This is a genomic window from uncultured Campylobacter sp. (genome assembly GCF_937980635.1).
Classification (GTDB): domain Bacteria; phylum Campylobacterota; class Campylobacteria; order Campylobacterales; family Campylobacteraceae; genus Campylobacter_B.
The window spans coordinates 1-57,671 of sequence record NZ_CALJPG010000008.1 but is presented as its reverse complement, the minus strand read 5'-3'; the positions used below and the strand labels follow the sequence as shown (position 1 = coordinate 57,671).

Below are 57,671 nucleotides of genomic sequence, written 5' to 3'. Positions count from 1 at the left end.
TAGCCGTGCGATAGGGCGCTCTGGCGGTAGCGCGCTTGGTAAAATACCGTCGCCAGAGCGGGGTAATGCGCTAGGACAAGGTGCTGCGATACGTTATGATGAGCGTTGGGCGAAGCCCGCTCCACAGCCTTATGAGCCTGCGCCTGAGACCGAGAAAAAGCGAGGACTGATATTTTCGTCGCAGTGGGGTCCTGCCGCGCCGAAAAGCAAGTGGCAGCAGCACGAAGCCCCGATGGATGATGCTTCGTCGCGCAATGAGTCGGTGATGGATATGCTGCAGGACAAGATGAGCAGGGTCAAGGTAAATATGGAGCTGGTGCGCTAGCCTAGGCGGCACGCCGGCGCAATTTATATGCGTAGGCAGTTTAATTTCGCTGCCTCTGTAAGAACGGCGGTTGCATTGCAAAAACATGAACGCTGATGTTTTTTTTGGCTTTGTCGCCGTTCGAAACAATGCTCCCTACTGCTGCAATTAAAGATAAAATTTTCATATTTCATCTGCGGGCTTTGAAATTTCACGGCTGTATGCCGCGCTGCTATGATAAATCGGATTACGCTTGTCCTGCGCGAACGGGCGCTGCGACTACACTGCGGTTAAAATTTCGCCGAAATTTCAAGAGCTTAATTTTATAATTTTATGTCGTAGGACTTCGCCCGCCTGCTAAATTTGCAGAATTTTGCTTAGCTGCGTGGTTTATTAAATTTCGCTTGCCATCAAATTTTGCAGAGTTTCGCCTGCTACCGAAATTTTTAGAATTTTATTATATGGCGGAATTTTATAGAGCTCTATTCGCTCAAATTTCGCGGCGAAATGAAATTTTTTGCAAGCGCGAAAGTAAAATTTAGCGGGTGAAATTTTGCAGGCAAAATTCTAGCGGCGGCTAGCGAGTGCGAATTATTAAATTTTAACCCCGTTTTGAATAAAATAGCGCAAAAAATTCTAAAGGCTTAAATTTGAAAAATCGCTATCCGACCCGCCAAATCTCCGTCGGCTCCGTCAAAATCGGCGGCGGCGCGCCCATCTCCGTGCAGTCGATGAGCTTTTCTAAGACCAAGGACGTGGAGGGCACGCTAGAGCAGATAAACCGCCTGTATTTCGCAGGCTGCGACATCGTGCGCTGCGCCGTACTCGATAAAGCGGACGCGGACGCGCTCGCACGCATCAAAAAAAGCTCGCCGCTTCCCATCGTAGCGGACATCCATTTTAATTTTCGCTTGGCGCTACAGGTTGCGGAGTTTGTCGATGCTATCCGCATAAATCCCGGCAATATAGGCGGCAAGGACCGTATCAAGGAGGTCGTGCGTGCGTGCAAAGCTCGCAGCCTGCCTATCCGCATCGGCGTAAATTTGGGCTCGCTTGAGGAACAGTTTGAGCAAAAATACGGCCGCAGCGTGGAGGCGATGGTGCAAAGCGCGCTGTATAACGCCGCGCTGCTGCAGGATGAGGACTTTAGCGACATCGCGATCTCTCTTAAGACTTCGGACGCGCCGAGTACGGTAGCTGCGTATCGCGCGCTGCGCCCGCTATGCGAGTATCCTTTTCATCTGGGTGTGACCGAGGCCGGGACGAAATTTCACGCGAGCATCAAGAGCGCGATCGCGCTTGGTACGCTTCTAATGGAGGGGATCGGCGATACGATGCGCGTGAGCATCACGGGCGAGCTTGAGGAGGAGATCCGCGTCGCGCGCGCGATCCTGCAGGATGCGGGCGTGCAAAAAAGCGGCGTAAATATCATCTCGTGCCCTACCTGCGGGCGTTTGCAAAGCGATCTGCTAAGCGCGATCAAAATCGTTGAAGAAAAAACCGCGCACATCAAAACGCCGCTAAATATCAGCGTCATGGGCTGCGTCGTAAATGCGATCGGCGAGGCGAAGGGCGCGGACGTGGCGATCGCATTCGGCAACGGGCGCGGCATCGTGATGCGCCACGGCGAAGTGGTCGCCAAACTCGAGGAGAGCAAGCTCGTGGAGCGGTTTTTGCAAGAGGTCGAGGACGAGGTGCGAGTTCGCGAAGGCGCGTGAGGGCTGCGGCGCCTAGCTGGTTAAAGCCGCTATGATTCGTGGCTTGGGTAGCTTGGCTCTGAATTCTGGCGCGCTTGGCTAGTTGTAGTTTGCTCGGCGTTTTAAGGCGCTCTTGGGTTTATCGCGGTTTGTTCGGCTCATCGGTACAGCGCGTCTTGGCGTGAAATTTTAAAATTTCATCCTTAAAGCGGCGCTTTTAAATTTTAAAATTTTATCCTTAGGCGGCGCTTTTAAATTTGAGCCTTTGGGGAGTGCGGCTTGGAATTTTGGTTTTGAAATTTCGGGCTTGAAATTTTAACGCTGAAATTTCGTATGAAATTTTTGAGTTTAAAATTTTGGCTTTGGAATTTCGTCTTGAAATTTCATTTTAAAATTTAAAACTCGCGATTTGAAGCGAAATTTTATAGTGCAGAATTTACCGTGCGAAATTTTAAGCGGTAGAATTTTATGTTATCTATGAAATTTAGGCGCAGGTTCTATGCGCTTGCCAATTTTACTCGTAGGATTTGCCTCGGTAGAATTCCGTGCCGCAAAGCGGAATCTTGACGGATGAACTTTCGATACGCCGCGAAATTTCATCCGGCTGGATTTCGTCCTGCACCTAAATTTAAGGCAAGAGAAATTCTAAGAGTCAAAATTTCAAAGGGCGAAATTTCAAGCCGACGGGATTTTAAAGGCGAAAATTCCGAGGATGAAATTTTAGATAGCAAAATTTAAAGCGGTCGAAATTATAAATTCCGCCCGATAGAATTTTGCTAAGAGGCGAGATTTCAATTCTATAAAATTTAAAATTATCGCGCCGCAGAGATTTGCGGAGGCGAGCTTGAAATTTTATAGAATTTAAATGCGAAACGAGGGGAAGCGATGGCAACGAAGCAGAATGTGCCTGCAAATTTATACGATCTGGATATGGAGCGCGCGATCTTAAGCTCGCTTTTGCAAAACGAGGACGCATACGGCGAGCTGAGCGAGATAATCTCGGTCGGCGATTTTTTCTACAAGCCGCACGCCGACATCTACGAGGCGATCGTCAAGTGCTCCTCGCACAACGAGCCGATCGCGCCGAGCTTCGTTAAAAAATGGCTAGCCGAGCGCTACGACGATGGCGCATTTACCGAGGTCGTAGCCACCAGCGGCGTGGTCGATGCCCCAAAATACGCGCTCGAGCTGCGTGAAAAATCGATCAAGCGCTCGCTAATCAAGGTCGCGCACGAGATCCCTTCGATGGTAAACGAAGCCGTGCGCAGCAAAGACACCGCCGATAAAATCAGCTCCAAAATTTACGAGCTCATCGACGAGGAGCGCCACGGCGGTATCAAAAAATCGCACGAGATTATCGCCGACGTAGTAGAGGAGCTGAAGCGTCAAAAGGCGCTCGCAGGCTCGGAGCTCGTGGGGCTTGATACGGGCTTTCGCTTCCTAAACGACTGCACGAAGGGGTTGAAACCGGGCGAGCTCATCATCATCGCCGCCCGCCCCGGCATGGGCAAAACCGCCTTTGCGCTAAATTTGATGATGAAAACTTTGCAAAGCGGCAAGGGCGTCGTATTTTTCTCGCTCGAGATGCCCTCCGTGCAGCTGATGTATCGCATACTAAGCGCGCTTAGCTCGATCCCGCTAAGCGACATAATGAGCGCCAAGCTCAGCGACGACGACTGGACGCGCTTCAACGACGCCTGCGACGCGGTGCTAAATATGCCGCTTTTCGTCTATGACAGCGGCTACGTGAACATCCACCAAGTCCGCACCCAGCTGCGCAAGCTCAAATCCGCGGACGCCAACATCGAGCTTTGCGTGATCGATTACATCGGACTTATGACGAGCACGAGCAACTACTCCGAGCGCCACTTGCAAATCGCTGAAATTTCACGCGGGCTCAAGCTTTTAGCGCGCGAGCTAAACATCCCGATCATCGCGCTGTCGCAACTAAACCGCTCGCTTGAGGCGCGCTCGAACAAACGCCCGATGCTAAGCGATCTGCGCGAAAGCGGCGCGATCGAGCAGGACGCCGACATCATACTTTTCGTCTATCGCGACGAGGTTTATAAGGAGCAGATGGAGCGCGAGCGCATTTCGCGGCTGGAGGCCGAGGGCAAGGACGCGGGCGAGCCCGTATTTAGGCGCAACGACTATCAGGAAAAAGCCGAAATCATCGTCGGCAAAAACCGCTCGGGCGAGGCGGGCAGGACGATCGAGGTGGGCTTTCAGGGTAGATTTACCCGCTTTGTCAATACGAGCTTCGGCGGCGAGCCCAGCGAGAGCGCGATCTTTAACGAAAATGACAATCTCGACTACGTCTCGCAGCTGCAAGATCAGGGCTTCGAGGACGCCGCAGCGCCGCGCCTCGATACGGCGCAGAATTTGCAGCAGAATTTAACGCAGAATTTTAATGAAGCTCAAAATTTTAACGAAGCGCAAAATAGCGGCGTAAATTTAAACGCAAGCTCCGCTAGCGCTCGAAATTCCAGCGTAAATATCGATCTTGACGAGATGCCTAGCTTCGGTCAAAGCGATGCGCAGGACGGCGAGGAGATAGACGGCGAGTCTAAGCTTAGCGCAGAGCAGGGCTTAGCAGAGGTGCGTCGCGCGGCACAGGACGCACCGCAAAAGCAAGAATTTGAGGAGCAAAATTTAGATGATGCAAGAGCGGGCAGTGTCGCGCCCGAAACAGACGTGCATAAAAATTTATCGGGCACTCCGCAGGGCGTAAAAGACACATCGCGGGGCACGAAAGGCGCGCAGCAAGGCGCAGAGGGTACATCGCAAGGCGCAGAGAAGGTAGCGGGCGCGTCGCGAGGAGCGGAGAGTACGCAGCGAGAGGATGCCTCGTATTTTGAGAGTGATGATAGTGCCGATGGCAGCAGGTCGTCTTTTGAAGCGCAAGAGCGGCGGCAGGACGAAGCGAAATTTAAACCCGCACCGCCTTTAAATATCGAAGAGATGGGCATTCCAAAGATTAATGAGGCAAACAGGCTCGATGACGACGACGCGCCGCTGGATCTGTGAAATAGCGCTTAGGCTAGCGCTGATCGTTAGCATTTTTTACTTCGCGCTTTACGCGCAGGATTTGGACGATGCGGGCTTTTGCGCGTTGGCGGCGTTTTGGGCTTACGCGCTATTTCGGGTGCTATTTAGCTTTTTTTACGAGGCGAAGCAGCGCGCCAATGCGGCGCTATTTCGTAGCGGCGGGACTTTGATTAAAATTTTTAGAGGCAGGCTGATAAGCGGGATTTTTGCTTGCGCGGGCGCGACCTTCTTAAGCGCCACTTTGGCGCTAGGCCTAGCCGATTTGCGCGGTGCGGAGCTTTTCGTGACGCTGGCGGCACTGCCTGCAGCTCTTGCTCTGATGCGTCTAGCGGTGCTTAAGCTCAGCCTAAAAGAGATTAAAAATCCTAGAATTTTATCGCTCAAACTTAGTATTTTGCTGCTCGCCATGCTTGCCGTAGCGGTAAATTTTGCCATAAATTTGGCCTATTTGCGGCTCGCGGACGCTGCGGATCCAGCCACACACTCTTTAAATTCCGCGATAAATTTTACTCCGCCCGCCCGCACCACTTCATCTGCCGAAGACTACGCGAGGAATAAGGTTTCCGCACCCGTCGGAAATTTTGCAACAGATAATGCCGCTAAATCCGCTAAAAATTTCGCTGTGAATAACGCCGCCATGGTTGTCGTAAATTCCGAGGCTGATAATGCCATTAAATTCGCATCAGACGCCGTCAAAAAACCTACCGCTTCGCCCGCAAATTTTAAAGCGATCTCCGTCAGGGCGGTGTACGCCTCGGCTGAAAATTCCAAGGTAAATCCCGTCGCTACGCGGCAAATCAACGCTAAAAATTCTACGACTAGCCCCGCTGCAGCGCAAAATTTAGCCCAAAATCCCGCCGCACCGAGTATGGCTGCCGACAGTCCTGCTGAAAAATCCGCGACAAGCCCCGTATCGGTAGATAAAATTTTTGAAATTTTAAAATCTACCGCGCCGCAAGCGCACTTCAAATCCGCCCTGCTAAATGAAATTTACGCTTTGAAATTTTATAAAAACGCGCTGTTTGAGCTGGCGCTGTCGCAGAGCCCTAGCGCGCTAAAAATCGCTCTTTTGTTTCTGATCTGCGCGGGCGATTTTGTTTTTTACTGCGCGATCTTGCATATTTGTGCCTTCGTGCTTTTTATGCCGCGGGCTGCGCCCAAAATAGGGCGCTTCAGCGGCACTATCTTTGCGCTTGCCTACGTCACGCTATGTTTGATCTGCGCCGCGCAGACGCGCACTGCTGCGGGCGAAGCGGAGGGCGCACATCCTAAAAGCGCGGTCGAGACGGGCGTGCAGATCGTGCTGCAAAGCGGCGAGCGGCTGATCTTAAGTGCTCGCGAGGCAGATGCGTTAAGAGGCGAGCTAAACGCCACGCGCCTTGCCGCGGAAGCAAACGCCGCGTCCGCGCTGAATAGCTACATCGATGCCGTTTACGACGAGGGCGCGAGGCTTAGCGCGCAGAAAATGGCGGATTTCAATTACTCATTTTTGAGCGATTATCTGGTGCTGTGGCACGGCGTGTGGGACGATGACGCGGGGGCGTATCTGAATGAGAAATTTGCGGGCTTCGTAAGCGAAAGCTTCCCGAAAGATTTTGGCGAAAATATCGCTAAGATCGCTGCGGCAAACGTCAAAAATTATGAGAGCTCGCTAAATTTTACGCTCAAAAAATACGGCGCGAAAATCGATCTCAACGTCACGCAGAGCTTCAGCCTAAAAAGCAAGGCGTATCGCGCGAGCGGGACGGGGCTGGGGGCGCTGGGCGGCGTGCTGGGCGCAAAGCTAATAAGCAAGAGCCTCGCTAAAACTGCGGCCAAGACGGGCGCGAAAACCATTACCAAAGCAGGCGCCAGCGCGACTAGCGGTAGTGCGGGGCTCGTGTGCGGCCCGGGCGCGGTGGTGTGCGTGCCTGCGTTTGCCGTGGCTACGTGGTTTGGGCTGGATTTTGCGTTTGCCAAGGGCGACGAGGCGCTGAATCGAGAGGAGTTTGAAGCTGCGATCGTGCGCGATATGATGGCGGCGAAAGAGGAGCTAAAGCGCGCACTGGCGGAGGATTTCAACGCGACGATAGATGAAATTTCGAGTGAAATTTTAAATTTAGACGGGAAGTAGGGCGACGGATTATGCCCGCGTAACTTAGACCCGTTGCGAGCGAAATTTTACGGCGGATTATAGAGCTTTCGTGCGTAGCGGGCTGTGAAATTTTAAAATTTCATTTAAGTGTGGACGGCGGGTGGGATTACGGCACATTTATCGCGCCGCCGCGCTCCTTAAATTTAAGAGCCAACTAAAAATTTTTAAATATAATCGCCGCTTAAAACAAGGAGTGCTAATGAAAAAATTCTATCTTAAAATTTATATACTAACGTTTATGGTGGTATTAATAGCCATCCCCGCTGCGGCAAAATCGCATTTGACAAGCTTGATAAAGTTGGAGGATTTTAATAACGAAGAGCAAAGGATGCTTTTTAAATCCTGCGATTATGGCGATGGAAAATATGGATCGTGCAATAAACTCGTTGAAATTTTATCTAAAGAGTGCGAGAACGGCGATATGCGCTCATGTACTATACAGAGTGATTTTTTACAATCTTTGTTTAGAGAAGAGGAAGCTATGAAATATCTGATTAAGCTGTGCGATGCTAACCTTATCGAATATTGCATGGGGCTAGGTTGGGAAGATATAGAATTTAACGGCAATATACAAAGGGCAATTAGGAGTTTTGAAAAAGTATGCGATAGCAAGCTGAAGAATAGTGAGCTTTTTTGTAGAATGAATGAGGAATTAAAGAGCTGTTTAAAAGATAAAGAATGCAATCCGATAATAAAAGGCAAAGCTCTTTTAAAAAGAACTGTAGAGGAGCTGAAATGAGAAGTATTGGCGTTTTATTCTTATTGATTATGATATTGTCGTGTCCGTTATCTGCCAAATCTACGGCAGAGGAACAAAATCTTTATAATGAATGCAATAAAGGAAACGGCAAATATAGCTCGTGTACTAAGCTAATAGAAATTTTATCTAAAAAATGCGATAGCGGTAATATGGAAAAATGCGATGATTTGGGCTATGTCATGGGTTTAGAGCTCGGTATGCGTGAAGCGGCTTTTGTGCCCTTAGAAAAATCTTGCAAGGCAGGTATTGCAGCCTCTTGTTTTAACCTAGGAATTCATGATATTGCGATAAGAGGCAATGTCAAAAGAGCGGCACATAATTACAGCATAGCTTGCGAAAAATATTCAGAGCATCTAGAAAAAGAAAGAATATTTAAACTAAAATCTTGCGCGCTAAAGACGGCTTTAGAAAACTGCTTACGAGATGAGGAGGAACACGATCCCGTAAAGTGCGCGAAAAAAGCCTTTTGGGAAATAAGTGATAAATACGACGCAAATTCAACCAAGGAGTAAAAGATGGCGAATCCAAAGAGAGGCAAAGAGTGCTAATGAAAAAATTCTATCTTAAAATTTGGCTACTTGCATTTATAATGGCATTTGTATCGATCCCTGCTGCGGCACAATCGTCTTTAACAGGTTTAATAAAGTTAGAAGATTTGAGGAGCGAAGAGCAAAGAGCGCTTTTGAAATCCTGCGATTACGGTGACGGAAAATATAGTTCGTGCAATAAACTCGTTGAAATTTTATCTAAAGAGTGCGATGGCGGTGATATGCGCTCATGTGCTATACAGAGTGATCTTTTGCGATCATTACGCCGAATAGAGGAAGCTACGAAATATCTGATTAAGCTGTGTGATGCTAATAGTACATATCACTGTTTTATATTGGGTACGCTAGATATATATGTAAACGGTAATATGCAAGCAGCAATTAAAAGTCTTGAAAAAGTTTGTAATAGCGATCTTAAAGATAGAGATATAGTTTGCAAAAATATCGAGGAACTGAAAGCTTGCCTGAAAGACAAAGAGTGTAACCCTATAAAAAAAGGTAAAATTATTTTTGAAGGTGTCGAAAGGAAATTGTATGGGGAAAATTAATTTTGTATTTTATTCTATGATATTTTTAGCTTCTATCGTAATGGCTGGTAAGCATACGGCTGAAGAGGAAAATCTTTATAACGAATGCGATAAAGGAAACGGCAAATATAGTTCGTGTACTAAACTAATAGAAATTTTATCCGAAAAATGTGATAACGGAGATATGACCAGATGCTCGGATCTTGGTTCTATATTGGGTATTGAACTCGGTATGCGCGAAGCGGCTTTTGTGCCCTTAGAAAAATCCTGCAAGGCGGGTGTTGCAGCCTCTTGTTTTAACCTCGGAATTCATGACATAGGTTTAAGAGGCAATATTAAAAAGGCTGTTATAAACTACACTATAGCTTGCGAAAAGTATTCAGAACGCTTGGAAGAAGAAAGAATATTTAAACTAAGATCTTGCGCGTTAAAGGTAGCTTTAGAAAACTGCTTACGAGATGAGGAGGAACACGATCCCGTAAAGTGTGCGATAGAAGCATTTGAAGAAATAACTGATAAATACAACGCAAATTCAATTAAGGAGTAAAAGATGGCGAATCTGAAGGAGGCAAAGAGCGATAATGAAAGAATTTTATCCCGCAATTTTGGCGCTTTTAATAACGCAAGCCGCGGCAGAGCGTAATCAAAGCGTAGCCGATAGCAAAGAGATAAAATTTACGTCGTTTTCTGATTTAAATTTATATTGTTTACGAAAGCTGAAATGAAAGCGCTATTTTTAACTCGCAATAAAACAAGCGTGCAAATGGGTGCTTGATATGAGCGAGGAGGAGAAAGAGCAAATTTTATATTTGAGGCGATATTTAAAGCTAGGCTGCAAAGACGGCAATGCGCAAATGTGCAAGGATTTAGGAAAAATAGGAAATTAGGGCAGAATTTTAAATACTAAATTGCCCCACTTGCAAGCTCATAAAATTCGGACTTTAAAATTTAATCTTAATTGGGCTATAATCTTAGAATTAATATTCAAAAAGGAGTTTTTATGCAAACACAAAATAATTTTATAAACCGCGAGCTAAGCTGGCTGCGCTTCAATACCCGCGTGCTAGAACAATGCAAAAAGGATATCCCGCTAATTGAAAAATTAAAATTTCTAGCGATTTACAGCACGAATTTAGACGAATTTTATATGATCCGCGTGGCGGGTCTGAAACAGCTTTTTACCGCCGGCGTTATAACCAGCGGAGATGACGAGATGACGCCTCTTGAGCAGCTACGCGCGATCCGCTCCTATCTAAGAAACGAACAAACCGAGCTTGAGCAGCAGTATTTCGGCATCCAAAAAGAGCTTTGCAAAAACGGGCTTTTTATCAAAAGTTACGACGAGCTACAGCCCGAGCTGAAGCCGGTGGCGGACGAGTTTTTTTTCTCGCAGATAATGCCCGTCATCGTCCCGATCGCAGTGGATGCGACCCATCCCTTCCCTCATCTAAACAATCTCAGCTTCTCCCTTGCGGTCAAGCTCTGCGATGAGGGCGCGCCCGAGTCGGTGCATTTTGGGATGATTAGAATTCCGCGCGTGATCCCGCGCTTCGTGCAGGTCGCGCAAAACACCTACGTGCCGATCGGCACCATCGTAAAGCGCCATGCGGAGGAGATTTTCCCGGGCTACAAGCTCATCAGCTCCGCAGCTTTCCGCGTCACGCGAAACGCCGACATCGTAATCGAGGAGGAAGAAGCGGACGATTTTATGATGATCCTAGAAGCGGGGCTTAAACTGCGCCGCAAAGGAGCTTTCGTACGACTTCAGATCGAAAAGGACGCCGATGCCGAGCTTTTAGAATTTCTAAATTCTCATCTTAAAATTTTTTACAAAGATATATATGAATGCGCCGTGCCGCTTACGCTGGACGGGCTTTGGGAGATCGCTTCCAATAAGGATTTTTCCTTTCTAGCCCATCCTCAGTATCTGCCAAAGACGCTGCCCCCCTTTAACGAAAACACCTCCGTTATGAGCGCTATGGAGAAGGAGGATATCCTGCTGATCCATCCTTACGAAAGTTTCGATCCGGTACAAAAACTCATCAAAGAGGCTGCAAAAGATCCGAAGGTCATCTCGATCCGTATGACGCTGTATCGCGTGGAGAAAAACTCCCCGATCGTCCAGAGCCTGATCGAGGCTGCAAGCGATGGCAAGCAGGTAACGGTGATGGTCGAGCTTAAGGCGAGATTTGATGAGGAAAACAACCTGCACTGGGCAAAGGCGCTTGAAGACGCGGGCGCGCACGTGATCTACGGCATCACGGGCTTTAAAGTCCACGCCAAGGTAACGCAGATCATCAAAAAAGAGGAAGGCAAGTTAAAATTTTATATCCACTTAGGCACGGGCAACTACAACGGCTCGAGCGCTAAAATTTACACCGACGTGAGCTTTTTTACCTGCGGCGACCGCTTCGATAAGGACACGACGAATTTCTTCCACATCCTCTCGGGCTACAACAAAAACCGCAAGCTTGACAACCTCGCTATGTCGCCGATGCAGATCAAAGAGCGGCTCCTGGCGATGATAAAAAACGAGGAAAAAAAAGGCTCTGCCGGCAGGATCATCGCTAAGATGAACGCTCTTGTCGACGGTGATATGATCAAGGCGTTATATAAGGCAAGTGCGGCGGGCGTAAAGATCGATCTAATCGTGCGCGGCATCTGCTGCTTGCGCCCGGCGCTTAAGGGCGTTAGCGAAAATATCCGCGTAATCTCGATCGTCGGCAAATACCTGGAGCACGCTAGAATTTTTTACTTCGCGCACGCCCAGCCCAGCCTATACATCGCGAGCGCGGATTGGATGCCGCGAAATTTAGAGCGCAGACTGGAACTGATGAGCCCGATTTACAACGAAAATCTGCAAAACAAGCTCAAAGAAATTTTAAAACTTCAGCTAAGCGATAACGAGCTTGCATTCGAGCTGCAAAGCAGCGGCGAGTACCGAAAGATCGCGCCGAAAAAGGGCGAAGAGAGGATCGACGATCAGGAATTTTTAGAAGCTTATTTTAGTAAAATTTATAAAAATATCCGCAAGCACGATGAAAGCGGCACGGCACTAACTAAGCTTTTAAAAGAGAGCTAGCGCGGCCTTGGTTTGTGCTAGGGCTAGCCGTGCGCTAAGCCCGCGCGCAAACCGAGATCATAAAAAGATACAGATAAGCTCTAAAAAAACAGACTCGTGTAGTTATCTCGGGGATTTATACAAAAATGGATGGAATATTAAACAAGATAGATCCTTAGCAAAAGAATTTTACCGGAAAGCATGCGATTTAGCAGAGCAGATCGGCTGCGACGAATACAAGCAATTAAACGAAGCGGAACTCATCGATGATAAGCAGCACGGCATCGCACCGAGCGCGCCTTAATCCGTGAAGCTTGCATGCTTGCGCACAAACAAGGCTATGCAATCAGCGAGCTATCAAATTTTTAGAATTTTAAAATTATAAATTTTACTGAACGTTACTTAGTAGAAATACTAGTCTGCCACGATGCCAGCTATAAGCTGCGAGTAGATAAAATTCCGCTCACTACGGTACGGTATCTGCTATGTGGCGCGCAATGATTAGATCGTAATCTTTGCCGTGTAAATTTACCGAGCCGAAAAGCATAGCGCCCGTATGTGCTAAAAATTTCGCAGGCGCACAGCCTCACACTAAGCAAATCGCAGGGGAATTTTAATGTCGTAAATCTGCAAGCGGATCATCTCGCTTCCAAGCAGCGAGAGGCTTTTTGCGGCAATGTGCGTAATCTAGTTCTTTTTCGCTCTATCTCGCCCGCTTGTAACGACAAGTCTTATAAACGCAGTGGTCCTTTAAAAATTTTAACTTCAAATTTTGCTCCGAAGCTCGCTAAATTTAAGGAAGAGCCCACACAGATAAATTGTTCTATTTTCGCGCGGCGCACGAGGTTTTTAAATTTGCGGCGCCCGCAGGAGGCTTTAAAGCTCGCTAAGTCTCGCCGTCGTTAGCGCGCAGGGCTGATCCGGCTAGAGATCTTTTGCGCGATTTATCTCCTTGTATTACTTGTTTAAAATCCCGCCGCAGTATATGTCGGCGCCGGACAAATCATCGCTTCGTTTTAAATTTAATCCTCATATCCTCTAATGCTAATATGTCTTCCCTCTATCTTAGGAACTACGGGCTTCTTTTTAAGCTTAACGCCATACAAATTAATACCGTAAAGTTTGCTAAGGCGGATAAAATCGACGTTAAGCTCCTCTAAATTGGTATCGCGAAGATCAATGTATTTAAGGCTCGTCATATCGTTTATACTCTGCGGTAGTTTTTTGATCGAGGTCTCGGACAGATCTAGAACTTCTAAATTTTTTAAGTTTCCTGCGCTTTCCGGGATCTGCGTAATATTTTTGCCGTGGATGTAAAGCTCCTTTAAATTATGTAGGTTTCCGATGCTCTCAGGGATTTTCGTAATGGCTTGGCTGTTAATTTTCAGCTCTTCCAAAGCATCAAGCATGCCGATGCTCTCAGGCAGACTCTCTTGCTTATATCTGCCAATATCGAGTTTTTTTAAGCTTTTTAATGCGCCGATACTTTCAGGGATTTCTTGTATATTTTCAGACCAAATATCAAGCTCCTGCAGATTATGCAAATCCTCTAACTCAGATGGGATCGTTTTGATATTTGAACTTATATGAATCCTTTTGAGCGACGGGATTTTCACGGCGAGCCGTAATCTCTGCTCGTCCATATGACCCCACTCCTCAAGATTGGGTAAATTTACGATATTTTCAGGAGGAGAGGTAAAATCTTCGCTTAGTTCCTTTAGGCTAGACATTCGCGAAACCTCATCGGGTAGCGCCTCTATATGCGTGTTCGTAAGATATAAAATTTCCAGGTTTTTCAGCTCTGCTAGATACGTAGGCAAAGTATGTAAAAAATTACAACTATAACAGTGGAGCTCTCGCAGCTTGCTCATCCCTGTAATCTGCGGCGGCAATTGCGAAATATGCGTTTCATCGAGCTCAAGATATTCTAAATTTTTTAAATTCGCTACATTCGCGCTCAACTCTTTTACGGGGCAACTATCCAAAATCAGAGTCTTAAGATTCGGAATTTTAGAGATATTTTCACTAATCTCCGTAAATTCGGTAGCGCGCAAGCCTAAATACTTGAGCTTTTGTAAATTTTGCACGCAAGAGGGCAGATCCGAAACTCTCGCGCCTTGCAGATCGAGCTTTTTTAAATTTGAAAGCAAGCAAATCTCGGGCGGAACCTGCGTAACCTCATCCACTCTAATCGGCGAAACGGTCATAAAATTCGCGTTTCTGCCGAAGTCTAGCTCATCAATGTCCGCAAGCTTTTCATACAAATCCCACGTCGTAGCGATATCGCTAAAGAAGCTTATACCATAGTAATTCTCTCGCCCTTTATCGCTAAAGCGTAGAAAATCCGCCAAGTTTTGCATCTGCGTATTTTGATCCTCGCTCAGCTTTGGGCTCGACTTCAAGCGGATGCCCTGCGCATCGTTTGACATACTAATTTTAATGCCTTTAAAACCGGAGATCGATTGTATGCAGAGCGAAAAAGCAACTGCTATAAATAGCCCGATATAAATCTTTTTCATTTGAGTCGCCTTTTTAAAATTTAAAATTCTTAGTATCTGCCGCGCGATATTTATAAAATTTAAGCGACCGCTTTTTGCAAGCTTGATTTAAAATCCTCACATCGCTATGCGCTTTGCAAATCCCATCAAATTTTAAAATTTAGGAATTTCGCCAGCGTCTTAAAGGCGAGGCGAAATTCCAAATCGAAGGATGCTTGTAAATTTTATTTATAAGCTTTGATCGCTTTGTCTAGGATTTTCTCCGCTTCGGCGGCGCTTGCGAAATCCTTTACTTTGACCCATTTATTCGGCTCTAAAAGCTTGTAGGTTTCGAAGAAATTTTTGATCTTATCCAGCGTCGCTTTAGGCAGATCGGCGACCCCTTTAATGCCCTCATATCGCGGATCGATCTTGCTAACCGGCACGGCAAGCAGCTTCTCGTCCATGCCGCTTTCGTCCTCCATCATCAAAACGCCGATTAAGCGGCACGGGATCACGCTACCGGCGGCAAGCGGGTATTCGTTTAGCACCAAAACATCCGCAGGATCGCCGTCGTCAGCCAAGGTATTGGGCACGAAGCCGTAGTTTGCGGGATAAAACATCGCGCCGTATAGCACACGATCTACGCAGAGCGCACCGCTTGCTTTGTCAATCTCGTATTTGATGTTCGAGCCGTAAGGGATCTCGATCACTGCGTTGATTTTGTCGGGGTTTGAGCCCACTTTTATCTTTGAAAGATCCATAGTTTTCCTTTATTTAGAATTTAAAATTTTGATATTTTTCACGTCTATCGTCGTTTTAGTGAAATCTTTGTCGATCTCGCCGCTAATTTGCACGAGCGTGTTTTCATCCACGCTCACGCCGCGCCAAACGTCATCATCGATCTCAACCTCGATGCTATCGCCGTTTTGATCCACAAATCGATAATGTTCGTGTCTGAGTTGAGATTTTATCTTGCCGTCGATTACGACAAAAGAATCATCTCTTAATTTAAGCGCTTCTTTAACGCTTAACGGCTGAGTTTGCGCCACGGAGCCGCTTGGCACGAACCCGCCCGCAGCGAATGCGGCCGCGCACAAAGCCATACTAAGTAAAAATTTTCTAACCATATCCATCCTTAAAATTTTAATCTCTATCGTCCGCAAACAGATCCGGAATTTCATTAAATTTAAATCCGCTTGCATTTGACGCTCGCATTTAAATTTACACGGCGAGCTGCTTAAATTTACGCTTAAATTTTAATTATCTCGCGCAACGGCAAGCTATAAATTTAAAAGCGCGCTCGTCGTGCTAAAGGGCGCGTTAAATTTAAGCGCGATCTGCACCGCTTGCGGTATGAAAAAGAAGCCAAAGGCGCTTAAAATTTAAGCCGCCATCCAAGCGCGCTAGCCCAGTTTCTCGATCTGCGCGGCGATTATAGCGTTTATGTCCGCTACGATCTCCTCGACCGTGCGCTCGCCGTTTACGCTGTAAAATACGCCCGCGTCGCCGTAAAATTTACGGATATCCTCGATCGGCTCTGAAAATACCGCCATGCGGTTTTTAAAGACCTCCTCGTTATCGTCCGCTCCGCGAGCGCGACCTAAAACACGCTCCTTGGCGACCTCTTCGCTGACGCACACCTCGATTACTGCGCTAAGATTTACATCATCGTCGCCTCGCAGCACCTCGTCTAGCTTATTCATCTGCTCGACGCTTCTTGGATAGCCGTCGATGATGATGAAGTCTTTAGGCGAGCTTTTAATCGCGCTAACGATAGCATTTACGACGATATCAAGCGGCACGAGATTGCCTTTAGAGATGAAGCCGTCTATCTGTTTGCCCAAAGCGCTGCCGCTTGCTACCTCGGCGCGTAGCAGATCGCCAGTGGAGTAGTGCTCGATGCTTTGATTCATCTGAGCGATCATATTCGCATCGGTCGTTTTACCGCTGCCAGGAGCGCCAATGATTAGAAAAAGGCTTTTCATTTTTGCTCCTTCTTATGAAGCCTAAGACCTAGCTCGCGAAGCTGCTCGTCTGTAACGACGCTAGGAGCTTTGGTGAGCGGACACTGCGCGCGCTGCGTTTTAGGAAACGCGATAACCTCGCGGATACTGCTTGAGCCGGTAACGAGCATCATCAGCCTATCAAAGCCGATCGCGATACCTCCGTGCGGAGGCGCGCCGAAGCTTAGCGCATCAAGCAGGAAGCCGAATTTCTCCCTCTGCTCCGCGGGCTCGATCTTAAGCAGCCTAAAGACCTTCTCTTGAATGTCCGCTTTGTGGATCCTGATACTGCCGCCGCCAAGCTCGATGCCGTTTAACACGACGTCGTAGGCGATCGACGTGATATCCTCCAAATCGGGCTCATCGGGATTGTTCGGCATAGTGAAAGGATGGTGCATCGCGGAGTAGCTGCCGTCGTCGTTTTGCTCAAACATAGGGAAATTTACGACCCACAAAAACTCAAGCCTGTTCGGATCTATGAGACCAAGCTCGTTTGCGAGGAAAATTCTAAATCTACCCATATAATCAAGCACGATTTTCTTTTTGCCCGCGCCAAAAAATACGACGTCGCCGACCTTTAGCTCGCAACGCTTGATAAGCTCGTCTAGCTCGCTTTTTCCAAAGAATTTTACCAGTGGTCCCTTTAGACCATCCTCTTTTACTTGGATAAACGCGAGGCCCTGCGCGCCGAATTTTTTTACGTATTCCTCAAAGCCTTGCATCTGGCGCTTGCTAAATTTCAGATCGCCGCCCTCGACTTTAAGAGCTTTTACGCGGTTAGCTTTGCGGTCTTTGGCTAAATTTGAAAAAATTTCATTGCTCGATTTTTCAAAAATATCGGCTACGTCGATGAAAGGCATATCGTAGCGCAGATCGGGTTTATCGCTGCCGTAAAGCTCCATCGCGTCTTTATACTCCATATGTCTAAAAGGGGTGACGATCTCGCGACCGCAGGATTTGAAAATATCCTTTAAAACCTCCTCGGCTACGCTCATTACGTCATACTGGGTATTGAAGCTCATCTCGATATCGATCTGCGTAAATTCCGGCTGGCGGTCGGCGCGCAAGTCCTCATCGCGGAAGCAGCGCGCGATCTGGAAGTATTTATCAAAGCCTGAGCACATCAAAAGCTGCTTGAAAAGCTGCGGACTTTGCGGAAGCGCGTAGAAGCTGCCCGGATAGACGCGGCTAGGTACTAGATAATCCCTAGCACCTTCAGGCGTCGCGCGCGTTAAGATCGGCGTTTCGACCTCCACAAAGCCTAGCCTATCAAGAGCATTTCGCGCGGCGATCGCAGCCTTGGAGCGCATCTTAAATTTATCGAAGCTTCCATCGGCGCGCAGATCCAAAAAGCGATATTTCAGCTTCGTTTCTTCGTTGACGCTTTTATCACCGATTACGAAAGGAAGCGGCTTGCTCGGATTTTCGATCTCTAAGCTTTCTACTACGACTTCGATGTCGCCGGTTTTTAAATTTGGATTTTCCAGCCCTTCGCCGCGAGCGCGGATCTTGCCGACGGCTTTTAGGACGAATTCGTTTCGCACGGTATTTGCTACCTCGTATGCCGAGTGGCTATCTTTGGGATCACAGACTAGCTGTAAAAGCCCGCTTCGGTCGCGCAAATCTATAAAAATCACGCCACCGTGGTCGCGGTAAGAATTTACCCAGCCGCACACGGTTACACTTTTGCCGATATCGTTTTTACTCAAATCGGCGCAATAATGACTTCGCAAATTTACTCCTTTAAAATTATTTGTAAAACGCAAGTATAGTTAAATTTTGCTTTTACAAAGCTAATTTTTTATAAAATAAAACTATGGAAAACAAAATTCATAAAAACCTTAAATTCGCGGGGCTAATAGCCAAAAAATCAGAAGAGATTCGCCCCGTCGTGGAGCAAATTTGCGAAATTTTAAAAGCGCAAGGTATTGAGCTTTTGCTTGAAGAGGACGGAGCGGAATTTTTCGGCCTTAAGCCGCATACGCTTGCAGAAATTTTAAAAAAGACCAATTTTTTAATCAGCCTCGGCGGCGACGGCACCCTCATCGGGCTTGCGAGGCTGCTAAACGATAAAAACGCGTTTATTTTGGGTATCAACGCAGGTACTCTCGGGTTTTTAACGGACGTGCAGCCGAGCGAATTCGCAAAATTTTTAAAGGAATTTTTGCGCGGCGAATACGAGATCGAGCGCCCGTTTTTGCTCGAAGTGATACTGGAAAACGGCAGCGGCAAAATCGTCCGCAAGGCCGCATTTAACGACGTCGTAATCACCCGCAGCCACATCTCCTCGATGGCGAAGATCGACGCGTTTTTAAATAGAAAATATTTCAACACCTACTACGGCGACGGCGTGATCGTAAGCTCCGCCGTAGGCTCGACCGCGTATAATATGAGCGCGAACGGATCTATCGTCTATCCGCTGTGCGACGTGTTTTGCGTCACGCCGATCTGCTCGCATAGCCTGACGCAGCGGCCTTTGATCCTGCCAAAAGAGTATCTTGCAAGCTTCAAGAACGCCGGAAGCTCCGAAGTTAGCGTCGTTATCGACGGACAAGACGTTTTTAATATGGCGGAGTTTAGTAGCGTGAGCGTTAAAATTTCACACGCCAAGGCAAATTTAATAAAACGCAGAAGCTACGATTATTTCGACGTTTTAAAAGCCAAACTCAGATGGGGGCACGACGGATGCTAGAAAGAATTTATATTAAAAATAATCTAGGTTTTTGCGAGAGCGAGCTTAGTTTTGGCTCAGGGCTTAGCGTATTTACAGGCATCAGCGGCGCGGGTAAATCGGTATTAATAGGCGCGATTTTAGCGGTGTTTGGGCTTAAAGAATGCGAGGCAGAGCTCATAGAAGCGGACGTAGAGCATAAATTTGATATGGAAAATTTTGGCTTGATAAACGATACGCCAAATACCTTTCGCGTTCTAAAAGAGCGTAGCTTGCGATACTTTATAAATTCCCAATCGGTCTCAAAAAAAAATCTAAGCACGATCTCCGGCGAATACGTGAAATTTTTAGGCGCGAAAAACGCCGGCGAAATGAGTAGCGACAGCTTGCTAAAATTACTTGATTTTATCGCCGCGAAAAAAGATGCGGCGCACGCGCAAAGCTTATCAGAGCTTCAGGGCGCCTTTGTGGAATTTAGCCGCACAAAAAAGCAGCTGGATGAAATTTTAGATCAAGAGCGCAAGATCGAGGAGTTAAAGGAATTTGCTCGCTTCGAGATTGAAAAAATCGAGCGCGTATCGCCTAAGATCGGCGAATATGAGGAGCTTTTGCAGATCAAAAAAAAGCTTAGTAAAAAAGATAAGATCGAGGAACTTTGGGCTAGGGCGCAGGGCGTTTTTGAGCTGGAGCGCAGCGTCATCGAAGCGCTAAGTCTTAGCGGACTGGATAGTGCGTTTTTTGAGGATGCGATGAATGAACTACGGCTAAAGCAGGAAAGTTTAAACTTAGACGAGCTAGAAAACATCGACATAGAGAAAATTTTAGATCGCATCGAAGCTCTTAGCGCGCTAAATAGGCGCTACGGAAGCGTAGAAGAGGCTTTAGCTACGCTTGAAGCGCGCAAAAAAGAGCTTGAGCATTACGAGCGGTTAAGCTTTGAAAAAACCAAGTTACAAGCGGAATTTAAACGTCTTAGCGAAAGCACCACTATCCTTGCCGAAAAAATTAGCGAGGCTCGCAAGGGCGCTAAAAAACGGCTCGAGGATCTGATAAATTCCTATCTAAAGCAGCTTTATATGGACGGAGTGGAGCTTAGTTTTAAGCCCGCGGTTCTTAGTGAGTGCGGCACGGACGAAATTTGCGTCAGCTTGTGCAAGACGGAATTTAAAAATTTAAGCTCAGGCGAAACGAACCGCCTACGCCTTGCTTTCATCGCGGCAAGCTTGGAGCTTACAAATAACGGCGAAGGAATTTTAATCTTAGACGAGATTGATTCAAATTTAAGTGGAAAAGAGGCGATGAGTATTGCAAACGTGCTGGTAAAAATTTCAAAATTTTATCAAATTTTTGCGATCTCGCACCAGCCGCAGCTTAGCTCAAAGGCTGCGTCACACTTTTTAGTAAGTAAAACGAACGGCAAATCTAGCGTGAGATTATTAAGCGAAAATGAGAAAATAACAGAGCTAGCTCGTATGATAAGCGGCGAGACTATTACTGCAGAAGCCCTGGAATTCGCTAAAAAACTAAGGCAAAGCTGAAGGAATTTTAAGCTTAAGTTTAAATCTGAAATTTTTTGCTACAATACCACGTTTAATTTAAATTTAAGTGTGATTTTGCAAAACGACGTAAAATCCGCTTCGAAAAATTTTATCAAGTGAGTTTTATGATTATAGATACACATTGCCATTTAGACGATGCTAGTTTCGATACCGATTTGGACGCGGTAATTGAGCGCGCCACGATTGCAGGCGTGCGCAGCATCATCATTCCTGGTGCCGATGTAGCAGACCTAGATAAGGCATGTAAAATTTCGCACGCGCGGAATAATGTGTATTTTGCCGTAGGGGTACATCCATACGAGATAGATTCTTTCGATATGGAGGTGCTGAAGCGGTATGCTGACGATCCCAAATGCGTGGGCGTTGGCGAATGCGGTCTTGATTACTTCAGACTTAAGCAGCAAGAGAACAAGGAAACCAAAGCCTTAGAAATCTCCCGCCAAAAAGACGCCTTCATCTCACAAATCGATCTAGCAACACAACTTCAAAAACCACTTATAGTCCATATCCGAGAAGCAAACGAAGATAGCTTTGGAATTCTAAAAGATCGCGCCGGCGATTTATGCGGCGGTGTTTTGCACTGCTTCAATGCCAGCAAGCTTTTGCTAGGTCTTAGCGAATACGGATTTTACTTCGGTATCGGCGGAGTTTTGACATTCAAAAATGCAAAAAACTTAGCTGAGATCTTACCGCAAATTCCGCAAGAGCGCCTCTTAATCGAGACGGATGCACCATATCTAACCCCGCATCCGCATCGCGGCGAGCGCAACGAGCCTGCATTTACGAGACTCGTGGTAGAAAAAGTCGCGGAAATTTTAAGCCTAAGCGTAGAAGAGGTCGAAGCAATAACGACTCAAAACGCCTGTAGGCTTTTTGGCGATAAAATCAAAGGAGAGATATGAAAGCCATAAAATTTATACTGCTAGCCCTGCTTTTAGTGGGCGAAGCGTTTGCGAGCCAGCCTGGTCTGATGCGCGCAAATCACGACTATATTTTAAATCAATTCGGCATCGAAAATAACGAATCGAGCAAAAACGTAGTCGCGGGCATATTCCGTGCGATCAATGCAAGCGATCGCAAGCAGTTTAAGCATATCGTGACTTCGCAGTCGCACAATGCCTACTTGGTCAAATCCGAGGTAGATAACATCGAAGCTCCGGAGTTCTTATTGTATTTGGCAATGGTAGAATCTCATCTTAAAAACACCGTAACTTCGGGCGCTAGCGCAGGTGGTATGTGGCAGCTGATGCCGGCGACCGCAAAAAATTTCGGTCTTAGAGTAGATAGTGCAGTAGATGAGCGTCGCGATCCCGCAGCCTCTACGGATGCTGCGTTTTCGTATATTTTGCATCTGAAGCAAAATTTTGGCAAGTGGTATTTAGCGCTAATGGCGTATAATTGCGGTGATCAAAAGCTTAAAAATGCGATTGCAGCTACTGGTAGCGATGATCTGGATCGCTTGCTAAAAAGCCCCGCACTTCCTAATGAGACTAAGAATTTTATCAAGCGTATTATTAAATACGCTTACATCGCTCAAAATGAAAATATGCGCAAAATTTTGCTTTTTGAAAGCGAGCCGTGGGGGCTAAAGCGTATCGCAGTAGCTCCGGGCACAAAGCTAAGCGCAGTTGCAAAACAGATCGGAATTTCGCCGTCGCAGATGCAGGATTACAACGCGCATATTAAAAACGGAATTTCGCCACTTAACGGCAAGTACTTCTTTTATATCCCACAAAGCAAATATGCAGAATTTGTCGTAAATCAAGGCGCGTTTCAAGCGTATGAACCACGTCTGAAACAGCGCAAGCCAGGACGGGTGTTAGCAGGTTTGGCGAACGAGCTTAGCCTCAAAGACAAAAACGAAATAGCGCTAAATAATATAAAATTCAACAAATAAGATCGGATCGCAGGTGTCGTACCAGAAAATCGCTCTTTTTAGTGCGCTTTTTGCGCTGATTCTTGCCGGTTGTTCGTTTCGCACCGCACCGCCTTCTAGATCGTCTGCGGGCGGTGCGGGCAAGATTGGCAAAAACTCTCCCGCCACCATGCGCCCTTATAAAATCAACGGCAAAACCTACTATCCCGAACAAGTAAGCGTCGGTGACACTCAAATCGGCATCGCCAGCTGGTATGGGCCGAATTTTCATGGTAAATACACCTCAAACGGCGAAATTTACGATATGAACGGCATGACCGCCGCGCACAAAACCTATCCAATGAATACTATGGTAAAGGTCACGAATCGCGACACCGGCGCTACCGCAACCGTGCGCATCAACGATCGTGGTCCATTCGTGGATGGTCGCATCATTGATCTTAGCAAAACAGCTGCCAATCTAGTGGGCGTATTTGCCAAAGGCACGGCGCCTGTAAAGCTCGAAGTAGTGGGTTTTTATGGGCGCACTATTGCTAAAGGCTCGCCGAAAGCGACCATCGTTGGCGGAAATTTTATGGTGCAAATCGGTGCGTTTAGAAACAGAAGCGGCGCACAAATTTATCAGCGCGATTACCACGGCACGGCGGGATATCCTGCGATCATCAAAGAATTTAGCATAGACGGCGCGCCGATTTATCGCGTCTTTTTAAGCGGATTTAAAAGCGAGGATGAGGCGAGAGATTTCGCGCATAATGGCAAATTTACTGGAGCTTTCATCGTAAGGGAGTAGCAGTTTTATTTGACGGCTTTTACCTTCGTTTTTTTGCTTAATACGGACTTGTTAAATTTATTTGTGAGCTACTTGCGGTAAAATTTCCCGTCATCTAATAGTTATCTGCTTTAGTTGCGGCGAAGTGCGGGCTACCTGCAAGCTATTCGTAGCAAAAATTGCGCCTGCTTGAGCTTTGTTTTTTAATAGGACGCCACGGCTGATAAAATTTTATATTGCTAGGGGATAGAGCATGCAAAAATATCCGGAAGTTTATAGTTTAGAAAAGAGTTTGGCTATACTTGAAAAATATAAAGACGAGCTGAGCGTAGAACAATACGAGCAAAACAGATCTATCATCTGCAACCACGCGATAGAGGGTATGTTTGCAAACAGCAAGATATAATAGATCTTATCAAGGTCGATAAGGGAGAAAAAACGCCCGATGAGATAATAAACGAATATAAAAAAGAGTGGGGCGTTTTATAGCGCAGTAGAAAAATTAAATTTGATACTGAAATATCAGAGGTATTTTGACGCAGCTCATCGTCTGCTTGAATTTTAATCGTGCAGAAAAGTTACGACTTCATGCTCTTTTGGTAAATTTTCTCTACCGTCAATACCGCGATTGCCGTATTCCGCTAGAGCTTCTTTTAAAATTTTATAAAGCTCATCCAATGAAATTCCGTAAGTGCTGGAATTTATACTTTCTAACTTATATTTGATAAAAAACGGATTATCCACGAGCATTTTACTGGTAGTTTCATCATAAATTCGCCTTATATCAAGCTCGATATCTCTACCTTTATAGTGAAACAACCAAATATCCTCACCCGTATAGCCATCTCTTGGATCCGGCATAGATGCCAAACATACATGAATAAGCCAAGCATCTCTTTGCCTATCGATAACCCAATTCATCCAATCGGTATCATTATCCTGGATTGGGTATGTGTAATTGTGTTTCATCAATAGCTCGTTAATATTACTTAAAATATCATATTTCTTCAAGTCCCCTTTCGAAATATATTCTGCCACAAACGCCATCTAGCCCTCCTTGAGAAATTCTATAATTTAAAGTAGATCGCTCGTATATAGACCGAACAAAGACGAGAGTTCAAATTTAATCCTTTCGCCGACGATAACTTATCGTTTAAACAGCCAATTTATATACGATTATCGTTAATTCTTAATATAATCTTTCGTAAAATTCGTTATGAAATTTAAAAATTTCAGGCGCTTTGTCGCTCGCCACCTCTTTTAAATTTAGCGTCTAAAAATACGCAGAATTTCACGCCGTATAGGTAGAAAATCCAGCTTATGTAGATCCATAGAAAGAAAAATAACGCGACCGAAAACGAGCCGTAGATGCTAAGATAGGTTTTGTTATAAAAGACATATTGTGCGAAAACCAGTCTTGAAAGCCACCACAAAATCGATGCTACGAGCGATGAGGCAAGTACCGCTTTTGCGCGGATCTCGCGGTTGATCGCCGTAGCGTAAGTGATAGCAAAAATCCCCCAAACGATTAAGTAGGGTAGAATTTTAAGCAAATTTATCCAGCTCGTAAGCTCAGTTTTATTTAGCAGCTCCTGAAGCTCGCCGCTGATATAAAACGACGCTCCAAGCCCCACAGGAGCGAGCGTCATCAGTGTCCAGTAGGTGCTTAGGCTCTTAAAAAAGCTTCGCTCGGGCGAATGCGAAATGCGCGCAATTATCGCTTCAAAATCTCCGAAAAACAGCACCGACGTAACTAGCACCGCGCAAAAGCCCGTTACGCCAAGGCTTAGCCCGTTTGCCATAAATTCCTCGATATAGTGCGCCATGCTCGCTTGATTTGCGGGCAGGAAGTTTGAAAAAATAAAGCCCATAATCTTATCGTAGTAGCCTTTGAAGCTTGGCAGCTGCATAAAAACGCTAAGCGAGACCATCAGCACCGGCAGTAGCGCCAGAATCGTGTGAAAGCTAAGGCTTGATGCATGGTGCATGAGCTCGGTATCGTAGAGGCGGAAAAAATTTTTGAGTCGGCTTTGCGCTTGCTTAAGCGTCGGTATTAGTTTTTTCATACGGGCGATTTTACATTAAAAATTTAGAATTTCATATAAATTTGCGCAATTTTTCTTTTGTATCGTGGTATATCGTCTATAAAATTTAAAGCTAAAAAATGCGACTACAAATATATAAATTTATATCTCGAATTTAGTCTAAATTTAGGAAAATTTTTCTAATATGCTAAAAAATAATATTAAATATATCCATAACGAAGGGAAAATAATGGAACGAAGGAAAACGATGAAATTTAAAATTTCATTAGCGGCATGTATGTGCTTACTATGCAGCAGTTTGGCTGCAGCGCAAAATGGCGGTAATTCTGCGCCTGAAAAGTCGCAGAATATGGGTGTAATCGAGGTAAATTCCGTCGGCGATAATATCAGCGAGAGCGGCATCGACGAGGGCTTTTTGAGCAAAAATGTGCAGCAAGGCATGCTTGCCGGCAAGCGCGCTTTAGATCTTCCGTATCAGATCAACACGATCAGCAAGGAGATCATGAATCACCAGGGCGTCACCGGCTATGAGGAGGCGGTTAAATACTTCCCGTCCGCGCAGATTCAGATGCGCGGCGGCGCTACGGTCGGACGTCCGCAGACGCGCGGCTTTGAGGGCAGCGTCGTAGGCAACAGCTTCTGGGACGGCTTTTATACGATTTCGACGACGGCGATTCCGATGGCGATGTTTGAGAGCTTTCAGGTACAAAACGGCGTCGCAGGCTCGCTCTACGGCGCGCAAAATCCGGTGGGCATTTTCAGCTACACGCGCAAGCGCCCCGTAAAAGATCAGTACATCATCTGGAGCGATTATATGTCGCGAAGCAACCTAGGTCTTGGTTTTGATCTATCCGATAAATTTGAAAAATTCGGCTACCGCGCGGTGTTTTACGGATCCAACGGCGACAGACAGCCGAAGGGCTCAAATTTACAGCGTCGCTTAGCCAGCATCACGATGGAATTTTATCCGACGGGCGATCTAACGTTCGAAACCGCGGCTAGTTATTACGAGCACAATACTAAAGGCTTTGCGGGGCAGTTTGCCCTCGGCGTAATAAACGGTAAGATCACGGATGGAATTACGCTTCCAAAAGCGGTGGACTCCTCAGAGCGCGGTCTTGGTCAGAGCTTTGGAGGCATGCATCTAAAAACCACTACCGCAAGCGCAAAATTTAAATTTACGCCTACCGATAAATGGTATTTAGAGGGCGGCTTTCAGTTTCAGCGTGCCGATCGTGATACTCACGGCGTCGTAAACTATTTGCTTCCCGAAGGGTTTGATTGCGCAAATTATGCCGCTTTACCGCCTAAAAAGAGACCAGGCATATGTAATAGTAATCTGAATGCAAAATGGACGAAGCCGGGCGATTATTATACTCAACACAGCGGTGGTGCTATAGCAGCGTATAGATTTGATTTACCGAGCGGCTATCTTAAGGCAAACACGCAGTTTAATACGGGCGATATCGAACATGATTTCAGCGTGCAGACCAACGGATATCACTGGACGCAGGATAGATATAAAAATGCGAGCACCAACTACACCTCGCCTACCATAGGCAATATCTACGATCCTAAAATTCTAAATTACACCGGTGCTAGGCGCGGAAGCGGGCTGTATCACTACGCTGTTTTGGATATGTATAACGTCTCGGCGCTAGATGATATCACGATAAACGATAAATTTGACGTGATGCTAAGCGCATCTAAGGCGTGGATGAGACAGGAATCTTACGATGATCGCCAACAAAGACTTGTAAAAGCCTATAGCGATTCGGGCTATAGTTGGGCGGGCAGCTTGATCTTCCATCCGATAGAGGATGCCAGCATCTACTACACCTACGCAGATAGCTTGCAGCAGGGCTCTACCCATGTTTATGATGGCGGTCCACATAACGGCGAGGTCGCCTCTACATCTCCGTATCGCTCTAAACAACACGAGATTGGCGCTAAAATTCGCGTAGCCGATATGATCGATTTTAGCGTAGCGTATTTTGATATACGTCGCCCGATCGCCTACTTAAATAGCTCTACGGGGCTTTATGGCATAAACGGCGAGCAGCGCAACCGCGGATTTGAGTTTATGAGCGGCGGACGAATTACGCAAAATTTAAGCGTGCTAGGAGGCTTTACCTACATCGATCCTAAGATGCATAACGTAAGTATCGAGGGCGCTAACCGCAAGGTCGCAAACGGCATCCCTAAGATAAACGCAAATTTAATGCTTGATTACGTGATCCCGGGCACAAACAAGCTTGCGATCAGTACAAATTTCCACTACACCGGTAAGATGTATTTGGATGATCTAAACACTCAGCACACGCCTAGCTTTTTCGTTACCGATATCGGCATTAGATATACGAGCGAGCATCTTTTAGGCGATAAGACCACGCTACGCTTCAATGTAAATAACGTATTTAACAAAAAATATTGGGCGGGAATGTATCCTGCTAGCGCCGACGGTGCGGGCGGAATAGATCCAAAAAGCGTGCTAGGCTCGGCAAACGGCGTGACGCTGGGCGAGAGCAGAAGCTTCATGCTCTCTGCGGAGGTAAAATTTTAAAATCTAGCGGGTTTAAAATTTCTGTTTAAGCGGCGCGAATGATTATGGCGCCGCTTTTAAATTTATGAAATTTTATCGCTCTAAGCGGCAAGATTAAATTTAACGAGGCTTGTTTTAATTCATTTTAAAATTTAAGCCTTGGATTTTGAAATTTTAAACCTTGATTTTAAAATTTCGATCTTTAAATTTTTAGATCGCCGCGCCTCGGCTTGCCTGCAAAATTTATCCGCGCGCGGTTTAAAATTTAGCCGTTTTTGGTTATAATCTTTGCAAAACCACGAAACGGAGAGCAATGAAACAAGTTTTAATCATCGCAAGCGGAAAGTTTGCGCGCCATTTTTTATCCAAAGTTTGTAAAATCAAAGATGTCATCAGATCATATCGCGTAATAGCTAAAAATATGGATGCCTTGCCCGCAGAGCTTGAAAACGAGTCAAATTTTTCGGTCGAAATTTTTGATCCTACTAGCATTGAGCGGTTGCGCGTGGTGCTAGCAGGAGAGGAATTTGACCGCTGCATAGTGATAATGGAGGATGAATTTGACACTAAAGTAACGCTTGAAAATTTAAAGACGCTCGCTCCGGATTTAGAGCTTTACGTGGCTGATTTTTGGGGACTTTTGCGCGAGAATAAAAATGAAGCTCACGTAAAAATCGTAAATACCCTTGCGCTAAATTCCTCGCGCTTCATCGGTTTTTTGCCCGATAGCCCCGTTTTTGCTGATAACATTGGGCTTGGGCGCGGAGAGATAATGGAGGTAAAAGTGCCCGTAGGAAGCTCGTTTGCGTATAAAAAAATCAGCACGCTTTCTAATGCGAAATATCAAATTCCGATGATCTACCGTCACAATAATTACATCGTAACGACACCTAGCTCGCGGATATATCCGAATGATACGATCTTAGTTGTTGGTGAGCCTAGTGCGCTGCGAGCGGTGTTTACTGAAGTAAAAAAGCAAAGCGGGCAATTTCCATCGCCGTTTGGGCTAAATATTTTCGCGCTAATCGATATGAAAAAAATGAGCGGCGACGAGATAGCTAGGACGGTTAGGGCGCTTGAGTTTTTGGATTTGCATATTAGAAATCATAAAATTTATCTGCGAATTTTAAATCCTCTGCTAAACGACGCTTTTAGCGAGCTTAAAGCTCTGTGTGAGCGGGATAAATTTGAAATTCTCATCGATTACTCGGGCGAATTAAATTTAAAGCGCGACGTGAGCGAAAATAAAGCAGGCTTGGTAGTTTGCTCAAGCGGAGTTTTCGAGGCAAAAAAAGCGGCACTTAAAGCGCTTGAAATTCCGGTGCTAAGCCTTGGAGAGGGCGAGCTAAAAGATGTGCGTAAAAGCGTCGTGCTAAGTGCTGGCGAGCGACTTCGCGAGGAATCAAGCATCGTCTTTGACATCAGCTCGCAGCTAGGGCTAGATGTGTATTTGTATCTTTTCGGCGAGAGCGAAAAGGGCGAGTTTGCGCAAAGCTACGTGAGCTTATCGAAGCTTTTTAAGCAGAGTTTATTCGTGATTCCTTGCGAGCGACAAAATCCGATTTTAGCGTTAGGCAGCGAGCGAGATCTGCTGCAGTTCGTACCATTTAACGATAGAATTTTGGCGCGCAAGCTCACATCGATTTTCAATCAGGATTTGGATCAGATGTATTTCAAGCTAGGCAAAAATCATCAAATTTTCGTTCCGAGCGATTACGGGTATGAAAAGTAATCGAAATTTATGTTACAATTACCCAAAAATCAAAGGCTAGCGTATGAAAATCGATCTTAATTTAGGCAAAAAATACAGCGTTTTTATCGACGAATTGCATAGTTTAAAACTTAGCGGCAAGGTCGCTATCGTGACAAATCCCAAAGTAGCGGGGCTATGGCTTGATTTCTTACTGCAGCGGCTAGATTGCGAGCAAAAATTTATCATCACGATCCCGGATGGCGAAGAGTATAAAAATACTGCGAGCGTGGAGCAAATTTTAGAGCAGCTTTTTAGCTCCAAGCTTGATCGCAAAAGCACGCTCATCGCTCTTGGCGGCGGTGTCATTAGCGATATAACAGGCTTTTGCGCGAGCATTTATGAGCGCGGTATCGATTTTATCAATATACCTACGACCTTGTTAGCGCAAGTGGACGCAAGCGTCGGCGGTAAGACTGGCGTAAATAATCGTTTCGGCAAAAATTTAATCGGCTCGTTTTATCAGCCGCGCGCGGTTTATTGCGAGAGCAAATTTTTATCGACGCTTCCTGCGCGAGAGTTTGCCGCAGGCGTCGCAGAGGCGGTAAAGATGGCTGTATGCTTTGATGTCGAACTATTTAAATTTTTCGAGACGCACGATCTAAAAAGCGTCGATGAAATTTCGCACGTAATCGCGCGCTGCGTGGAGATTAAAGCGGGCGTCGTAGAGCGAGACGAGCGCGAAAGCGGCGTGCGTGCGGTGTTAAACTACGGGCATACCTTTGCTCACGCTATCGAAAAAATTACTGATTATAAAAAATTTTTGCACGGTGAGGCTGTAGCGGTCGGTATGGCGATGGCAAATGCGCTAGCGCGGCGTCTCGGTAAACTAAGCGGCGAACAGGAGGAGCAGATCCGTAAAGTGCTTCAAAAATTCACACTTCCGATAAAATTCCACGTAGAGGATGCAGCGGAATTTTACGAGCTGTTTTTTCTCGATAAAAAGAGTGAAAACGGCAAGATAAAATTTATCCTGCCCGACGGCATCGGTAAATTCTACGCTTCCAAAGAGATCGCAAAAGATGAAGTAATTACAGCGCTGAAAGAGTTTGAATGAGAGCGCTTGTAGCTATTTTTTTGATTTTTAATCTTGCATTTTGCGAGGCAAATTCTACGCTCTCCGCCGCGTATACGCGCTTAGAATCCAACGCTAGCTCCGCCGCTAGTGAGAAGAAAGATGAAAATTCCAAGCTAACCGCGTCGCTAAAAGATCAGATCCGTATTATTGACGATGAGATCAAAAATAATATCTGGGTCTCTCGCTTTTCAAATTTCATCGGCTATCAAAATTTACAAAAGCAATCCAGCCAGCTCGAAGCGGAGCTAAAAAAGAGCGCCGGCACCGATAAGATCGCAGAGATTCAAAAAAGACTTCGCGCCGTAAAAGAGCAGCTCATACTGCTAAAAGAGTATGAAAAATCTCCGTTTTTAGATATCATCGCGATGCCCGAAACTCCAGAGCCTGCGCGCATTACAAATCCTTTTTCGATAATTTCCGGTTTTTCTACGATTAGAAATTTGCAAGCTCAAAAGATGGAGCAGAAAAACGCCATCGAAAATATTAAAGCTTTAATCGATAAACTTGAAGCAAAAAGGGCGCTATATGAGCGTTTGATGCAGATTGATACGGACGCAAGCGCTGCGGCGGAGCTTAAAAGCTTAGATTACGAGCTCGGAGAGTTCAGCTCCGCATACGAGATCGCGCAGACCACGTACGACGTTTACGAAAAAAAGATCAACTCCCAAATCGCCGTGCAGACCGCCGATATAAAAGCGCAGATCAAGCGCGCGGGAAACATCGCCGTATGGATACTCGTAGTCATGGCGCTATCGTTTTTATGTAAGATAATAGCGAAAAAATATATCAAAAACGACGAGAATTTTTATATCGTAAATAAAGCTATCAATGTTTTAAATTTTACTCTGATCGCGCTGATACTGCTATTTTCTTACATCGAGAATATGACGCATTTCGTAACAGTTTTGGGCTTTGCTTCGGCAGGTCTTGCGATTGCGATGAAAGATATGTTTATGAGCTCCTTAGGCTGGCTTACGATCGTGCTCGGCGGAAGCTTTCGCGTGGGTGATCGCATCAGAGTACATAAAAACGGCGAGACCTACGTAGGCGATATCATCGATATTTCGGTGCTTAGGATGACGATTTTCGAAGACGTTACTATGACTACGTGGAGAGAAAATAAGCGCGCAGGCAGGGTGATTTTCATACCGAATAATTATATTTTTACCGATCTTATCTCAAACTATACTCATAGCGGCATGAAGACCGTTTGGGACGGCATCAGCATACTTTTAACATTTGATAGCAACCATAAAAAGGCGATGTATCTCATAAAAAACATCGTGCGGAAGTATTCTAAGGGCTACACCGACATTGCCAAAAAGCAGATGGGCAAGCTGCGCTCGCAATATAGTATCAAAAATCCAAACGTCGAGCCTAGAATTTTTAGCTTTTTTGAGCCATACGGCATTGAAATTTCGGTTTGGTATATGACGAATTCTTACGCCACGCTCGGGCTTCGCAGCAACATCTCGGCTGAAATTTTAGACGCCCTAAGAAGCGAGCCCGACATCAAGATCGCCTATCCTGCTTACACGCTTTTTAACGGCAAAAATCATGCGGCTGCGGGCGGAAATTTTGCGGCGCAAGACCTCAGCTCCGAGCAGCAAGGCTCGCAAAATTTAAACGCAGCGGCGCAGGGCGCCGGCTTTGCCACAGGAAGCGGATCCGGGAGCGAAATTTGAAAATTTATTTTAAAACGTTTGGATGCCGCACCAATATCTACGACACGCAGCTTATCAAAAGCAATCTCAAATCGGGCGAGATCACGCACGACGAGCAGGGCGCGGACGTAGTCGTGATAAACTCCTGCACCGTTACGAACGGCGCCGACGCAGACGTACGAAACTACGTAAATAAGATGAACCGCCTTGGCAAAAAGATATTGCTAACCGGCTGCGGCGCGGTTTCGCGCGGCGAGGAGCTGTATAAAAACGGCGCGGTCTTCGGCGTATTCGGGATGTCGCAAAAGGAAAAGATCGATGAGTTTTTGGGCTCGGAGTCGAAATTTTACGATATCGGCGATCTAAGTAGCGTCGAAAAAAATTTAGTAAGCGACTATGAGGATCACACCAAGGCCTTTATTAAAATTCAGGAAGGGTGCGATTTTAACTGCAGCTATTGCATAATCCCCTCGGTGCGCGGCCGCTCGCGCAGCAGCTCTGAAGACGCGATCTTAAAAGAGGCGGCGAGTCTTGCCGCAAACGGCTTTAGCGAGATTGTGCTAACGGGCACCAATATCGGAAGCTACGGCAAATTCGCTGGCACGAGCCTCGGCGCGCTGCTTCAAAAGCTGGGCGCGATCCGCGGAATTCGCCGTATCCGCTTAGGTAGCATCGAGCCCTCGCAGATCGATGAGAGCTTTCGCGAAATTTTATCCGAGCCGTGGCTGGAGCGGCATCTGCACATCGCGCTTCAGCACACTTCGCAAAAGATGCTTAGTATAATGCGCCGCCGAAATTCCGCGCTAAGGGATTTGGAGCTTTTTTGCGAGCTTGCGGAGCGCGGGTTCGCGCTGGGGACGGACTTTATCGTCGCGCATCCGGGCGAGAGCGAAGAAATTTGGCTCGAAGCGGTAGAAAATTTCAAAAAATTCCCGCTCACGCATCTGCACGCCTTTATCTTTTCGCCGCGGCAAGGGACCGCCTCGGCGTCGCTAAAAGGTCGCATAGACGGCAAAACGGCGAAGGCGCGACTAAAGATGCTGCAGAACATAACGGCGCTGAATAATTATAAATTTCGTCTTTCGCACAAGGTGCCGTTAAATGTGCTGATCGAGCGGAAAAACGGAGAGTTTTATGAAGGATATGATCAATTTTATGATAAAATTTGGATCAAAAGCGATGAGGATTTGTCGAAAAAATGGATGGAGATAAGAGATTATGAGGTTAAATTTGATGGAAATTTTGCATAAAATCAAAAAAAGCAAGCTAAATATAATTTTGATTTTTTTAGTGCTGCTTATCGTTTTGCTCTCGATCGTTTATTTTAAAGATGATTCGCGATACATCACCGAGCGCGAATTTAGCGAGCTGGTCCGCGCAGATCAGATCAAACGCGCGCATATCGAGGATGGAAATTTAAATTTTACCTATGACGGCAAACGCTATAAAATTTTAGTCGATCTCGTAGATCTTAAGGAGCTATCAAATCACGCTCTAATCAGCAAAGAAAAGGATGATGGCACGAGCGGTATTAGCGCGACGCTCGTGATTTTTACATTCGCATTTTTTCTCTTCGTGTATTATTTTGAAACCGTTTTGGCTAGACACCGCAGGATGGACGGCGCCGCGCGTCAGAGCGCTAGCTCGGGTGGCGATCTCGGCGATCTTTCGCCAAGCGTTAGCGACGTGAGATTTAGCGATGTCGCGGGCATCAGCGAGGTTAAGGACGAGCTAATCGAGATCGTGGATTTTTTAAAAAATCCCGCAAAATACCGAAATTTTGGCATCAAGCTGCCGAAAGGAATTTTAATGATCGGCGAGCCGGGCGTCGGTAAAACGCTAATTGCAAAAGCCGTGGCGGGAGAGGCAGATGTACCGTTTTTTTACCAAAGCGGCGCAAGTTTCGCCGAGGTCTTTGTGGGCGTCGGCGCTAGGCGGGTTCGCGAGCTGTTTGCGAAGGCCAAATCCTGCGCGCCCGCAATTATTTTTATCGACGAGATCGATGCGGTCGGCGGCAAGCGCGGTATCGGGCGCAACGACGAGCGAGAAGCGACGCTAAATCAGCTGCTGACCGAGATGGACGGATTTGAGGAAAATAGCGGCGTGATGGTAATCGGCGCGACCAATAAAATAAATTTGATCGACGATGCGCTTCTGCGCTCGGGGCGCTTTGATAGGCGCGTTTTTATCGGGCTTCCGAACTACAAAGACCGCATCGAAATTTTAAAAATTTACCTCGAGGGCAAAAGATGCAGTGCGAATATCAACAAAGTAAGCCGCCTCTGCGTGGGCTTTAGCGGCGCGGGAGTAGCGACGCTGGTAAATGAAGCCGCGATCAACGCTCTTAAGCGCGGCAGCGATACGATCGAGCTTAGCGATTTTGAAAACGTGCGAATGAGGGTCTTTTACGGCGTGCAAAAAAGCAGAATCCTCACCGAATACGAAAAGGAGATCCAGGCGTTTTATCAGGGCGCAAAGGCGCTTAGTGCGTATTGGTATTCGTTTGATTTCGAAAAGATCGAGCTTTTAAACGATAAATTTTTAAACGAGGATTTCGAGATCGAATCCAAAACCCAAATTTTAAATCAAATCAAAGTGCTTTTAAGCGGCATGGCAGCGCTACAGATCCATAAAAACGACGCTTTTTCAAATTCCGCTAGCGACGTAAAGCAGGCTATCGCGCTGGCGCAAAAGATGGTTTTTGAGCTCGCGATGGGCGATAGTTTCACCCCTAGCGCGCAGAGCGTGAATAAAATTTTGCAAGATTGCTACGACGAGGTAAGCGAGATAATCCGCACGATGCAGGATAAGTTAAATCAAATTTCAAAGCAAATTTTCGTCTATGAGTTCATAACTTTCGAGGATGTTCAAAAGATTTGCGAATCTGATGGTGTGGAGCAAGAGGGCGCTTCTGCGCAAGAGCAAGATTTACAAAAGCCGGAAAAAGATAGCGAAAGCTCTGAAGAAAAGCCGCAAGACGGCACGCTAAATTTCGATTAAATTTTAAAATTTAAAATTCTAATAAAGGAGAGGAAAATGGTAAAAATAGGTGTTTTAACGATCAGTGATCGCGCTAGTGGTGGCGTTTACGAGGATTTAGGAGGCAAAGAAATAATTGCCGTGATGGATGATTGGCTAACTTGTGAGAAGCAGTATTTTTATGAAATAGTTCCAGATGAGCTAGAGCTGATCAAAGATAAGCTGATTTATCTTTGCGATGAAGCGGGTTGTGATTTAGTGCTAACTACTGGTGGCACGGGTCCTGCTCCGCGCGATGTAACGCCTGAAGCGACTGAAGCGGTAAGTGAGAAATTAATGCCAGGCTTTGGCGAACTAATGCGCGCAGAGAGCCAAAAGATCGTGCCTACGGCAATTTTATCTCGCCAGATAGCAGCGATCCGCAAAAAATCTCTGATTATAAACTTACCGGGCAATCCAAAAGCGATTAAAGAGTGCCTGCTGCCGGTATTTCCTGCTGTGCCGTATTGTATTGATCTAATGGGAGGAAATTACATAACAGCGGATGAAAATAAGATAAAAATATTCCGTCCTAAACGCAAATAATTCGCAAAATTTAGCAGGAATTAAATGATTTATGATATTATTTGGGTGCAAATTTAAGGAAAAATATGAAAATAAATCACAACGATATTTTGGAATTTCATAAATATTTTAGTAAAATCAGCCACAGCAAAGGTCGTATTCGTATCCGCGTAAGTCCCAAGATTAGGGAGTTGCGAGATAGCGTGAGCGAGGAGAGCCTGAAGGCTAAAATAGCTGCAATTCGCGGGATAAAAGAGTATAAATTTAACTCTCTAATCGGCTCGCTGACGATTCATTACGACGAAAATATTTTCCCGATGCACCTTTGGGAGCAGTTTTTAAGCGGTATCAGTTCGCCTGAGCTAATAGCGCTCGTAAATTCCAATATAGAGGCGATTTCTTGAGCGAAGAAGCATTACGTAGCACCAAAAAATCGCGCAAAATTTCTAATAAATCTCGGAATTTAAATGAGGCACAAATTGCAGATATCGCTCTTTTGCTTGAAAAAGAGGCGCAAATTTTGCAGTTTTATTCGCTGGGTGCAGTTAAATTTCAAGATAAAAAGTTAGGAGAAATTCTATCTTTACGAGCTGGATTACTTGAGCGGATACTAGACTTTGCAAATTCTTGCGGGCTTGGCGCCACGCCTCCTGAAAATAGCAGTGAGGCACTGGCTGCAAAAGGTATGAATGAGTTTTTGGCTTCGGCGCTTTTGATAGAAAAAAGCTCTATGATGTTTTATGACGATCTAATTAATTCGTGCAAGAACGCGCAATTTAAAGAGCTGCTGTACAAGGCGCAGGCGGTTTCGTATAATGAAATTTTGCCGATTTTAAAAGAACTGAATTCTAAATACGAGGCTGATTTAAATTCTTTGAATTTCGCTGATTTATTAAACGAAATTTTTAAAAATCCGCAGGAATTAGAGCGGATATTTCAAAAATACGATTTGCAAAATATTTTAAATAGCGCATTTTCCAATTTAATTAAAGGAATTTTGCAGAAAAATTAAATTAGGATTGCAAAAATCTAAAAAAGTCGCTATAATATCAAAATCTATGTAAAGTTGATAAAATGACTTTATAATCTTAACACGAGGAGAATGAAATGCCGATCCCATTTCTAGCAGGTTTTGCGCTTGGTTGCGCGGCGGTTTACGCTTATAACAATCGAGATAAAATCAAAGAAGGTGCGAATAAAATCGTAAGTAGCAAAAGCGTCGAGGAGCTAAAAAATAGCGTCAAAGGCGGAGCGGAAAAATTAAGCAAAAAATCAAAAGAAATTTTTGCGGAAGCCAAAGAAGGCTTAGATGATGTCGCTGAGGCGGTAAAAGGTAAAAGAAAGTCTGGTAGTAAAAAAGCTGCGACAAGTAGCACTAGGACTGAAACTAACACTGCAAAAAAAACCAGAAAAAAACCGGGACCAAAACCGGGATTTAAAAGAACTAAAAAATCCACCGCGGGCGCTAAGACTGGCGAAACGCCGGTAGGTGAGACATCCGTAGCATCTGCTACTCCGCTTAATATCCCGCAGATCGTAAAAATGGACGATAATTCTTCGGCTAAATTTACGTCCGCAGACGATAAATCAGAAAAATAGAGGCCTAAATGAATAGATCACTTACGACACAGCGTTCGCCGCTGGATCACGTTTTAAGCGGCGCTATAGCAGGGGCGATCGGCGGTTGCGCCGTAGAGCTCGTTAAAGCAAAAGAAGGCAAAAGCAAATCTAAAGCGATTCGAGATGCGCTAGATATAGCGTTAAGCGGCGGTATCATTGGTGGCGGCGCGATTTACAGCGCTAATAAACTCGTGCAAGGCGAGTATCTACGCGCAGCGGCAGGCGTCGCAGTATGCGTAGGCGCGCTCATTGCGGGTAGAAATTTTATTCTTAAGGTAGGCAATGAGTAATCCCTATATCACAAAAAAAGATTTGAAAGAAATTCTTGACGATTACGATTTCGGCGGCAAGAGATACGATGGAGGCTCGGCCGATGGCTTTGCCGGTGACGAAAGGCTCGGCGGTTGGGCTAAATGGATAAACGAGCGGGTAAATTCTGCACCTTTTAATAGTTCTGCTTCCAGCAATAACTCGGATAGTAAAGATTCCGCCGCTCAAAGCTCAAATGACGTAAATTCTACTCAAAGCTCGCAGAATTCCGCTTTCGGTGGAATTTTTAATTCCTTGGGTGGCAGACAAAACGCGAACGGTTTATTTGGTAGCAACTCATTTATCACAGGCATCGCTCTGGGTGCTGTGGCGACCTATTTTCTCACCGACGAAAATGCGCAAAAAAAGCTTTTTAAGCTCATCGCAAAGGGCACCGAGATGTTTCAGATGGGCATCGAAGAGATGAAGGAGCGATTCGAAGACGCCAAGGCAGAGATGCAAGAGTAGTTTATGCAAAATTTTAAAATTTTACATGAGACCAAAACTAGACTACGCATAAAGGTCGCGGGCTTTAAAGGGCTCGATACGAGCGCACTGCAAAAAGCAGCTGCGAGGCTTGAAGGCGTAACGGAAGCTAGATTTAACGCTAAAATTGACTCTTTGATCCTTAAGCTTGACGCAGACGTAAATAAGGCAGGAATTATAAAGCAACTTGAAGCTTTAAATTTAAGCGAGCTAAAATCAATTATCCCCGCTAGCCATAAAAATTTACCGAGCAAAAACGAATTTATCTTAGCGCTTCTTGCGTTGGGCGGAAATTTAATCTTTCGCACTTCGCCTTTAGTGCGCGCATTTAGCATCGTAGCGTGCATGCCTATCTTAAAAGAGGGCATTAAAGAGAGCTTTCGTCACGGGCTTACTTCAAAGGGCTTGGAGGCTGCTGCTGTCGGGATTTCGCTCGCTCGCGGAGATATCTTTGCCGCAAACAGCACCAACGCTATGCTTGCTCTTGGCGAATACATGGAGGAAAGCACCGTTTATAAAAGTGACGATCTGATCCGTGAGCTCGCTCGCCCCGACATCGCCGAAGCGTGGGTCGAGATAGATCAAAACGGCAAAAAGACCGAGATCAAAATCGCAACTTCTAAGCTAAAGGTAGGCGATATCGTGGTCGTGGGCGCGGGCGATGTTATAGCCGTGGACGGACACGTCGTAAGCGGCGAAGCGATGATAAATCAAGCCAATATGACGGGCGAATCGGTCGCGGTGAAAAAATCTCGCGGCGATAGCGTGTTAAGCGGCACGATCGTAGAGGAGGGCAGGATCCGTATCTGGGCGGAAAACGTCGGCGAAAACACCTCTACGCAGCGCATAAAGCACTACATCACGGCATCTCTTAACGAACGCTCCAGCATCGGTATGCATACGACTCACTTAGCCGATAAGCTCGTGCCGGTAACCTTTGGGCTTGCGGGCGTGTCATATCTGATAAATCGAAATTTTATGAGTGTGGCTTCGGTGCTGCAGGCGGATTACTCGTGCGCGCTTAAGCTACCTACGCCGGTCGCTTTTAAGTCGAGCATTTCAAAGGCGGGAAAGAACGGGATTTTGATCAAAGGCGCCAAGGCTCTTGAGTCGCTTGCGGCCGCCGACACCTTCGTATTTGATAAGACGGGCACGCTTACGTACGGCAACCTGGAGGTCGCCGAGATCATATCGTTTGACGAGCGCTTCAGCAAAAACGATATTTTAAATTTAACCGCAAGCGCCGAGGAGCATTACTTTCACCCCGTAGCCGAGGCGATCGTGGATGCCGCCAAAAAGCACGGTTTTATCCACAAACACCACGACGAGGTGGAATTTGTCGTCGCTCACGGCGTTAAAACAAGCATCGAGGGCAAAAAGCTCATCATCGGCTCGCGCCACTTTCTGGAGGATGACGAGATGATCTCATTTGCGGCGCATGAGCAGACCATCGATCTTGCGATGCAAAAGGGGCTCGCGCTGCTTTACATCGCATTTGACGGTAGACTTTTGGGGCTCATCGGGCTTAGAGACGAGGTGCGCGCAAACGCTCGCGCCGTCATCGCTAGGCTCCGTGAGCTGGGCGCAGAGCAGATCGTCATGCTCAGCGGCGACGTGAAATCAAAAGCCCGCACCGTAGCCAAAAAACTCGGCGTAGATCGCTATTACGGCGAACTGTTACCGACGCAAAAGACCGAAATCTTAGAGCAACTCAAAGCCGAGGGGCGAAAGGTGGTCTTCGTGGGCGACGGCATAAACGATGCGCCGAGCCTGATGAAGGCGGACATCGGCATCAGCATGCTAAATGGCGCCGAGATCGCCAAGGCTTCCGCGCAGATCGGGCTTTTGAAAAACGATATCGAGGGCGTCGCACAGGTAAAGGCGCTGGCCAACGACACGCTGCGGCTCGTAAATCGAAATTTCAACGCCACCGTGGGGATAAATTCGATCATTTTATTTTTGGCGACTTTCGGCGTGCTAAGCCCCGTGGCTACGGCGCTGCTGCATAACGGCACGACGATAGGACTACTACTGAATTCCATTAAAGGGGTAAAATTTGAAGATTGAAGATAAAATTTTGGATCTAAATTTTCAGCGCAAAGCAGCTAAAACGGCGCTGGGAGTAAGTATGGGCATCACGGCTCTAACCGCGCTGAATATGAACTCGCGCATGTCGCAGCTGCATAAAATTTCCGGCCTAGTGATGCTAGGATGCGCGATCTGGCACGCTAGCCTTTACGGCTCGCCGTACAGCGAGTTTCTGCAAAATAGAAAAGCAAAGAGCAGGGGCAGAAAGAGATCCGTAGCAAATTTAGCTTTGGAAAATCTGCCGGACAGCAAAAGCTCACCCGCAAAAAGTGCTCCCGCGAAAAGAAAGCCTCGCGCACGCAAAAGCGCCTAGCGGCATAGTGCGTCGCGGCTTTTGAAAGTGAAAAGATAGAAAACTCTAAAGCCGCTAAATTTCTTTAGACGCAGCCGTCGAATAAAACGTCGCAAGCGGTCAAATCTGCGCCGTTTGCGGTTAAATTTACTATTTTATTAATTATTTATCTATTTATCCATACAATTCCATCAAAATTTTAAGGAAAGACGATGAAATTAGTTTTATTGTTTTCGGTATTGGCTAGTCTTGCTTTGGGGCTTGATTGCAACGCCAAGACCTATTGCTCGCAGTTTAGCAGCTGCGAAGAGGCGATGCGGTATTTGCGAGAGTGTGGCAGGGCACAGGAAGGCGGTACTCAGCACACCGACGGCGACGGCGACGGCGTGCCGTGCGAAAAGCAACTGTGCGGTAATAAATTTAGCGGATTTTCTAGCGCGCGCGATGAAAAGAGCGAAGTTTCAAATTTAAAGGGCGCTGCCGACTCATGCGGTGCGGGGAAATTTAATGATAGCGTTATAGCTATAAAATTTGCTTCATAGGTGTGAAATTTTATTTCGGCGCATCTTTAAATTTATAATATAAAGTGTACCGTCTAAAATAATGCTGCCATGCTCGCTAAATTCGCAACGTTCGATTAAATTTTAATTATAAGAGAGCCAGTAAATTTTACATTTAACGGCTGTGTCGGTCGCTAGCTACCGAAATTTTAATCCGCAAACGCTTCACAATATCCTTTAAATTTTTTACCCGTCTTTACCTGCCGCAAATTTAAATTTCGCTACAATCGCTTTTTAAAATTTTGCGCCGAGTGCGCGCAAGAAGCTAAATTTAAAGGATCAAGATGGATTTTCAAATAGACGCCGCAGACGGCGCGGCGCGCGCCTGCACGATCCGCACGGCGCACAGCACGATCCGCACCCCCGTTTTTATGCCGGTCGGCACCGTGGGCGCGGTCAAGGCGCTCGATGCGACGGACGTAGAGCAGCTCCTGGGCGCGCAGATCATCCTTGCTAATACCTATCACATGTATCTGCGCCCGGGCTCGCGGGTGGTGGCGGGCTTCGGCGGGCTGCATGGATTTACGAAATTTCCTCGCAGCTTTTTGACCGACAGCGGCGGCTTTCAGGCGTTTAGCCTGCGCGCAAACACCAAAAACGACGAGGGCGGTATAAAATTTAAAAGCCACATCGACGGCAGCATGCATTATTTCACGCCGCGCTCAGTGCTGGATACGCAGTATGAGCTAAACTCCGATATTATGATGATTTTAGACGACTTGGTGGAGCTGCCGCGCGAGCCTGGCGCATTGAGCTTCGATGATAGATCGCGGCTTAAAAAGCGGATCGATCTAAGCGTCGCGCGCACGATAAAATGGGCTCGCGAAGCGATAGATTATCACGAGACCATGAAATCTCGCGGCCTGCACGCGCATCAAAACATCTTCGGTATCATCCAAGGCGGCACCGACCCGCATGCGCGCAAATTTTGCGCCGAAGCGCTGTGCGAGATGACCTTCGACGGGCTTGCGATCGGAGGGCTTAGCGTGGGCGAGAAAAACGAGCTGATGTACGAAACCGTCGAGGCCATGATGCCGTACGTCGATGCGGCGCGCCCGCGATATTTGATGGGGGTCGGCACGCCCGAGGATCTCGTCGAAAACGTCGCTCGCGGCGTGGATATGTTCGACTGCGTGATGCCTACGCGCAACGCCCGCAACGGCACGCTATTTACGAGCTTCGGCAAGATCAGCATCAAAAATGCGGGCTTTATCAGCGATCACGATCCGATCGATCCGCACTGCGACTGCTATACGTGCAAGCGCTTTAGCCGCGGCTACCTAAATCATCTATTTCGCGCGCGCGAGCTTAGCTTTTACCGCCTCGCTAGCATTCACAATCTGCACTTCTACCTGCGCCTTGCCGCGGATATGAGAGAGGCGATAATGCATGGGCGGTTTGCCGAGTTTAGGAGGGAATTCTACGCCGCACGAAGCGGGGTGCGAGATTAAATTTCAGCAGGCGAGGGCGCGGAATTTAGCGCGGTAGTTAAATTTAGCTACGGCGGCAGCGGGCGGAATTTTAATACGGCGCGCGCAGTTAAATTTAAACGCGACAAAATTTGGGCGATGAAATTTAATTAGCTGCGTAGCGTGGAGCTTGTAGCTTTAAATTTGATTTAAATTCCGCACTTAGGCTTTGGCATCAATTAGAGTTTTATTTTGGCAAAATTTTATTATGATAGAGCTATGTCTTGGAATTTTGCCGTAGAATGTGATGTGAAATTTGGCTTTGAATTTTGCGCCGAATTGCGTGGATAAAATTCTGCATCGATATGTGCTGAGCGCGCGAGATTTAAAGATGGATTTTAGCGGTATGATTTTACAGACGCGATGTAAAATTACTATGGCTTTTGTCAAATAAAAGGGGGCATTGCATCGAAATTTCGCAGGCATTGGTGTTATTTTTGTAAGCCGTGCGTTACGCGTATAAAACACATATATTGCTTTATGGTATGATCTACGCCTAAAATTATGGAATTTTATTACGATAAAATTTTAATGCGGTAGAATTTCACTTTGATAAAGTTCAAAATCCCCGCTAAATTCTGTCTTCGTGCTAAATTTTGCTATGAAATTTTGAGTGGAATTCTATCGTAGCAAAATTTCATCATAGCGAGATTTGCAGCAAAATTTCGCAGAATTATTTTTTAATCCGCCTTAGCATACAAAATCCAAGGAAATAAAGCGGCGACATAACGATAAAAATTATGATGTACCTCCATGCCGTGCTAGCAAAAAATAGCCCCGTAAGCTCCATAAATTTCATCGACGCGCCAGTATAGCGGTCGCCGATACCGATGAAAATAATCGCCGCGAACTCCACAAGCAGCGCAGGAGCAAATAGGATCGAGCCTGCGGTTTTGAAAAACATAAACGCAAAAGCCTTGAACTTATAATAAAACGAAATGAGCCCAAGTCCGATCACGCCGCAGATGAAAATCTGCTCGAACTCATCCAGCCCCAGGCTCTTATCCTGCAGGATCGTAGAGATGACGCACAGGATGATAAAGACGTTGTAATTCGCCATTTGACGCATCGGGTATTGATCGTGCGTCGCTATGGAGAGTAGGTTTATCGCGCGGTTAAGCGGCAGCAGATAAAATAGCGCAAAACTGAGGAAAATCAGCAGGTCCATCACCATATAAACCGTATCTTGATTGACGTAGTCTTGGATCTGCGAAAAAGATAGAAATATGCTTGCGATTTGCGAACGGAATATCAAAATAATGACTATCGGCGCTATGGGCAGGATTATGGATTTAAGCCCTTCCTTGCGGATAGATGAAGTATAAATCTTACTCTCAACGCTTTGCGTAGTGCGCAGATCATCGGTTTGGACGAACTCAAATCCAAAGAATTTCGGTTTTTTTGCACTCGTAGGCTTGGCTTTGCGGTTAAATTTAAATTTATTAAATTTTTTTGCGACCTTCGTTTCTTTTACGGCAGATATATCGTTTGCAATATTTTCGGTAGAGCTTTGAAAGGATGGCGTTTCGGATATATTGTTTTCTGCAGAATTCTTATCACCAAAAATTTCATCGTTTTGTTTTGCAGATTCTTTTGGCTGTGGGGCTACTTTTTGCGCTACGCGGTCTTTAGATTTAGAGCCCTCGACGCGCTTTATATTTATCGCGCTGGATGTTAGCGTGTCGAAGCTTACCTCATCGCCATCGGTTAGGCTAGGATCGCGCTCGCCAAGCATTTCGTAGCTATACTCGACCCCGCCTGTGGCGACTATGACATTTTCACCTCTGATAAATCCGATAAGTCTCATATACTAACATTCCCCGATTTTTTAATGAGAAATATTAGTCAAAATGAACTTAAAAAACGATTATTCTACGGTGACGCTTTTGGCTAAATTTCGCGGCATATCCACATCATTGCCAAGTCTGACGGAGATCTCAAGAGCTAGAATTTGTAAAATTATCATCATCTCAAAAAATTCGCTCATCGCGTGGCTCTGCTCGCTTGTTTTGATAAAATCATCCGCGATTTCCGGCTCTTCCGGGCTGATAGCTAAAATATACGCATCGCGCGCGGCAAGCTCTTCGACATTGCTTTTGGTTTTTTCATAAAGTGCATTTTTAGGCATTAGCGCGATCGTAAAAAGATTAGAATCCGCAAGAGCGATCGGACCGTGTTTCATCTCGCCGCTCGGATAGCCCTCCGCGTGCAGATAAGAGATCTCTTTGAGCTTGAGTGCGCCCTCAAGAGCGAGCGGATAGAAAATATCGCGACCGATAAAGAAAAAGCCGTGCCCATGCAGATAGTGCTTACTCATGCGGTAAATTTTATCCTGCAAGCCGTCTTTGATCTTTAAAATTTGCGGGATATGAAGCATCGCTGAAATTTCAGCGGAATTCATGCGCGCTGAGATGACCTCGCGCAGATTTGCAAGATAGATCACAAACATCCATAGCACCATTACCTGCGTCGCAAAAGCCTTCGTGGAGGCTACGCCCTTTTCGATGCCTGCGCGAGTTAGAATCACGCTGCCCGCCATGCGCACGATCGAGCTATTATCGACGTTGCATATCGCAAGCGTTCTAAGACCGGCTTTTTTAGCGATATGCAGCGCCTCTAAGGTGTCGGCGGTCTCGCCACTTTGCGAGATCACGATAAATAAGGAATTCTTGTTTAAAAATGGTTCTTTATAGCGGAATTCGCTGGCAACTTCTACTTTTGCGCGGATTTTAGCGATGCGCTCGAAAAGATACGAACTTACGAGCGCGGCGTGATAGCTCGTACCGCAGGCGCATAGCACGACCTCATCGATCCCCTCAAACAGCGACGCGTCAAGTTCGTCAAATTTTATCTTGCCGCCCTTGATTACGCGCCCCATCATCGCTTCGGTTACGACTTGCGCTTGCTCGTAAATTTCTTTTTCCATAAAAAATCTAAAGCCCTCTTTTTGCGCATAGCCTTTATCCTTCGGAAGCTCACTAAAGGCGCAATTATGCGGTTTAGAGTTTTTAAAAATGTCGATTTGCCCAAGCTTTGCAACGCCGTAAATTTGATCGTCCAGATACGCGGCCGTATTCGCAAGCCCGATGAGCGGAGCATCCGAGGAGCTAAAGAAAATTTCGTTTTTATCATTTTTCGCGACGATGAGCGGAGCTGCGTTTTTAGCAAAGAAAATTTCGCCGGGTGCTGCCTTGGTGATTAAAAGCGTAGCGTATGCGCCTTTTAGTCGTTTAATTGTGGCTTCATATGCCTTAAATGCGTCGTTACTAGCCTTGAAATTTTTCTCGAAAAGATGCACGATTACTTCGGTATCGGTCTGGCTTAAAAATTTCACGCCGTCCGCTTCGAGCTCATCTTTTAGCTCGATGTAGTTTTCGATGATGCCGTTATGCACGACGAAGCTAAAATCTCCAAAATGCGGATGCGCGTTAAGCTCAGTAGGCTTTCCGTGCGTCGCCCAGCGAGTATGCCCGATCGCGACGCCAAAGCCTTGCGAAGTGAAATCTTTCATCTTTTCTTCGAGATTATTAAGCTTGCCGACTGCTTTGAAGTACTTTATATTCGCACTCTCGTCCATCACAGCAAGCCCAGCGCTATCGTATCCGCGATACTCGAGTTCCTTCAGTCCGTTTATTATGATTTTTTTCTTCTCTTCATTTCCGATGTAGCCTACGATTCCACACATTTTGCTTTCCTTGTTTAAAATTTGGCGCCCATTTTACTACGCTATTTTAAATTAACGAAATTCGGCTCTAAATTTAGTCCGCTTATCCGTTTTGTAAGCAAAAAATTATATAATTAGCACAAAATTTGGCTTGGGAAATCGATGGAAATTTTAGAAAAACTACAAAGCGGCGAGAGATTAAATTACGAAGACGGCGTGAAGTTATGGGATTTGGATCTTTTCGATCTGGGCAAATTCGCCTTTGCTATTCGCAAAGAAAAAAACGGCAAAAACGTCTATTTCAACGCAAATCGTCATATCAATCCTTCGAATTTATGCGCGGATACCTGTAAATTTTGCGCATTTTCGGCGCACCGCAAGAACGACGGGGCTTACACGATGAGCGACGATGAGATCATGCGTATCGTGGACGAGACGGTAGCGCGCGGCACGAAGGAGATTCATATCGTAAGCTCGCACAATCCGTTCGTTACGCCGCAGCAATATTTGGGAATTTTTAAAGCGATAAAGCAAAAATATCCGCTTGTGCATATCAAGGCGATGACCGCGGCGGAGATCGATTACTGGCGGCGAAAGTGGAAGATGAGCTACGAGGAGACGATAGAGCTGATGATGCAAAGCGGCGTGGATTCGATGCCTGGCGGCGGCGCCGAAATTTTTGACGAGGACGTGCGCGATAAAATTTGCAAAGGCAAGGTCTCAAGCGAGCAGTGGCTGCAAATCCACTCGCTGTGGCATGCGCGCGGGCGTCAGAGCAACGCCACGATGCTCTTTGGACATATCGAAAGCCGCGCTCACCGCATCGATCACATCTTGCGCATCCGCGCTCTGCAAGATGAGAGCCTAGCTCGCGATAACGGCGGCGGTTTCAACGCCTTCATCCCGCTCGTGTATCAGCGCGAGAACAATTACCTGGACGTGAAGGGCTTTTTGGGCTCGGTCGAAATTTTAAAAACGATCGCGATTAGTAGAATTTTGCTTGACAACGTTGCGCATATCAAGGCGTATTGGGCGACCTCGACCTTAAATTTAGCCCTCGTAGCGCAGGATTTCGGCGCGGATGATCTTGACGGCACGATCGAGAACGAAAGCATTCAAAGCAGCGCCGGCGCCGGCAGCAAAAAAGGGCAGAGCAAGCGCGATTTTATCGATATGATCAGCACGGCGGGCTTTGTGCCCGTAGAGCGCGACAGCTTGTATAACCAGATCGAAATTTACGAATAAATTCTAAAGGAGGAGCAAGTGGAGAAATTCTTTCATCTCGCTGCCGCGAAAACGTCGGTAAAACAGGAGCTTATCGCAGGGCTTACTACGTTTTTGGCGATGATTTACATCGTGCCGGTAAATGCTAACATTATGAGCATCGCAGGCATGCCGTTTGATGCGCTGGTTACGGCAACTGCGCTTATTACGATAATCGCAACGCTATTTAACGGGCTCTTTGCAAATACCCCCGTAGCGCTTAGCGTCGGCATGGGGCTAAATGCGTATTTTACCTTTGCGTTGTGCGTGGATGCGAAGATGCCGTGGCAGAGCGCACTTGGCATCGTAGCGATAAGCGGGGCACTTTTTACCGTGCTTTCGTTTACCAATTTTCGCGTTTGGGTTATCAAATCTATCCCGCTTGATCTGCGTCGCGCCATAAGTGCGGGTATCGGGGCTTTCATCTGCTTTATCGGACTTAAACAGATGGGCGTCATCGCGCCTAGTCAGGCGACGCTAGTAACTTTAGGAAATTTAAAAGATCTAAACGTTTTACTTGGAATTTTAGGCTTAGCGGTCGTGCTTGTGCTCTTCGTGCTTAGGATCAAGGCGGCGTTTATCTTAAGCATCTTGATTACTTCGTGCGTTGCGTGGGTGGCTGGAATTTCGCCCGCACCTCATGGCATCGTAAGCGCGCCAAGCGGCATAACGCCGATATTTGCTAAGCTAGATATCCCCGGAGCGCTAAAGCTCGCGTTCGTGCCTTTTATAATCACATTTTTCGTCACGCATCTATTCGATAGCATCGGTACTCTAACCGGCGTGGGAAACCGCGCGGGGCTTTTTGGAGAGAATAGCAAAGACGGCATGAAAAAACTATCTAGAAATTTAACTTCCGATGCGATAGGAAGCGTCGCAGGCGCCATTATCGGCACGAGCACGGTTACTGCATTTGCTGAAAGCGCGAGCGGAGTAGAAGCGGGCGGCCGCACGGGGCTTACCGCGGTATTTTGCGCTATATTTTTCGTGCTGACGCTGTTTATGCTACCGCTATTTAAAGCGATCCCTGCAAATGCGATCTATCCGATCCTTGTAATGGTCGGGGTTCTGATGTTTAGCGAGCTTGGCAAGATCGATTATAGCGACGCGGGAATTCTAATCCCTGCCTTTTTTATAGTGTTTTTGATGCCTTTTACCTATTCGATCACCAATGGCTTAAGCTTCGGCTTTATCGCTTATATCGTAGTTAGACTCGCTCAGCGCAGGATAAAAGATTTAAATTTCGGCGTTTTGACGCTTGGCGCGATTAGCGTTTTAGTATTTTTAATGCATTAAATTTTAAGGAAAGATATGAGATTTTATAGTTTTGAAGAGATGGATCGCGACGCAAGAGTTATAGCAAAGCAGGTTAGGGACGAATTTATGCCCGACGCGATCGTGGCGATCGCTAGAGGCGGGCTCACATTCGGTCACGCGCTAGCCAATGCGCTTGATATGCGGACGATATTTTCGATAAATTCCATCCACTACGCAGATACCAAAAAGCTCGACACCATCGACGTTTTCAACGTGCCCGATCTAGAGCTTTACAAACGCGTGCTGCTGGTGGACGATATCATCGACAGCGGTGACAGCATGGTCGAGATCAAGCGCGTGCTGCTGGAGAAATTCCCGCAAATAGAGCTTAAAACCGCGGTGATTTTTTACAAACCTAAAGCGCTTATCCAGCCCGATTTTAAAATTTCAAAGACGGATGAGTGGATAAATTTCTTTTGGGAAAATTATACGATAGAGGAATGAAGCGGCGCCCGGTTAAATTTAGCGGCTAAATTTTAAAGGATTCGGCGGCTCAAATTTTATAAAATTTCGACCATAGAATTTAGCCATAAATTTAAAGCGCCCGCAGCAAGGATGAGAGTGAAGAAGCTTTATCAAAACGAAATTTTCGTAATTTCCATAATGTGCCTGTTTCAGGGCATATTTTTGCTTTATGCGATCTCAAATTTAAGCATCAGCTACTACGAAGCCGAAATTTTTTATGATAAAAAATCCCTCGTTTCGCTAATCGCAAATTTAAGCTGCGAAATTTTCGGGCGCAACGACTATGCCCTGCGCGTACCGTTTATTTTGATCCACTTCGCAAACGCCGCGATGATCTATAAAATTTCAAAATTTATTCTAAAGCGTCGCTTCGATAGAGTGGTCGCTACGGCGCTATTTATGGCGCTTCCTGCGTCGATGAGTAGCGCGATCTTGCTAAATCCTGCGGGCATCATTGTTTTTTTCACGCTGCTGGCGATCTATTTTGCAAAGAGCGAATACAATATCGCGCTTTTCGTGCTTCTGTCCGTTTGCGCCCTGATCGACCGCGCGTTTTTTATGCTCTACGTCGGCTTTGGAATTTGGGCGCTTTATACGCGCAAAAAGGAGCTTTTGCTGCTTTGCATAGCGCTATTTAGCTTCAGCGTGATTTTTTACGACGTAAGCTCGGAGGGTAAGCCGAAGGGATATTTTTTAGACACCGTGGGCGTTTTTGCGGGCGCATTTTCGCCTTTAGTGTTTTTATTTTTCATCTACACGATCTATAGAATTTGGATCAAAGAGGAAAAGAGCCTGCTTTGGTTCATCGCCACGAGCGCGCTTTGTCTAACGATGCTTTTTTCTCTAAGACAGCGCGTGCCGCTTGAGATGATGCTGCCGTATTGCGTCATCGCTACGCCTTTGATTATTCGGGTTCTGTTTAATTCATACCGCGTTAGGCTGCCTAAATTTCGCACTTTTCATAAGATTGCCGTAGGTGTGACGCTGGTAAGCTTAGCGGTGAGTTATTTTGCAGTGATTTTCAGCGACGTGATGTATGAGGCGATGTTCGCAAACAAACCGCAGCGGCATTTTATCTATAAATTTGACGTAGCTAGGCAGCTGGCAAGTGAGTTAAAAAATCGCGGAGTAAAAAGCGTAAGCTGCGAGGACGAGAGGCTCTGCCTGCGGCTGAAATTTTACGGACTGCCTAGCGGGGACAGCGCTTTTATCTATGCGGATAAGCCGGAATATGTCTCGGATCATAAAAATTCGATACAAAATATAGATATTTACAAGCGAGGCGTGCGAATTGCGAAATTTTATGTTAAAATATAAACAAAATTTTTATGAAAGGTAAAAATTATGAAAAAAGCATTTACTATGATAGAGCTGATTTTCATCATCGTGGTGGTTGGAATTCTAGCGGCGGTGGCAGTGCCTCAAATCAATCGAAATAGCCTTGTGGAGGCGGCAGATCAAGTAGCTGCTCATATTCGCTATACTCAGCAACTGGCTATGAATGATAACAAATTCGATCCTGACGATCCTAATTGGTTTAAGAGATTTTGGAGGATTCAATTTACTGATCAAGGAGCACCGGGCTCTGCGGCAGGATGGCGATATAATATATATTGGGATAACGGAGACTTCCCTGGTTCAAACGGACAACCAAATAGCCTAAATTCTATGGCAGCTGATCCGCAAAATCCTAACAAACTGCTTACTTCGGGCTTCGCTAGGCAGCCCGCCAATACTGATGGTGCAAGAATGAATCAAAAGCTAAATTTAGGAGCAACATATAATATAAGAAATATACAATTTACTAATTGCGGTAATAGAAACAATCACACCATCTCCTTTGATTCTTACGGTCGCCCAATGGGGCAGTTAGCGAACTCTAATGTGCCATATGATAGGCTTTTTGTGGGCCAGTGCGTTATTACACTTACTAATGATGCAAGAGAGACCGCTAGTATTACTATCGAGCCGGAGACCGGATACGTAAGATACACGCTAAATTCTAATACCGGCACAGCCGCACAATAGGACTAATAAAATTTTTAGTCAAATTTAAGTAAGCGCAAGGAGAATAATGAAAAAATACATAATGACGCCGATTTATTACGTAAACGACGTCCCGCACATCGGTCACGCATACACGACGATCATCGCCGATACGATGGCTAGATTTTACCGCCTGCAAGGACACGAGGTGTTTTTTAAAACGGGCACCGACGAGCACGGCCAAAAGATCGAGGAGGCCGCAGCCAAGCACGGCCAAAGCCCAAAGCAGTACGCAGACGGCGTGAGCGCTAAATTTAAAGACCTGTGGGACGAGTTTGACATCAGCTATGATATGTTTTCGCGCACTACCGATGCCGCGCATGAGGCGGCGGTGCAAAACGTATTTCGCAAGATGTATGAAAAGGGCGACATTTATAAGGGCGAATACGAAGGCAACTATTGCGTAAGCTGCGAGAGTTTTTTTCCTTCCGCTCAGCTAATCGACGGCGAGTATTGCCCCGACTGCGGCAAAAAGACTAAAATTTTAAAAGAGGAGAGCTATTTTTTTAGGCTTAGCGCCTACGCAGAGCGGCTTTTAAAATGGTACGAGGATGAAAAGTGCATCCTTCCCCTAGGCAAAAAAAACGAGGTGATAAGCTTCGTAAAAAGCGGGCTAAAGGATCTTTCGATCACGCGAACGGGCTTTGATTGGGGCGTTAAAATTCCGCCCGAGCTGAACGATCCGAAGCACGTGATTTACGTCTGGCTGGACGCGCTAATGGATTACCTTAGTTCGCTCGGATTTTGCGCGGGCGGCGATCGGATGGAATATTGGGGCGACGCTCTACACATCGTAGGCAAGGACATTTTGCGCTTTCACGCTGTTTATTGGCCTGCGTTTTTGATGAGCCTTGGGCTAAATATGCCACGCAGCATCGCAGCTCACGGCTGGTGGACGCGCGATGGTAAAAAGATGAGCAAAAGCCTTGGCAACGTCGTGGATCCGCGCGAGGTCGCAAACGCCTATGGGCTGGAGCAGTTTAGGTATTTCTTACTGCGCGAGGTACCGTTCGGCCAAGACGGCGATTTTTCGCAAAAAGCGATCATAAACCGCGTAAATTCCGAGCTTGCCAACGAGCTTGGAAATCTGCTTAGCCGCATCGTCGGCATGAGCGCAAAATACTCGGATTACGTCATAAATTCCAAAGACGTGATGAAATTTTTCACCGCCGAGATAGAGGAAGCAAACTCCTATCTGAGCGCCGCGCTTAACGCGCTTGAGGAGGTCGCTACCAATAGATATTTAGAGGAGCTTTGGAGGGCGCTTGCGCTCGCAAACGCTTCGATCGCGAAATACGAGCCGTGGAATTTGATGAAAAACGGCGAGCAGGTTAAGGCGCTGGCTCTCGTCGCATTGGTCGCAAATATTTTGGCTAAAGTCGCCGTGCTGCTAAGCCCTGCGATGCCGAAGACGGCGGCGCAGATTGCAGACACGCTAGGCTTTGAAATATCCACTCCGCTTTATGAGAAGTTAGTGCTTCGCGGCGAAATTTTAGATTTTAAGGCCAGGCCGTGCGAGCCGCTTTTTACCAAGATCGATCACGAGCTAATGCCGAAGGCGGACTACGATAGGCTGGATGGCGCTGTAAATTCTACAAGCTGTTCGAGCACAGACGTCGCGGCAAAAAGCGCGCTAAACTTAAACGTAAACGCTTCCGGTTTAAGTGCTACAGCGCAAGAAGCCCAAGGCGCGGCATCTGAAGCTCAAATCAAAATAGATGATTTTAAAAAATGCGTTATCAAAGTCGGCACGGTTTTGGAGTGCGAAAACATAGAGGGCAGCGAGAAGTTGTTGCGATTTATGATCGATTTGGGCGAGGAGAGGCCGCGTCAAATCATCAGCGGTATCGCGAAATTTTACGATCCTGCCACGCTTGTCGGCAAGCAGATCTGCGTGCTGGCAAATTTAAAACCCGCTAAAATTTTTAAACATAGCAGCGAGGGTATGATTTTAAGCGCCGAGGACGGCAGCCTTACGCTGCTTAGCACTCTCGCGCCCGTAAAAAACGGCGCGATCGTAGGTTAGCGATGAGAGTTCTAGCGCGCAAGGCTTCGAAGCTCGCTATCTACGGCGTGGCTGGGCTCTGCGCGCAAAAAGGCGGTGCTTCAGATAAAATTTTAAAGTTTTGCCGCAACTCCTCCATTGCTGCAAAGATCGGCGCGGGCGGGCTTGCGTGTGTGGGCGCGCCTTTGGCGCTAAAGCTAGGCGCTGGGGTTGCTTTAAAATTTGCGGCACGTAAAATTTTAACACTAGGCATTTGCGAGCTGTCGAAGTTCGCCGCTTTAAAATGTGCAAAGCTCGGCACGCGCGCGGTTGTGCGCTCGTTTTCACGCACCGATAAATTTACGGACGAGCGCACGAAAAAGCATGCGAGTGCGGATAGCGAGAGCTCTAGAGTAAGCGCCGCGTCGCGCAGAAAGCGCACGGCAAGCGTTTCTAGCGCGAGCATTAAAAAGGACGCCTCACTTTCCAAAAGCGCCACTACTAAAAAAAACGCAGCGACAAAAAGCGCACCCGCAAAAAGATCTCCGCTCGCTAAAAAACCTACACCTATCGCAAAAACCGCATCGACCGCCAAAAGTATCGCAGCAAGTGTAGCCTCTATATCCACCGTAAAATCAGTATCTGTCGCAAAATCGGCGTCCGTAAAAAGCGCCGCGCAAAATAAAATTTCCGCAGCTAGCGCAAAATGGACACCCGCTAAAAGTGCATCTCAGAACGTAAAATCTCGCCGCATCGCAAAAAATACTGCTACGCCTGCTGTTGTAATCGTCGCAAAAGACGCCGTTGCATCCGGCGCAAGTTCCGCATCTACCGCAAAGCAGCCGCGCCGCGCCGCAAAGAGCGCGTCCGCCAAAAGCTCCGCCGCAGGGAAGTCGTAATGGTAAATTTATTAAATTTAACCCGTATCGTAAACGGAACGATGCTAAATAATCCCGCAATCTCCGCGGTCGAAAGCTTTGCGATTGAGCCCGCAAAGGTCGCGAAAAAGGGCGCTTTCATCGCACTCGGCGCAAACGAGCGCGATGTGCGCACCGCGATCGATAACGGCGCGTACGCGATCATTTTCGATAATAATTTCAAGCCGCTTAACGACGAGATCGCCTTTATCAAGGTTGAAAATTTATGCTCGGCGCTAGTGCGGCTGATAAAATTTCTGGGCGAGACGTGGCGGCACGACTTCGTGCTGATAAACGAGGTGCAAAGTGAGATCCTGCGCTACACGAGTGTGCCGAAAAATTTGATGTTTGCGCCGCGCAGCAAGGGTGAGCTTTTCATCAGCCTGCTGAATGCCAAAGAGAAAAATACCTACTTCACCACCGACGGCGATCTTTTGCAGAGCCTCGGAATATCGCCCGTCACGATTCCTGTGAGCGACGATTTTAGGCTGCTTTACGGCGGCTCGATATTTTACAGCAGCTTCGTTTTCGGCGGGCTTTATTACTCAAACTTAATCTTTCCGCAGCTGTTTTTGCCCGAGCTATGCGGCGTGATCGAGTATCTCTCGCGCAAAAACATACCCTTTAAATTTCAAAGCTTAAGCGCATTTGGCCATTTCGAGCCGATTTTTGTGGATAGATTTTTTGACGTTAGCTCGCTTGGCGGCAGCTACCGCGCCTTTATCGCCGAGAGCGATCCTGAGCTTTTTGCGCGCGAGGCGGAGTTTTTGCGGGCAAAATTCCGCGAAAAAATTATCGTCTGCGCCAGCTGGGAGGACCGATTGGACGGCACTAAGATCGACTTTCGCTTCAATAAGCTAAGCGCGCTAAAGAGCCTGCCCGAGTTTCACTACGCGCTGGTTTTTGCGGAAAAGAGCGCGATCTTGCAGCTTCTAAATCAAAAACCGCAAGAAAAAAATCTATTTTTTTAAAGGCAGCGGATGCAGAGCTTTGATGAAATTCTAAACGGAAATTTTTGGATAAAGAGGCTTTACGAAAACGGGCTATTGCGCGAGGTAAAGGAGCAGATTAGCACGGAACTTGAGATCGCGCACGCAAGCTACATCGAGGTAAAAAGAGAGCGCTCGCAGGCGCTGCTTTTTACGAATGTGCGAAACGCACAGGGCAAACGGATGCCGCCGGTGCTAAGCAATATTTTCGGCTCATTTTCTGCGTTAAATTTAATCCTCGGTCGCGAACCTGACGAGATCGCCGCCGAGATACAGAGCCTGCTAAAGCCGAAGCGTCCGCAAAGCTTCGGCGAAAAGCTTGATTTTTTAGCGCACTTAATAACGCTACGTAAAATTTTTGTAAAGCGCCTTAACGGTCGCGGCGAGTGCCAACAGGTCGCGCATCTGGGCGCTGATGTAGATTTGGGCGAGCTTCCCGTGCTTAAGACCTGGGAGAGTGATGGCGGCGCGTTCATCACGATGGGGCAGGTCTATACGAAGGATATGAACTCGCAAACGCAAAATCTCGGCATGTACCGTTTGCAAATTTACGGGCGCGACCGCTTGGGGATGCACTGGCAGATACACAAAGACGGCGCGGGCTTTTTCGACGAATACCGCAAAGCAGGGCGCAAGATGCCCGTATCCGTGGCGATCGGCGGCGATCCGCTCTATATCTGGTGCGGTCAGGCGCCGCTGCCGAAGGGGATTTTTGAGCTGCTGCTTTACGGCTTCATCCGCCGCAGCCCCGCTCGCCTCGTAAAATCGCTTACGAATGAAATTTACGTTCCAGAGGGCGTGGACTACGTGATCGAGGGCTTTGTCGATCCCGCGGTAAGCGAGCTGGAGGGGCCTTTCGGCGATCACACCGGATATTACACGCCGGTAGAGCCATTCCCCGTAATGGAGGTTAGCGCGATCACGCACAAGCGCGCGCCCGTATTTCACGCCACCGTCGTGGGTAAGCCGCCGCTTGAGGATAAATTTATGGGATATGCGACCGAGCGGATATTTTTGCCGCTGTTTCGTACGAGCGCGCCCGATCTGATCGATTATAAAATGCCCGAAAACGGCGTATTCCACAATCTGATTTTGGCTAAGATCGCCGTGCGCTACCCCGCTGCAGCCAAACAGATCATGCACGCGTTTTGGGGCGTGGGGCAGATGAGCTTCGTAAAACACGCCGTTTTCGTGCCGCAGGACGCGCCGAGCTTAGATGAGTACGAGGCGCTTACGAAGTACGTCCTAAACCGCCTGGGCGCGCGCAGTCTCGTTTTTAGCGAGGGTGTGTGCGATCAGCTCGATCATGCAAGCCCGAACTCCTGCTTCGGCGGCAAGCTCGGCATTGATGCGACGACCGATCTAAGCTCGCAGGCGCCGCAAATTTTAAGCGACGAGGAGCTGCTAGCGAAATTTCAAAGCGAGGAGCCTGCTATTTTGGCGCTTAAGCAGCACTTTTGCGATACGAAAAACCCGCTCGTGTTGATAAATATAGACAAAAAAGAGCTTGTAGAGCGGAGCTGGCGGCGGCTTTTGAAATTTAGCGAGCATTTTAAAATTTTGATTTTCACCGATGCGGGGAATGACGCGAGCAACCTCTATATGAGCGTTTGGCGCGTCGTAAATAGCATCGATGCGCTGCGCGACGTGTTTGTGGCGCAGGACGATCGAATCTGCATCGACGCTACGAGCAAGCATGAGTGGGAAGGCTATACGCGCCGGTGGCCGCAGGAGACGCTATGCAGCCGCGAAGTCGTGGCAAGCCTCATAGAGCGCGGCATCGTGCAGGATGAGCCCGAGCTATTTAAGAAATTTGAAATTTTTTGAGGACGCGGGGCGAAACTTCGCGCGGATTTGAAATTTTAAAATTTTAGTTTTGGTTTTAAGGACTGCACGTTAAATTTAGATAGAATTTCGTCTAAATTTACGGGCCCTAAGCGGTAAAATTTTATAAAATTTACCGCTTCGCGAGGGTTAAAATTTTAAGGCGTAAAATTTGCTGCAGCGAAATTTTAAAATTTCAAAAAATTTTTAAAGCGGCGCAAAAGCTCGATATAGCGCAAGCAAGCACAAAATGAAAGGACATAAATGATAGAGTGGATACAAAATTTTTTTAGCGGAGTGATTCCGAAGCTGCTACTAA

The 57,671-nt window shown here is 46.6% G+C and carries 49 protein-coding genes and 1 pseudogene (1 of these 50 running past the window's edge); 41 read left to right on the top strand and 9 right to left on the bottom strand.

What is annotated here, in order from left to right; genetic code table 11:
• The 10 genes from Q0460_RS01050 to Q0460_RS01005 form a co-directional block, all read left to right on the top strand.
• On the top strand, positions 1-325 hold the end of the coding sequence (locus Q0460_RS01050) for a hypothetical protein (RefSeq protein ID WP_299083782.1). Its footprint begins 740 nt before the window's first position; 325 of the gene's 1,065 nt are visible here — the last part of the coding sequence; the start codon falls outside the window, past its left edge; the stop codon is at positions 323-325.
• A 629-nt stretch (positions 326-954) separates the two neighbouring features.
• Complete coding sequence (gene ispG / locus Q0460_RS01045; RefSeq protein ID WP_299083779.1) at positions 955-2,022, top strand: flavodoxin-dependent (E)-4-hydroxy-3-methylbut-2-enyl-diphosphate synthase; 1,068 nt, start codon at positions 955-957, stop codon at positions 2,020-2,022.
• A 549-nt stretch (positions 2,023-2,571) separates the two neighbouring features.
• Entirely contained in the window at positions 2,572-2,739 is a 168-nt protein-coding gene (locus tag Q0460_RS01040; protein WP_299083776.1) for a hypothetical protein, read from the top strand.
• A gap of 147 nt (positions 2,740-2,886) precedes the next feature.
• Positions 2,887-5,028, top strand: a complete 2,142-nt coding sequence (locus Q0460_RS01035; RefSeq protein WP_299083773.1) for a replicative DNA helicase — start codon at positions 2,887-2,889, stop codon at positions 5,026-5,028.
• A complete protein-coding gene (locus tag Q0460_RS01030) occupies positions 4,982-7,162 on the top strand; it encodes a hypothetical protein (protein WP_299083770.1) in 2,181 nt (726 codons plus the stop codon). The genes Q0460_RS01035 and Q0460_RS01030 overlap by 47 nt, the downstream gene beginning before the upstream one ends.
• A 220-nt stretch (positions 7,163-7,382) precedes the next feature.
• Entirely contained in the window at positions 7,383-7,922 is a 540-nt protein-coding gene (locus tag Q0460_RS01025) for a hypothetical protein (protein WP_299083767.1), read from the top strand.
• Entirely contained in the window at positions 7,919-8,455 is a 537-nt protein-coding gene (locus tag Q0460_RS01020) for a hypothetical protein (RefSeq protein WP_299083764.1), read from the top strand. Before Q0460_RS01025 ends, Q0460_RS01020 begins: the two co-directional genes overlap by 4 nt.
• A gap of 35 nt (positions 8,456-8,490) precedes the next feature.
• Positions 8,491-9,039 (top strand): hypothetical protein, encoded by a 549-nt coding sequence (locus tag Q0460_RS01015; RefSeq protein WP_298027372.1) that lies wholly within the window; start codon positions 8,491-8,493, stop codon positions 9,037-9,039.
• Positions 9,026-9,565: a hypothetical protein gene (locus Q0460_RS01010; RefSeq protein ID WP_299083760.1), complete on the top strand. Its 540-nt coding sequence runs from the start codon at positions 9,026-9,028 to the stop codon at positions 9,563-9,565. Before Q0460_RS01015 ends, Q0460_RS01010 begins: the two co-directional genes overlap by 14 nt.
• A gap of 453 nt (positions 9,566-10,018) precedes the next feature.
• Positions 10,019-12,100, top strand: a complete 2,082-nt coding sequence (locus Q0460_RS01005; RefSeq protein WP_299083757.1) for an RNA degradosome polyphosphate kinase — start codon at positions 10,019-10,021, stop codon at positions 12,098-12,100.
• A gap of 1,001 nt (positions 12,101-13,101) precedes the next feature.
• Here Q0460_RS01005 and Q0460_RS01000 read toward each other — a convergent pair.
• From Q0460_RS01000 to aspS, 5 genes are all read right to left on the bottom strand, one after another.
• Positions 13,102-14,598 carry a hypothetical protein gene (locus tag Q0460_RS01000; protein ID WP_299083754.1) on the bottom strand — a complete coding sequence of 499 codons (1,497 nt, stop codon included), beginning with the start codon at positions 14,596-14,598 and terminating at the stop codon, positions 13,102-13,104.
• A gap of 203 nt (positions 14,599-14,801) precedes the next feature.
• Positions 14,802-15,320 (bottom strand): inorganic diphosphatase, encoded by a 519-nt coding sequence (gene ppa, locus Q0460_RS00995; protein ID WP_298757542.1) that lies wholly within the window; start codon positions 15,318-15,320, stop codon positions 14,802-14,804.
• 9 nt (positions 15,321-15,329) lie between these two features.
• Complete coding sequence (locus Q0460_RS00990; protein ID WP_299083750.1) at positions 15,330-15,686, bottom strand: NirD/YgiW/YdeI family stress tolerance protein; 357 nt, start codon at positions 15,684-15,686, stop codon at positions 15,330-15,332.
• A 276-nt stretch (positions 15,687-15,962) separates the two neighbouring features.
• On the bottom strand, positions 15,963-16,544 hold the full coding sequence (locus Q0460_RS00985) for an adenylate kinase (protein ID WP_299083747.1): 582 nt from the start codon (positions 16,542-16,544) through the stop codon (positions 15,963-15,965).
• The gene (gene aspS / locus Q0460_RS00980; RefSeq protein ID WP_299083744.1) at positions 16,541-18,295 is read right to left on the bottom strand and encodes an aspartate--tRNA ligase; all 1,755 of its coding nucleotides are present in this window, start codon (positions 18,293-18,295) and stop codon (positions 16,541-16,543) included. Before aspS ends, Q0460_RS00985 begins: the two co-directional genes overlap by 4 nt.
• Positions 18,296-18,378: 83 nt before the next feature.
• Between aspS and Q0460_RS00975 the strand changes: the two genes are divergently transcribed.
• The 6 genes and pseudogenes from Q0460_RS00975 (at position 18,379) to Q0460_RS00950 (ending at position 23,926) form a co-directional block, all read left to right on the top strand.
• Positions 18,379-19,254 carry an NAD(+) kinase gene (locus tag Q0460_RS00975; protein WP_299083741.1) on the top strand — a complete coding sequence of 292 codons (876 nt, stop codon included), beginning with the start codon at positions 18,379-18,381 and terminating at the stop codon, positions 19,252-19,254.
• A complete protein-coding gene (locus Q0460_RS00970) occupies positions 19,248-20,771 on the top strand; it encodes an AAA family ATPase (RefSeq protein ID WP_299083738.1) in 1,524 nt (507 codons plus the stop codon). Before Q0460_RS00975 ends, Q0460_RS00970 begins: the two co-directional genes overlap by 7 nt.
• 125 nt (positions 20,772-20,896) lie before the next feature.
• A complete protein-coding gene (locus tag Q0460_RS00965) occupies positions 20,897-21,694 on the top strand; it encodes a TatD family hydrolase (protein WP_299083735.1) in 798 nt (265 codons plus the stop codon).
• Positions 21,691-22,689 carry a lytic transglycosylase domain-containing protein gene (locus Q0460_RS00960; RefSeq protein WP_297882548.1) on the top strand — a complete coding sequence of 333 codons (999 nt, stop codon included), beginning with the start codon at positions 21,691-21,693 and terminating at the stop codon, positions 22,687-22,689. The genes Q0460_RS00965 and Q0460_RS00960 overlap by 4 nt, the downstream gene beginning before the upstream one ends.
• Positions 22,690-22,702: 13 nt before the next feature.
• Positions 22,703-23,458, top strand: a complete 756-nt coding sequence (locus tag Q0460_RS00955) for a septal ring lytic transglycosylase RlpA family protein (RefSeq protein WP_299083732.1) — start codon at positions 22,703-22,705, stop codon at positions 23,456-23,458.
• Between the two features lie 232 nt (positions 23,459-23,690).
• Positions 23,691-23,926 (top strand): annotated as a pseudogene (locus Q0460_RS00950) (hypothetical protein).
• Between the two features lie 72 nt (positions 23,927-23,998).
• Here the strand turns inward: Q0460_RS00950 and Q0460_RS00945 are convergent.
• On the bottom strand, positions 23,999-24,406 hold the full coding sequence (locus tag Q0460_RS00945; protein ID WP_299083729.1) for a hypothetical protein: 408 nt from the start codon (positions 24,404-24,406) through the stop codon (positions 23,999-24,001).
• A gap of 263 nt (positions 24,407-24,669) precedes the next feature.
• On the bottom strand, positions 24,670-25,503 hold the full coding sequence (locus Q0460_RS00940) for a YihY family inner membrane protein (RefSeq protein WP_299083726.1): 834 nt from the start codon (positions 25,501-25,503) through the stop codon (positions 24,670-24,672).
• A 226-nt stretch (positions 25,504-25,729) separates the two neighbouring features.
• On the opposite strand from Q0460_RS00940, the gene Q0460_RS00935 reads away from it, so the two are divergent.
• The 16 genes from Q0460_RS00935 (at position 25,730) to tgt (ending at position 42,865) form a co-directional block, all read left to right on the top strand.
• Positions 25,730-28,045, top strand: coding sequence for a TonB-dependent siderophore receptor (locus Q0460_RS00935; RefSeq protein WP_299083937.1), 2,316 nt, complete (start codon positions 25,730-25,732; stop codon positions 28,043-28,045).
• A 292-nt stretch (positions 28,046-28,337) separates the two neighbouring features.
• Positions 28,338-29,756 carry a TrkA C-terminal domain-containing protein gene (locus tag Q0460_RS00930; RefSeq protein ID WP_299083723.1) on the top strand — a complete coding sequence of 473 codons (1,419 nt, stop codon included), beginning with the start codon at positions 28,338-28,340 and terminating at the stop codon, positions 29,754-29,756.
• A 43-nt stretch (positions 29,757-29,799) separates the two neighbouring features.
• Entirely contained in the window at positions 29,800-30,831 is a 1,032-nt protein-coding gene (aroB, locus tag Q0460_RS00925) for a 3-dehydroquinate synthase (RefSeq protein ID WP_299083720.1), read from the top strand.
• Positions 30,828-32,537 (top strand): mechanosensitive ion channel family protein, encoded by a 1,710-nt coding sequence (locus tag Q0460_RS00920; RefSeq protein ID WP_299083717.1) that lies wholly within the window; start codon positions 30,828-30,830, stop codon positions 32,535-32,537. The genes aroB and Q0460_RS00920 overlap by 4 nt, the downstream gene beginning before the upstream one ends.
• A complete protein-coding gene (gene mtaB / locus Q0460_RS00915; protein WP_299083714.1) occupies positions 32,534-33,766 on the top strand; it encodes a tRNA (N(6)-L-threonylcarbamoyladenosine(37)-C(2))-methylthiotransferase MtaB in 1,233 nt (410 codons plus the stop codon). The genes Q0460_RS00920 and mtaB overlap by 4 nt, the downstream gene beginning before the upstream one ends.
• Positions 33,735-35,516, top strand: a complete 1,782-nt coding sequence (locus tag Q0460_RS00910; protein WP_299083712.1) for an AAA family ATPase — start codon at positions 33,735-33,737, stop codon at positions 35,514-35,516. Before mtaB ends, Q0460_RS00910 begins: the two co-directional genes overlap by 32 nt.
• A gap of 36 nt (positions 35,517-35,552) precedes the next feature.
• A complete protein-coding gene (mog, locus tag Q0460_RS00905; protein ID WP_005871651.1) occupies positions 35,553-36,080 on the top strand; it encodes a molybdopterin adenylyltransferase in 528 nt (175 codons plus the stop codon).
• Between the two features lie 65 nt (positions 36,081-36,145).
• A complete protein-coding gene (locus Q0460_RS00900; protein ID WP_177386684.1) occupies positions 36,146-36,463 on the top strand; it encodes an HMA2 domain-containing protein in 318 nt (105 codons plus the stop codon).
• Positions 36,460-37,071, top strand: coding sequence for a hypothetical protein (locus Q0460_RS00895; RefSeq protein WP_299083707.1), 612 nt, complete (start codon positions 36,460-36,462; stop codon positions 37,069-37,071). The genes Q0460_RS00900 and Q0460_RS00895 overlap by 4 nt, the downstream gene beginning before the upstream one ends.
• Before the next feature lie 95 nt (positions 37,072-37,166).
• On the top strand, positions 37,167-37,658 hold the full coding sequence (locus Q0460_RS00890) for a hypothetical protein (protein ID WP_299083704.1): 492 nt from the start codon (positions 37,167-37,169) through the stop codon (positions 37,656-37,658).
• 8 nt (positions 37,659-37,666) lie between these two features.
• A complete protein-coding gene (locus tag Q0460_RS00885) occupies positions 37,667-37,969 on the top strand; it encodes a Cys/Met metabolism pyridoxal-phosphate-dependent enzyme (protein ID WP_177386687.1) in 303 nt (100 codons plus the stop codon).
• Positions 37,962-38,456 carry a hypothetical protein gene (locus Q0460_RS00880; RefSeq protein ID WP_299083701.1) on the top strand — a complete coding sequence of 165 codons (495 nt, stop codon included), beginning with the start codon at positions 37,962-37,964 and terminating at the stop codon, positions 38,454-38,456. Before Q0460_RS00885 ends, Q0460_RS00880 begins: the two co-directional genes overlap by 8 nt.
• Positions 38,457-38,459: 3 nt before the next feature.
• The gene (locus Q0460_RS00875) at positions 38,460-40,541 is read left to right on the top strand and encodes a heavy metal translocating P-type ATPase (RefSeq protein ID WP_299083697.1); all 2,082 of its coding nucleotides are present in this window, start codon (positions 38,460-38,462) and stop codon (positions 40,539-40,541) included.
• Entirely contained in the window at positions 40,531-40,875 is a 345-nt protein-coding gene (locus Q0460_RS00870) for a hypothetical protein (protein WP_299083694.1), read from the top strand. The genes Q0460_RS00875 and Q0460_RS00870 overlap by 11 nt, the downstream gene beginning before the upstream one ends.
• A 191-nt stretch (positions 40,876-41,066) precedes the next feature.
• Positions 41,067-41,396, top strand: coding sequence for an excalibur calcium-binding domain-containing protein (locus Q0460_RS00865; protein ID WP_299083691.1), 330 nt, complete (start codon positions 41,067-41,069; stop codon positions 41,394-41,396).
• 302 nt (positions 41,397-41,698) lie between these two features.
• A complete protein-coding gene (gene tgt, locus Q0460_RS00860) occupies positions 41,699-42,865 on the top strand; it encodes a tRNA guanosine(34) transglycosylase Tgt (protein ID WP_299083688.1) in 1,167 nt (388 codons plus the stop codon).
• 691 nt (positions 42,866-43,556) lie between these two features.
• Here the strand turns inward: tgt and Q0460_RS00855 are convergent.
• A complete protein-coding gene (locus tag Q0460_RS00855; protein WP_299083685.1) occupies positions 43,557-44,690 on the bottom strand; it encodes a hypothetical protein in 1,134 nt (377 codons plus the stop codon).
• A gap of 60 nt (positions 44,691-44,750) precedes the next feature.
• Positions 44,751-46,568 (bottom strand): glutamine--fructose-6-phosphate transaminase (isomerizing), encoded by a 1,818-nt coding sequence (glmS, locus tag Q0460_RS00850; RefSeq protein ID WP_299083683.1) that lies wholly within the window; start codon positions 46,566-46,568, stop codon positions 44,751-44,753.
• Positions 46,569-46,709: 141 nt separating this feature from the next.
• Here glmS and mqnE point away from each other — a divergent pair, with 141 nt between their 5' ends.
• The 9 genes from mqnE to Q0460_RS00805 all read left to right on the top strand — a co-directional run bounded on the left by mqnE (position 46,710) and on the right by Q0460_RS00805 (position 57,355).
• Entirely contained in the window at positions 46,710-47,792 is a 1,083-nt protein-coding gene (gene mqnE / locus Q0460_RS00845) for an aminofutalosine synthase MqnE (protein WP_299083680.1), read from the top strand.
• An 18-nt stretch (positions 47,793-47,810) separates the two neighbouring features.
• On the top strand, positions 47,811-49,106 hold the full coding sequence (locus Q0460_RS00840) for an NCS2 family permease (protein ID WP_298979529.1): 1,296 nt from the start codon (positions 47,811-47,813) through the stop codon (positions 49,104-49,106).
• Between the two features lie 15 nt (positions 49,107-49,121).
• The gene (locus Q0460_RS00835) at positions 49,122-49,571 is read left to right on the top strand and encodes a phosphoribosyltransferase (protein WP_177386697.1); all 450 of its coding nucleotides are present in this window, start codon (positions 49,122-49,124) and stop codon (positions 49,569-49,571) included.
• Positions 49,572-49,682: 111 nt separating this feature from the next.
• Positions 49,683-50,909: a hypothetical protein gene (locus Q0460_RS00830; RefSeq protein ID WP_299083676.1), complete on the top strand. Its 1,227-nt coding sequence runs from the start codon at positions 49,683-49,685 to the stop codon at positions 50,907-50,909.
• Positions 50,910-50,936: 27 nt separating this feature from the next.
• Entirely contained in the window at positions 50,937-51,620 is a 684-nt protein-coding gene (locus tag Q0460_RS00825) for a type II secretion system protein (RefSeq protein WP_005871625.1), read from the top strand.
• Between the two features lie 46 nt (positions 51,621-51,666).
• Positions 51,667-53,664, top strand: coding sequence for a methionine--tRNA ligase (metG, locus tag Q0460_RS00820; RefSeq protein WP_299083669.1), 1,998 nt, complete (start codon positions 51,667-51,669; stop codon positions 53,662-53,664).
• Between the two features lie 2 nt (positions 53,665-53,666).
• On the top strand, positions 53,667-54,521 hold the full coding sequence (locus tag Q0460_RS00815; protein ID WP_299083666.1) for a hypothetical protein: 855 nt from the start codon (positions 53,667-53,669) through the stop codon (positions 54,519-54,521).
• On the top strand, positions 54,521-55,510 hold the full coding sequence (locus Q0460_RS00810; protein WP_299083663.1) for a hypothetical protein: 990 nt from the start codon (positions 54,521-54,523) through the stop codon (positions 55,508-55,510). The genes Q0460_RS00815 and Q0460_RS00810 overlap by 1 nt, the downstream gene beginning before the upstream one ends.
• 9 nt (positions 55,511-55,519) lie before the next feature.
• Positions 55,520-57,355, top strand: coding sequence for a menaquinone biosynthesis decarboxylase (locus Q0460_RS00805; RefSeq protein WP_299083660.1), 1,836 nt, complete (start codon positions 55,520-55,522; stop codon positions 57,353-57,355).
• Positions 57,356-57,671: the final 316 nt, after the last annotated feature.

Excerpts from the sequence above, each read along its gene's own strand:
- Q0460_RS01040 (WP_299083776.1), top strand. The coding sequence starts at position 2,572 with ATGAACTTTCGATACGCCGCGAAATTTCATCCGGCTGGATTTCGTCCT.
- Q0460_RS01035 (WP_299083773.1), top strand. The coding sequence starts at position 2,887 with ATGGCAACGAAGCAGAATGTGCCTGCAAATTTATACGATCTGGATATG.
- Q0460_RS01030 (WP_299083770.1), top strand. The coding sequence starts at position 4,982 with ATGAGGCAAACAGGCTCGATGACGACGACGCGCCGCTGGATCTGTGAA.
- Q0460_RS01025 (WP_299083767.1), top strand. The coding sequence starts at position 7,383 with ATGAAAAAATTCTATCTTAAAATTTATATACTAACGTTTATGGTGGTA.
- Q0460_RS01020 (WP_299083764.1), top strand. The coding sequence starts at position 7,919 with ATGAGAAGTATTGGCGTTTTATTCTTATTGATTATGATATTGTCGTGT.
- Q0460_RS01015 (WP_298027372.1), top strand. The coding sequence starts at position 8,491 with ATGAAAAAATTCTATCTTAAAATTTGGCTACTTGCATTTATAATGGCA.
- Q0460_RS01010 (WP_299083760.1), top strand. The coding sequence starts at position 9,026 with ATGGGGAAAATTAATTTTGTATTTTATTCTATGATATTTTTAGCTTCT.
- Q0460_RS01005 (WP_299083757.1), top strand. The coding sequence starts at position 10,019 with ATGCAAACACAAAATAATTTTATAAACCGCGAGCTAAGCTGGCTGCGC.
- Q0460_RS01000 (WP_299083754.1), bottom strand. The coding sequence starts at position 14,598 with ATGAAAAAGATTTATATCGGGCTATTTATAGCAGTTGCTTTTTCGCTC.
- ppa (WP_298757542.1), bottom strand. The coding sequence starts at position 15,320 with ATGGATCTTTCAAAGATAAAAGTGGGCTCAAACCCCGACAAAATCAAC.
- Q0460_RS00990 (WP_299083750.1), bottom strand. The coding sequence starts at position 15,686 with ATGGTTAGAAAATTTTTACTTAGTATGGCTTTGTGCGCGGCCGCATTC.
- Q0460_RS00985 (WP_299083747.1), bottom strand. The coding sequence starts at position 16,544 with ATGAAAAGCCTTTTTCTAATCATTGGCGCTCCTGGCAGCGGTAAAACG.
- Q0460_RS00975 (WP_299083741.1), top strand. The coding sequence starts at position 18,379 with ATGGAAAACAAAATTCATAAAAACCTTAAATTCGCGGGGCTAATAGCC.
- Q0460_RS00970 (WP_299083738.1), top strand. The coding sequence starts at position 19,248 with ATGCTAGAAAGAATTTATATTAAAAATAATCTAGGTTTTTGCGAGAGC.
- Q0460_RS00965 (WP_299083735.1), top strand. The coding sequence starts at position 20,897 with ATGATTATAGATACACATTGCCATTTAGACGATGCTAGTTTCGATACC.
- Q0460_RS00960 (WP_297882548.1), top strand. The coding sequence starts at position 21,691 with ATGAAAGCCATAAAATTTATACTGCTAGCCCTGCTTTTAGTGGGCGAA.
- Q0460_RS00945 (WP_299083729.1), bottom strand. The coding sequence starts at position 24,406 with ATGAAACACAATTACACATACCCAATCCAGGATAATGATACCGATTGG.
- Q0460_RS00940 (WP_299083726.1), bottom strand. The coding sequence starts at position 25,503 with ATGAAAAAACTAATACCGACGCTTAAGCAAGCGCAAAGCCGACTCAAA.
- Q0460_RS00935 (WP_299083937.1), top strand. The coding sequence starts at position 25,730 with ATGAAATTTAAAATTTCATTAGCGGCATGTATGTGCTTACTATGCAGC.
- Q0460_RS00930 (WP_299083723.1), top strand. The coding sequence starts at position 28,338 with ATGAAACAAGTTTTAATCATCGCAAGCGGAAAGTTTGCGCGCCATTTT.
- aroB (WP_299083720.1), top strand. The coding sequence starts at position 29,800 with ATGAAAATCGATCTTAATTTAGGCAAAAAATACAGCGTTTTTATCGAC.
- Q0460_RS00920 (WP_299083717.1), top strand. The coding sequence starts at position 30,828 with ATGAGAGCGCTTGTAGCTATTTTTTTGATTTTTAATCTTGCATTTTGC.
- Q0460_RS00910 (WP_299083712.1), top strand. The coding sequence starts at position 33,735 with ATGAGGTTAAATTTGATGGAAATTTTGCATAAAATCAAAAAAAGCAAG.
- mog (WP_005871651.1), top strand. The coding sequence starts at position 35,553 with ATGGTAAAAATAGGTGTTTTAACGATCAGTGATCGCGCTAGTGGTGGC.
- Q0460_RS00900 (WP_177386684.1), top strand. The coding sequence starts at position 36,146 with ATGAAAATAAATCACAACGATATTTTGGAATTTCATAAATATTTTAGT.
- Q0460_RS00890 (WP_299083704.1), top strand. The coding sequence starts at position 37,167 with ATGCCGATCCCATTTCTAGCAGGTTTTGCGCTTGGTTGCGCGGCGGTT.
- Q0460_RS00885 (WP_177386687.1), top strand. The coding sequence starts at position 37,667 with ATGAATAGATCACTTACGACACAGCGTTCGCCGCTGGATCACGTTTTA.
- Q0460_RS00880 (WP_299083701.1), top strand. The coding sequence starts at position 37,962 with ATGAGTAATCCCTATATCACAAAAAAAGATTTGAAAGAAATTCTTGAC.
- Q0460_RS00875 (WP_299083697.1), top strand. The coding sequence starts at position 38,460 with ATGCAAAATTTTAAAATTTTACATGAGACCAAAACTAGACTACGCATA.
- Q0460_RS00865 (WP_299083691.1), top strand. The coding sequence starts at position 41,067 with ATGAAATTAGTTTTATTGTTTTCGGTATTGGCTAGTCTTGCTTTGGGG.
- tgt (WP_299083688.1), top strand. The coding sequence starts at position 41,699 with ATGGATTTTCAAATAGACGCCGCAGACGGCGCGGCGCGCGCCTGCACG.
- Q0460_RS00855 (WP_299083685.1), bottom strand. The coding sequence starts at position 44,690 with ATGAGACTTATCGGATTTATCAGAGGTGAAAATGTCATAGTCGCCACA.
- glmS (WP_299083683.1), bottom strand. The coding sequence starts at position 46,568 with ATGTGTGGAATCGTAGGCTACATCGGAAATGAAGAGAAGAAAAAAATC.
- mqnE (WP_299083680.1), top strand. The coding sequence starts at position 46,710 with ATGGAAATTTTAGAAAAACTACAAAGCGGCGAGAGATTAAATTACGAA.
- Q0460_RS00835 (WP_177386697.1), top strand. The coding sequence starts at position 49,122 with ATGAGATTTTATAGTTTTGAAGAGATGGATCGCGACGCAAGAGTTATA.
- Q0460_RS00830 (WP_299083676.1), top strand. The coding sequence starts at position 49,683 with ATGAGAGTGAAGAAGCTTTATCAAAACGAAATTTTCGTAATTTCCATA.
- Q0460_RS00825 (WP_005871625.1), top strand. The coding sequence starts at position 50,937 with ATGAAAAAAGCATTTACTATGATAGAGCTGATTTTCATCATCGTGGTG.
- metG (WP_299083669.1), top strand. The coding sequence starts at position 51,667 with ATGAAAAAATACATAATGACGCCGATTTATTACGTAAACGACGTCCCG.
- Q0460_RS00815 (WP_299083666.1), top strand. The coding sequence starts at position 53,667 with ATGAGAGTTCTAGCGCGCAAGGCTTCGAAGCTCGCTATCTACGGCGTG.
- Q0460_RS00810 (WP_299083663.1), top strand. The coding sequence starts at position 54,521 with ATGGTAAATTTATTAAATTTAACCCGTATCGTAAACGGAACGATGCTA.
- Q0460_RS00805 (WP_299083660.1), top strand. The coding sequence starts at position 55,520 with ATGCAGAGCTTTGATGAAATTCTAAACGGAAATTTTTGGATAAAGAGG.